31 protein-coding genes and 1 pseudogene are annotated in these 45360 nt (G+C 68.6%); 14 read left to right on the forward strand and 18 right to left on the reverse strand.

The features are described 5' to 3' along the window. Positions 1–200: 200 nt before the first annotated feature. The 7 genes from NBG84_RS02805 to NBG84_RS02835 form a co-directional block, all read right to left on the reverse strand. Positions 201–1154, reverse strand: coding sequence for a VOC family protein (locus tag NBG84_RS02805; RefSeq protein WP_250917601.1), 954 nt, complete (start codon positions 1152–1154; stop codon positions 201–203). A 137-nt stretch (positions 1155–1291) separates the two neighbouring features. Beyond that, complete coding sequence (locus tag NBG84_RS40975) at positions 1292–2380, reverse strand: NAD(P)-dependent oxidoreductase (RefSeq protein ID WP_308311998.1); 1089 nt, start codon at positions 2378–2380, stop codon at positions 1292–1294. Beyond that, entirely contained in the window at positions 2268–2639 is a 372-nt protein-coding gene (locus tag NBG84_RS02815; RefSeq protein ID WP_250917603.1) for a YciI family protein, read from the reverse strand. The genes NBG84_RS40975 and NBG84_RS02815 overlap by 113 nt, the downstream gene beginning before the upstream one ends. Continuing rightward, positions 2636–3121, reverse strand: a complete 486-nt coding sequence (locus NBG84_RS02820; protein WP_250917604.1) for a nuclear transport factor 2 family protein — start codon at positions 3119–3121, stop codon at positions 2636–2638. Before NBG84_RS02820 ends, NBG84_RS02815 begins: the two co-directional genes overlap by 4 nt. A 31-nt stretch (positions 3122–3152) precedes the next feature. Further along, on the reverse strand, positions 3153–4226 hold the full coding sequence (locus tag NBG84_RS02825; protein ID WP_250917605.1) for a cupin domain-containing protein: 1074 nt from the start codon (positions 4224–4226) through the stop codon (positions 3153–3155). Positions 4227–4273: 47 nt separating this feature from the next. Beyond that, positions 4274–5158 (reverse strand): fumarylacetoacetate hydrolase family protein, encoded by an 885-nt coding sequence (locus NBG84_RS02830; RefSeq protein WP_250917606.1) that lies wholly within the window; start codon positions 5156–5158, stop codon positions 4274–4276. A gap of 94 nt (positions 5159–5252) precedes the next feature. Further along, positions 5253–6734, reverse strand: a complete 1482-nt coding sequence (locus tag NBG84_RS02835) for an amidohydrolase family protein (RefSeq protein ID WP_285366257.1) — start codon at positions 6732–6734, stop codon at positions 5253–5255. Between the two features lie 175 nt (positions 6735–6909). On the opposite strand from NBG84_RS02835, the gene NBG84_RS02840 reads away from it, so the two are divergent. Next, on the forward strand, positions 6910–7692 hold the full coding sequence (locus tag NBG84_RS02840) for an IclR family transcriptional regulator (protein ID WP_250917607.1): 783 nt from the start codon (positions 6910–6912) through the stop codon (positions 7690–7692). 270 nt (positions 7693–7962) lie between these two features. Here the strand turns inward: NBG84_RS02840 and NBG84_RS02845 are convergent, their stop codons facing one another. After that, complete coding sequence (locus tag NBG84_RS02845) at positions 7963–8442, reverse strand: Lrp/AsnC family transcriptional regulator (protein WP_250917608.1); 480 nt, start codon at positions 8440–8442, stop codon at positions 7963–7965. A 266-nt stretch (positions 8443–8708) separates the two neighbouring features. On the opposite strand from NBG84_RS02845, the gene NBG84_RS02850 reads away from it, so the two are divergent. Then, positions 8709–11036 (forward strand): transketolase-like TK C-terminal-containing protein, encoded by a 2328-nt coding sequence (locus NBG84_RS02850; RefSeq protein WP_250917609.1) that lies wholly within the window; start codon positions 8709–8711, stop codon positions 11034–11036. 134 nt (positions 11037–11170) lie between these two features. Here the strand turns inward: NBG84_RS02850 and NBG84_RS02855 are convergent, their stop codons facing one another. The 3 genes from NBG84_RS02855 to NBG84_RS02865 all read right to left on the reverse strand — a co-directional run bounded on the left by NBG84_RS02855 (position 11171) and on the right by NBG84_RS02865 (position 15118). After that, positions 11171–12028, reverse strand: a complete 858-nt coding sequence (locus tag NBG84_RS02855) for a lipase family alpha/beta hydrolase (protein ID WP_250917610.1) — start codon at positions 12026–12028, stop codon at positions 11171–11173. A gap of 149 nt (positions 12029–12177) precedes the next feature. Next, positions 12178–12843: a TetR/AcrR family transcriptional regulator gene (locus tag NBG84_RS02860; protein WP_308311997.1), complete on the reverse strand. Its 666-nt coding sequence runs from the start codon at positions 12841–12843 to the stop codon at positions 12178–12180. Positions 12844–13069: 226 nt separating this feature from the next. Then, positions 13070–15118 carry a transglycosylase domain-containing protein gene (locus NBG84_RS02865; protein WP_250917612.1) on the reverse strand — a complete coding sequence of 683 codons (2049 nt, stop codon included), beginning with the start codon at positions 15116–15118 and terminating at the stop codon, positions 13070–13072. 1043 nt (positions 15119–16161) lie between these two features. Here NBG84_RS02865 and NBG84_RS40980 point away from each other — a divergent pair. The 3 genes from NBG84_RS40980 (at position 16162) to NBG84_RS02880 (ending at position 18995) form a co-directional block, all read left to right on the forward strand. After that, entirely contained in the window at positions 16162–17385 is a 1224-nt protein-coding gene (locus NBG84_RS40980; protein WP_250917613.1) for an amidase domain-containing protein, read from the forward strand. A 16-nt stretch (positions 17386–17401) separates the two neighbouring features. Continuing rightward, on the forward strand, positions 17402–17827 hold the full coding sequence (locus tag NBG84_RS02875) for a hypothetical protein (RefSeq protein WP_250917614.1): 426 nt from the start codon (positions 17402–17404) through the stop codon (positions 17825–17827). Between the two features lie 415 nt (positions 17828–18242). Then, positions 18243–18995 (forward strand): type 1 glutamine amidotransferase, encoded by a 753-nt coding sequence (locus NBG84_RS02880; RefSeq protein ID WP_250917615.1) that lies wholly within the window; start codon positions 18243–18245, stop codon positions 18993–18995. 34 nt (positions 18996–19029) lie between these two features. On the opposite strand, the gene NBG84_RS02885 is transcribed toward NBG84_RS02880, so the two are convergent. Both NBG84_RS02885 and NBG84_RS02890 read right to left on the reverse strand, forming a co-directional pair. Continuing rightward, the gene (locus NBG84_RS02885) at positions 19030–19716 is read right to left on the reverse strand and encodes a pyridoxine/pyridoxamine 5'-phosphate oxidase (protein WP_250917616.1); all 687 of its coding nucleotides are present in this window, start codon (positions 19714–19716) and stop codon (positions 19030–19032) included. 452 nt (positions 19717–20168) lie between these two features. Continuing rightward, entirely contained in the window at positions 20169–20624 is a 456-nt protein-coding gene (locus tag NBG84_RS02890; RefSeq protein WP_250917617.1) for a DUF1801 domain-containing protein, read from the reverse strand. Positions 20625–20906: 282 nt separating this feature from the next. Here NBG84_RS02890 and NBG84_RS02895 point away from each other — a divergent pair, with 282 nt between their 5' ends. The 3 genes from NBG84_RS02895 to NBG84_RS02905 all read left to right on the forward strand — a co-directional run bounded on the left by NBG84_RS02895 (position 20907) and on the right by NBG84_RS02905 (position 25549). Then, a complete protein-coding gene (locus NBG84_RS02895) occupies positions 20907–21317 on the forward strand; it encodes a VOC family protein (RefSeq protein WP_250917618.1) in 411 nt (136 codons plus the stop codon). Between the two features lie 68 nt (positions 21318–21385). Further along, positions 21386–22183 (forward strand): VOC family protein, encoded by a 798-nt coding sequence (locus tag NBG84_RS02900; RefSeq protein WP_250917619.1) that lies wholly within the window; start codon positions 21386–21388, stop codon positions 22181–22183. A gap of 852 nt (positions 22184–23035) precedes the next feature. Further along, positions 23036–25549: a SpoIIE family protein phosphatase gene (locus NBG84_RS02905; RefSeq protein WP_250917620.1), complete on the forward strand. Its 2514-nt coding sequence runs from the start codon at positions 23036–23038 to the stop codon at positions 25547–25549. A 167-nt stretch (positions 25550–25716) separates the two neighbouring features. Here NBG84_RS02905 and NBG84_RS02910 read toward each other — a convergent pair whose 3' ends face one another. Together NBG84_RS02910 and NBG84_RS02915 are read right to left on the reverse strand one after the other, a co-directional pair. Next, positions 25717–26457 carry a GntR family transcriptional regulator gene (locus tag NBG84_RS02910; protein WP_250917621.1) on the reverse strand — a complete coding sequence of 247 codons (741 nt, stop codon included), beginning with the start codon at positions 26455–26457 and terminating at the stop codon, positions 25717–25719. Positions 26458–26471: 14 nt separating this feature from the next. After that, positions 26472–26999 carry a VOC family protein gene (locus tag NBG84_RS02915; protein ID WP_250917622.1) on the reverse strand — a complete coding sequence of 176 codons (528 nt, stop codon included), beginning with the start codon at positions 26997–26999 and terminating at the stop codon, positions 26472–26474. Between the two features lie 183 nt (positions 27000–27182). Between NBG84_RS02915 and NBG84_RS02920 the strand changes: the two genes are divergently transcribed. Beyond that, positions 27183–29369, forward strand: a complete 2187-nt coding sequence (locus tag NBG84_RS02920; protein ID WP_250917623.1) for an alpha-ketoacid dehydrogenase subunit alpha/beta — start codon at positions 27183–27185, stop codon at positions 29367–29369. Next, a complete protein-coding gene (locus NBG84_RS02925) occupies positions 29369–30790 on the forward strand; it encodes a dihydrolipoamide acetyltransferase family protein (protein WP_250917624.1) in 1422 nt (473 codons plus the stop codon). Before NBG84_RS02920 ends, NBG84_RS02925 begins: the two co-directional genes overlap by 1 nt. A 181-nt stretch (positions 30791–30971) precedes the next feature. On the opposite strand, the gene NBG84_RS02930 is transcribed toward NBG84_RS02925, so the two are convergent. The 3 genes and pseudogenes from NBG84_RS02930 to NBG84_RS02940 form a co-directional block, all read right to left on the reverse strand. Then, a complete protein-coding gene (locus NBG84_RS02930) occupies positions 30972–31547 on the reverse strand; it encodes an acyltransferase family protein (protein ID WP_250917625.1) in 576 nt (191 codons plus the stop codon). 524 nt (positions 31548–32071) lie between these two features. After that, positions 32072–33142 (reverse strand): annotated as a pseudogene (gene manB, locus NBG84_RS02935) (mannose-1-phosphate guanylyltransferase); the annotation flags it as partial. Next, on the reverse strand, positions 33135–33278 hold the full coding sequence (locus NBG84_RS02940; protein WP_250917626.1) for a hypothetical protein: 144 nt from the start codon (positions 33276–33278) through the stop codon (positions 33135–33137). The gene NBG84_RS02940 and the pseudogene manB, both read right to left, overlap by 8 nt. Positions 33279–33865: 587 nt before the next feature. Between NBG84_RS02940 and NBG84_RS40985 the strand changes: the two genes are divergently transcribed. The 4 genes from NBG84_RS40985 (at position 33866) to NBG84_RS02960 (ending at position 45216) form a co-directional block, all read left to right on the forward strand. Next, the gene (locus NBG84_RS40985) at positions 33866–39640 is read left to right on the forward strand and encodes a DUF11 domain-containing protein (RefSeq protein ID WP_250917627.1); all 5775 of its coding nucleotides are present in this window, start codon (positions 33866–33868) and stop codon (positions 39638–39640) included. A gap of 1099 nt (positions 39641–40739) precedes the next feature. Further along, on the forward strand, positions 40740–42167 hold the full coding sequence (locus NBG84_RS02950) for a peptidoglycan-binding protein (RefSeq protein WP_250917628.1): 1428 nt from the start codon (positions 40740–40742) through the stop codon (positions 42165–42167). 11 nt (positions 42168–42178) lie between these two features. Further along, entirely contained in the window at positions 42179–43588 is a 1410-nt protein-coding gene (locus tag NBG84_RS02955; RefSeq protein ID WP_250917629.1) for an SPFH domain-containing protein, read from the forward strand. Positions 43589–44715: 1127 nt separating this feature from the next. Beyond that, positions 44716–45216: an SsgA family sporulation/cell division regulator gene (locus NBG84_RS02960; protein WP_250917630.1), complete on the forward strand. Its 501-nt coding sequence runs from the start codon at positions 44716–44718 to the stop codon at positions 45214–45216. Positions 45217–45360 lie beyond the last annotated feature (144 nt).

The raw sequence follows: 45360 nt of genomic DNA on the forward strand, positions 1-45360 counted from the left end.
GCCGGGCGCCGAACTACCCGACGCGTCCGAGTAACTGACGAGACGCATCAGGTCTCTCCAAACTGGTATTGAGGCGGCGGTTCGCCGTGGTGCGGTGACGGTGTTCGCCGTTGGGGCTGGCAGGGGCTTCCGTGCCGTGGGCGGCGGCCTCGCCGCTGTGCGGCTGGGCCGAGGACCGGCCAGGGCACGTGGAGCTACCGCTACTTGAAGCTCTCGGGCGGGAAGGTGCCCCACTCGTCCGCGGAACGCGGGTCGGTGACGGACCAGTGCGTCGGTGAGTAGTTCTCATCGTCGAGGATGGTCATCTCCTCCGAGGAGAACTCCATGATGTGCCCGACATGGTCGCGGAAGTAGATCGCCACATTGTGACCGGGGCCGTGGCGCACCGGACCCCACAGGATCTCCACACCGTCCTTGGTCATCGACTCGAACGCCTCCAGCACGGCGGCGCCGTCCTTGAGCGTGAACTGCACATGGTGCAGACCGTTCACATCCGCGCGGGCGAGAGCCATGCAGTGGTAGAGCTTGCTGCCGCGGAAGAAGGCCATCAGCGCGGATGTGTCGGGCAGCTGAATCTGCGAGCTCTCCATGAGGCCGAGCTTTGTCTTGACGTACTCGATCTCGCCTTCCATGTCGACCGTGCGCAGCACCACATGGTCCGAAGCGATGGGCGCCGGCGCCACGGCCGGCCGTCGGGTCGAGGCGGCCACCGGAACGTCCGATACGAACCCGGTCGTGAGCTCGATCGGGTGACCGGCCGGGGTCTTGAAGCTCAGGGTCGGTCCCGGGCGGAACTGCGAGGTCTCGTCGTCTCGGGTGGCGGAGATGCCCGCATCGGCGAGCATCTCCGCGGCCTGCTCAAACGCCGCGTCGTCGGTGACGATATAGGAGATGGTCTCCAGACCGCTCACTCCCGGCGTGTAGACCAGCGAGTACGCGTCCGGTCCATGGCCAGCCAGGTAGTAGCGGCCCTCCGCGTCGTGACCGGCGTGCTGGAAGCCCAGGTGGTTGACCGCGTACTCGGCTGAGGCGGCGGGGTCAGGGCTGAACAGCGCGACATGGCCGGTGCGGTAGATACCCAAGCCCCTCGGCTTCGTGGCGGGTTCAACCGGTCGCGGAATCTGAAGGGGTTCGGCTGCGGTATTGACAGACATCGTGCGGCTCCCATCGATCGTGGGTTCGGTGTCGGTGTGTCGGTGTGTCGGTGCGGCGGTGCGGCGGTGTGTCGGTGCGGCGGTGCGTGCGATCGGTCGGTGCGGCGGTGCGTGCGATCGGTCGGTGCGGTCGGCACTCAGATGGCGCTACCCGCGGTGTTGAGGCCGGGGGTCACGGTCTGGGCCGGCTCGGATTCCAGGACCGAGACGAGGACGGCGATGTCCTCCTCGCCGTAGCCCTGCGCACAGGCGGCCTCGCAGATCCTGCGGACCGTGCTCATGAGTGGCATCGCCGCGCCGACTTCGGCCGCTGTGGCCATGATGGCCTCCGCCACCTCGACCGCACCGGAGACGGTCCCCTTCACGGGACGGGTCTGACCCGCGGCCATCATGGGCGCGCGTACGTTGAACATCGTCGACGCGGCCGCGGACGGCTTAATCGTGTCAATGACCAGCTGGGTGTCCAGGCCCACGGCCTTGGCCAGCGCGATCGCCTCAGCCGCGGCCGTGATGTGGACGAAGGTCAACGTGTTGGCGACGAACTTCATCTTCGAGCCCGAGCCGAACTCGCCGGTGGAGATGACCCTGCCCAGGGCTTCGAGGGCCGGGCGGACCCGTTCGACCGCGCTCCTGTCCCCGCTGGCGAACACCGTTCCCTGGCGCTGGGCGACCATCGGCGGAGTGCCGCTGACCGGGGCGTCGAGCATGGTGATTCCATGGGCCGCAAGGGCGTCACGTGCGGCCTCCTTGCGGCTGAGTGCCATCGCGCCGATGTCGACCACGAGGAGATCGGACCGACCGGCGGCGAGCAGCCCCTGTTCACCGCTGATCACATCGTCGAGGGCGTCCGCCGATGTGACGCAGGTGAAGATGATGTCGGCGCGTTCGGCGACCTCTTTCGCCGAGGTCGCGGCCTTGCCGCCGACGGCCTCGAAGTCCGCCATCGAACTGCGCCGGTAGCCCCATACGGTGTAACCGTCGGCGATGAGGTTCGCCGCGAACGGCAGGCCGATCTTGCCGGGTGCGATAAGACCGACGGTGAGGTCGGAGCCTTCTGTCGTCACCAGTGCCTCCTTGGTGGGTGCGCCGTTCGCGCGGGTGGATGGTTTGCCGTCAGCGCAGGTGGTAGCTGCGGTCCGAGAAGTCGACGGCGATGTCGATGCGCCCTTGGTGCACCTGCCACTCCTCGACCCGGAACGTCCGTGCGCCGCTGCTGTGAAACGGATCGCCCGCGGCGAGGACGGCGGCTTCCTCGGTGCTCGTGGCGCGAACGATCAGCATGCCGCTGGGGCCGGGCTCGCCCGAGGTGTCGAGGAACGGCCCGGACATGAGCAGCGCGCCGCGCTTCTCCAGCCCGGTGAGGTACTTCAGGTGCGCCGGGATCTGGCCAACGAGCTCCTGCGGTCGGGGCCCGGGGTCGGAGAAGATCACGAAGAACTGCTTCCGCAGTGAGTCGGCGGTGGGGCCCGGCGCCGTCGCGGTCATCGCCGCTGCCCCTTCTCGGCGGCCAACTCCATGATGCGCGGGTTGCCGTCGTTCCACAGCAGCGCCATCGTCACCGAGTCGATGAGCCAGTCGGACCCCGCACGGATCAGACCGAAGGTGTACGTCCCGTTGGTCGCCGTGTAGGGGCTTCCACCGGAGGTGGCCAGCCGCATCTCGACCCGGGCGTGCACCACGCAGGTGGCGCGCTCACCGTCGGTGCGGATGTGCGGCAGCGACAGGAAGTGCTGGGACGCGTCGGTGTGCACGATGGTGGCGTTCCATCGGGCTTCGAGGTCGGCGGGGCTGAGTCGGGCGGCCGGACGGCCGGTCACGGACTCGTAGTCCCAGGTGACCTGTGGGGCAAGGCACCGCACCGCGCGCTTGATGTCCCGTGCGTCCAGCGCGAGGACGAATGCCGCGACCGTGTCCTCGACTCCAGCGCGGTCCTGCGCGTAGTCGACGGATGATTCGGAGTGTGTCATCGGGACCTCCCCAGGTGGCACCGGGTCGCGGTCACGCCTGCCGTGGGCATGCCCGCTCCTGGTAGTAGCCGAGTGCCTTGAGTACCGGAATGTCTGTGTGCGAGAACAGGATCGCCGGCTCGTTCTCGGTGTTGATGTGCTCGTGTACCGACCATCCCGGCACCGTGAAGGTGTCGTGCTCGGACCAGTCGAGCACCTCGCCGTCGACGATCGTCTGGCCTCGGCCACGCACCACGTGGTAGATCGCGCTGCTGGTGTGTTGGTGTGCCTCGGTGTGCGTCCTGGCCGGCAGGGCCTGAATGTAGGCGCCCATGGTCGGCATGATGGGTCCGCCGCTGTTCGGGTTGGTGAACTCGAAGATAAGGCCGTCGGTCGGCGAGCCGCTCCAGTCGTCAAGGGCGCTCTTGAGCAACTGCTCGGTCTGGCTCCAGGGGTAGTTGATGACGGGCGAGTACGGCTTGTCCCAGGTCTGCCAGGCGGGGTTCAGACGGCTCGTGGAGTAGAGCCGTTCGGTCGAGTCGGCGGGGCGCGACTCGTCCTGGAGTCGGTCCGGTCCGTCGACGAAGAAGTTGGCTTCGAGCTTGTTGATCAGCGGCAGGTCGAGCCCGTCCATCCACACCACCGGCTCGTCGGTGAAGTTCCCGTGGTCGTGCCAGGCCCAGGACGGGGTGAGCACGATGTCACCGGGGTGCATATGCGCCCGCTCGCCGTCCACCGCGGTGTAGGCGCCCGACCCTTCGATGACGAACCGGAACGCCGCCGCCGCGTGCTTGTGCATCGGCGCGATCTCACCCGGCAGCACCAACTGGATTCCGGCGTAGAGATTGTTCGCCGTCTCCACCTTCTTCGCCAGGCCGGGGTTGATCAGCATCAGTACGCGCCGCTCCGCCTCCTCGGCGCTGATCAGCCGGCCCGCGGTCATGAGCTGCGCGCGGACGTCGTCGTACCGCCAGACATGCGGCACCGCGCGGCTCTTCGGCTCGGTCGGCAGCAGCCGCGGATCGGTGTTGCGCCACAGCGGCTCGACGCTGAACGAGTCGAGGCCCGCGTAGTACTGCTCCGCGTCGATTCCCAACGCGGTGCTCTGCGTGCTGCTCTGAACCATGGCTTCTCCTTCTGGCTTCGTCTGCCCGGCACCTACGCTGAGGGGGTTCACCAACTGCGCTTCGTCACGGGAAGGCTCAGTTCGCCCAGCCCGTCGATCTCGGCACGTACGACGTCGCCCACCTCGATCGGGCCGACGCCTTCCGGAGTCCCGGTGGCGTAGATGTCGCCCGGCCGCAGCGTCACGACGCTGCTCGCCTGCTCGATCAGCTCGTCGATACCGACGATCAGATCGCGGGTGTTGGCCTGCTGGCGCAGTTCGTCGTTGACCCACAGCCTCAGGCCGAGGTTGCCCGGGTCGGGTACCTCGTCGGCGGTGACGATGAACGGGCCGATGGGTGTGAAGGTCTCGAACGACTTGCGCATCGTGCGCTCTTCCTGCTGCTCGCCCTCGGTACGCAGGGTCAGGTCAAGCAGGATGAGGTAGCCGAAGATGTGGTCGGCCACCTGTCCGGCCTGGATGCCGCGGGCTGGCTTGCCGATGACGACTCCCAGTTCCACCTCGTGGTGGAAGGCGCGGCCCGGCATGGGGGGCAGCTCGATCGCGTCGGCGGGCCCGGAGATCGACCCGGAGCCCATGACGAAGAAGCCCACGTCACCGGGTGACCGCAGCGCCTGCTGATTGGTCGGTCGATACCGCGATTCGGTCATCTCGGCGATGTGTGCGTGGTAGTTGGCCGGTGCCGCGAGCACCTGCCCCGGACGCGGGATCGGCGGCAGCAGAGTCACATCGGCGAGCGAGCGCTCCTCCGCCGAGGCCAGCGCGGCCCGCAGCGGCGCCCTGAGCTCGTCGAAGTGCTCGATCAGTTCGTTGATCACATAGGGACTGCCGTGCCATCGGCTGTCGATGACATCGGTGACATCGGTGACATCGCGCACTGATGCGCCGTCAACGATGCCGATGCGGTATTGGTCGAAGAGTGCGATGCGCATGGAGTGGGTGAGTCCTTCACGGTTCGAATTCGGGGCGCCGGGCTCGGCCGGGGCGCTCACCGGGTTGGATCGAGGGTGGGGTGGTACGGGGTGGTCAGTGCGGGGGCGGCGGCGCCCAGCCGGGTGTGACACCAGCCGTCTCCAGCAGCCCGATGGCGGTGTCGGCGGCCCGGCGGCTGAGCTCCGCCACGTCCACACCGATGAGTGCGCCATCGCGCTTGACGGCACGGCCCGCCACGAAAACGTTGTCGACGGTTCCCCGGCTGGCGTGGTGCACGATCGAGGCGACCGGATCGAGCACCGGGACCATGGAGATGTGATCGGTGCGGATCATGACGATGTCGGCCTGCTTGCCGGGGGTCAGACTGCCGGTGACATCCCCCATTCCCAGCGCGCGGGCGCCTTCGATGGTCGCGAATTCGAGCACGTCACGGGCGGAGATGTCCAGCTGCCACGGGTTGAGCGAGTCCTCAAGGGCCCGCTGGTTGGCCAGGCCTCGCGGCACGGCCAGCGCGAACCGCATCGCCGTGAACGGGTCGCCGCCGACGGCCATACAGGTGTCAATGCCGATGTTCGGTCTGATGCCGGCCTGGAGGAGTTGGGTGATCGGCGGCCAGCCGTGCCCCATCGCGGCCTCGTCCTCAGGAGTCACCGATGCCGATACACCGGCGTCGGCCATCAGCCGGAACTCGTCCTCGGTGAGCAGGTTGCAGTGGCCGAAGATCAGGTCGTCGCCGAGCAGACCTTCCTTGTGCAGCCGGGTCACGTTGGGCCGGCCCAGCGGGTCGAGCACCGCCATGCCGATGTGGGTGTTGATCCGCAGGCCCAGTTCACGACCGAGCGCGAAGTCCGCCCGTACGACGTCCATGGTCGAGGAGTCCGGTCCCCGTACCGCCAGGCCCATGGTGACGAGCCCCGAGTCGGAGGAGAAGTACTGGTGGCGTACCCGGCGGATCTCGGCCTCATTGCTCGGGGTGGTGCTCGTGAACGGCGGCGAGAGGATCTCCAGCTGTTCCGACATCGCCCCGCCGTAGCCGAACATCGCCCGGATGCCGCTGGCTCGCAGCGCGCGCACCGCCTCGTCGGTGTGCTCGGGCGAGGACTGGTTGTGGGAGTAGTCGAAGACCGTCGTGACCCCGGAATCGAGGGCGTCATAGGCACCGAGGGCGGTGCCCAGGGACATGTGCTCCGCCGTCATGCGCGGGCCGAGCATCCCGAACATCGTCGTGAAGTACTGAAACAGCGACCAGTCCGTGGCCATGCCGCGCATGAGCGCTTGGAACAGGTGCCGATGGGAGTCGATGAAGCCGGGTATCACGATGTGCCGCGAGGCATCCACGATGTCGGCACTGCCCTCGGCGACCGCCAGATCGGGGCCGATCGCGGCGATCGTGCCGTCCTCGACGAGCACATCGCCGACCAGGTCGCCGATGGTCGGGTCCATCGACACGATTTGGCCACCTCGCAACAGCGTGCGCGCCGCCGTCACGCCGTGACCGCCTGGTACCGGTGCAGATAAGAGTTCATCCCGGGACTCCTCCTGTTGGCGGTTGGCCAGTCTGCTAGTGTTCTGCATTACAGAACATGAGACTGTTACGCGGAACAACAATATGTTCGCGCCATTCCGAAGCTGTCAAGAGTGCGGCGCCCTGATTTGCCGTACCGAACAAATCGCCCGTCCCGGATGGCGAGGTCGGCCCTAGACTCGACGCCCCACCTTGGGACTTCAGACGCGCACTGGGGAGCACCGCATGGCCGCGCCAGGCAAAGAGACGGATACCTTGACCCCGAACTACCCGATCGGCTCGGTCGACAAGGCGCTGCGGCTGCTCTGCGTCATCGCCGAGGAGCGGGCACTGCGGGTCACCGATGCCAGCCGTCGAATCGGGGTCGCCCGCTCGACCGCGCACCGGCTGCTGGAGATGCTGCAACTCCATGGATTCGCCCAGCAGGATCCGCTGACCCGCGCGTATGTGCCGGGCCCGAGGCTGCTGGACCTAGGGGCAGCCGCGCTGAACAACCTCGACATCCGGGCGATCGCCCGACCGGTGATGGAGGAGTTGGTGGCCGAGGTCCAGGAATCGGCGCACCTGGTGATCCTCTCCGGCGCCGACATGCTGATCATCGACGCGGTCGAGAGCTCACGGGCGCTGCGCGTGGGTTCCCGGGTCGGGGTCCGGGTGCCTGGCTACGCGGCCGCGGGCGGGCGGGCTGTCCTCGCGGAACTGCCCGAGGACCGGGTGCTGTCCATGTTCCCGTGTGAGGAGCTGGACGTGATCACGCCGGACACCCTGACAAGTCGCGCCCAGCTGATCCAGGCGCTGGCAGAGGTACGGGAGCGCGGGTTCGCGGTGTGCATCGGCGAGGTGGAACCCGATGTGGCCACCGTGGCCGCGACGATCCCGAATGGAGATCGCATCACCCCGGCGGCAATCACCGTCTCGGTACCCCGCTTCCGGTTCTCCGAAGACGATCTGACCCGGCTGGGGCGTGCCACGATGCAGGCGGCACGGCGCTGCGCGGCGGTGATCTGAACCGAGAGCGCCGACCCGCTCGACCTGTTCGAGGGGTGCGCTCGCCGGGCCTCGCGCCGCCGTGCCGCGAGGGGGTGCGCTTCGCCGATCGGCCGGCACGGGCAACCGCGACCGGCCTCGGGTCACAGGTCACAGGTCACAGGTCACGCCAACACCGAGGCTCCCACCTGCCGTGTTGGCATGCGATACGGCACGGCCGTATCCCACCTGCGAGGGCTCATCGCGTTTCTGGTCACCCATCGGACCATCCAGTCGAACAGCGGCTCGAAGTTACTGCTCGGCAGCCCGCCGCAGCAGCGGTGTCAGCCGGTAGTCGACGAGTTGGCGCATCACGAGGGCGGTGTTGGTGCGTTCCACCCCGGGGATGCCCAGGATCTGGCCCGCCACGCGGTAGAGATCGTCGGCGTCGGTGGCGACGACATGTACGAGCAGGTCGGTCTCGCCCGAGAGGCCGTGCACCTGGAGCACTTCGGGGACGGCCGCGAGGGCCTCCGCCACCTGGTCCAGCCTGCGCTGGGTGACCTGGGTGGTCACAAAGGCGGTCAGGGGATAGCCCAGGGCCGTGGGATCGACCCGGCGTTCGAAGGAGCGCAGCTTGGCGCCACCGTCGAGCGAGGCCAGACGTGCCTGAACGGTGTTGCGACTCAACCCGCTCTGTTCGGCGAGCGCAACGGTCGTGGCGCGGGGATGCTCGGTAAGGGCCAGCAGCAGGCGGGCATCGGTGGGGTCGATCCGTTCGGGCTTGGGCATGGTGCTGCCTTTCGGAAAGGGTGAAGGCCATTGATTGTGCATTCTGCGCAATTTCCCCGTGGGAACTTGTGCACATCCTGGTGTGGTGGTGTCCTTGTTGACAACGACTGCACCCTCCTTGGAGCGCTGCGCCGACTGTGACCCGGTCGGTCCGACTCGCCCCGGGGCAGTACCGCGCCGCGTGTCTTCCACGCGCCCCCACTTCTGTCTTTTCCAGTACGCCGCTCCCTGTGTTCCGGGGGTCGAGCGTGAGGAGGCCCGTTTCCATGTCCACTGCATCTGAGACCCGTCGGCGTTCCGCGACCGATCCCCTCGCCGCCCTCAGCGAGGTCGAGGATCGCGTGCTGTGGCTTTCCAGCGCGATCGTCGACCACGCGAACCGGGTACGGCCCAACCCTTCCGGTCTGAAGGTCGGCGGCCACCAGGCTTCGTCGGCGTCGATGGTGTCCATCATGACCGCGCTGTGGTTTCGCCATCTGCGCCCCGAGGACCGGGTGTCGGTCAAGCCGCACGCCTCGCCCGTCCTGCACTCCATCAACTACCTGCTCGGTGAGCTGGACGCCTCCTACCTGCCGACGCTGCGCGCCTGGGGTGGTCTGCAGAGCTACCCGAGCCGATCGAAGGACCCCGATCCGGTCGACTACTCCACCGGCTCGGTGGGCATCGGTGCCACCGCCACGATCTGGGGGGCGCTGGCCCGCCGGTACACGGACAAGTCCGGCGACGGCGGCTTCCGGGGTCGGCAGTACGCCCTGGTCGGCGACGCCGAGCTCGATGAGGGCGCCGTCTGGGAGGCGCTGATCGACCCGCAGGTCCCGGAACTGGGTGAGCTGGTGTGGATCGTCGACCTGAACCGGCAGTCCCTGGACCGCGTCGTTCCGAACATCGCCGCGGACCGGCTGAGGAGCATGTTCGCGGCCGCCGGCTGGCAGGTCCTCACCCTCAAGTACGGCACGCTGCTGGAGGAGCTGTTCACCCGGCCCGGCGGGGACGCGCTGCGCTCCCGGATCGACACCATGTCCAACCCCGAGTACCAGCGGCTGCTGCGTTGCCCGGCGGACGAACTGCGCGAGCGACTGCCGGGAACCGGCGCGGGTGCCGATCAGGTCTCCGGCCTGCTGGCGCAGCTCGACGACGCGCTGCTGACCGAGGCGATCCGCAACCTGGGCGGCCACGACATGGCCGCCCTGGACATGGCCCTGTCCTCGATCGACGACACCCGTCCCACCGTCATCCTGGCCTATACGGTCAAGGGCTACGGTCTGCCGTCCCAGGGCCACCCCCAGAACCACTCCTCGCTGCTGACGGAACAGCAGATGCGTGAACTCGCCGACCGGGTCGGCACCGATCCCGACCAGCCCTGGACCGGGTTCGCACCCGACTCAGCCGCGGGACGGCTGTGCGCGCAGACCGCGACGCGTCTGCACCGCGACGACCCGGCTCCGGTGGCCCCACCGGCTCTCCCCATGGACATCGGCCGCACCCCGGCCGGTACGGCGACCACCCAGGCCGCGCTGGGCCGCGTACTGCTCGACCTGACCCGGTCCGCGCCGGAGGCGGCCGCCAGGGTGGTGACCGTGAGTCCGGACGTGAGCTCGTCGACCAATCTGGGCGGCTGGGTGAACAAGGTGGGTGTCTGGTCGGCCGGTGAGCGTACGGACTGGTTCGCCGACGACCCGGAGACCATTCTGCACTGGCGCGAGAAGCCCACCGGGCAGCACATCGAGTTGGGTATCGCCGAGACCAATCTGGTCGGTCTGCTGGGAGAGCTGGGCGCGACCTGGAGCCGGTGGGGTGAGCCCCTGCTGCCCATCGGTGTGATGTACGACCCCTTCGTCCAACGAGCCTTGGAACCGTGGTCCTTCGGTCTCTACGCCGGCGGCCAGTCGATCCTGGTCGGCACCCCCTCCGGGGTGACCCTCGCCCCCGAGGGCGGGGCTCACCAGTCCATCACCACCCCGTCCCTCGGCCTCGAACAGCCCGGCTGCGTCACCTATGAGCCGGCGTTCGCCATCGACACGGAGTGGACCCTGCTGGCCTCCCTCGCCCGTCTGGGTAGGTCCGATGGCACCTCCGCCTATCTGCGGCTCTCCACCCGGCCGGTCGACCAGACCCTGGCCGCCGTGCCCACGGACCCCGCGGCCCGCGAACGCCGCAGGCAACAGGTCGTCGCGGGCGCCTACCCGCTACTGAGGCGCGAGGGCGCCCAGGTCACCATCGCCGCCATGGGCGCGATGGTCACCGAGGCGCTGGCCGCCGCCGACCGGCTGCACCAGATGGGGATCCCAGCGGACGTGGTGTGCGTGACCAGCCCGGGCCTGCTCTTCCGCGCCCTCAACGCCCGCCTCGGGCAGGACGACGCCCCCGACTGGATCCTCGACCAGGCATTCCCCGTCGACCGGGCGGCCCCGCTGGTCACCGTCCTGGACGGGCACCCGCACACCCTGGCGTTCCTCTCCACCATCCACCAGGTGCCGCTGCGCACCCTGGGGGTCACCCGCTTCGGGCAGTCCGGTTCGCTGGAGGAGGTCTACCGCTACCACCGGATCGACACCGACAGCATCATCCGAGCCGCCCTCGACCTCACCGAGTAGAGCGCCCACCACACCAACCGCCCCGGGCCGCCCCCGACGCCGCAACACCGCAGAACGCGGAGTTCCTGACATCTGCGGTGGAGACGGACCGGGGTCGCACATAGGCGCGCGATGCCTGGGGGGTGTGTTGTGTGTCAGATGCCGATGGTGGTGAAGGGGAGGCATCGGAACGGCTTGGAGTGCTCGGGGTCGAGTCGGTTGAGCACGAGTTGGGCGACGTTGGGGTCGATGGCCAGCCCGAGATGACCGGCCGAGTCCAGGCGGCACTTGTCCTGGAGGACGATGTTGGTGACGTTGTCTCCCGTGAGCAGACCGCTGGTGTACGGCGTGACGACGCGGTCGTAGCGGGTGACGATGCTGGTGTACGTCGGTCCGGGGACGGCGACGGGGCCGTCGTTGAGTTTGGCGAGGAAGGCCGAGCCGGGCAGGTAGTCCGTACAGGCTCCGCACCCGACGCCGGTCAGCAGGCCCTGGAGTTTGAGGGCGGCGGCCAGGCTCGCCAGGCCGTTCAGTGTGGTGCCACGGAAGTTGGATCCGAATCCGACGAAGTCGTCGACCTTGGAGGCTCCGCCCAGGTACTTGATGTAGTACGCCGGGACGGTGGTCCCCTCGGAGTGCCCGACGATGTCGACCTTCGCCGATCCCGTCGCCGCGCGCACCCGATCGACGAACGCGCCCACCTCGGCGGCGCTGTCGGCCATCGGAGCGAGCCCGCCGGCCAGTTGGCCCAGCACCGTCTTGCCGTACGTCTGGGAGTAGACGCAGTAGCCGGCCGAGCGGAGGGTGGGCGCCAGGGTCAGGAAGTTGTCCCAGCCGTTGCCGCCGAGTCCATGGACGAGGACCACCGGCTCGGGGTGGGCGGCGCTGGGCCGGCAGGACCAGTTGTTCCACCCCGATCGCGGCGGGGCGTCGGCGGAGGCGGTCGCGGTCAGGGTGGTCGAAGCGAGTACGGACAGCACGAGGGCTGCCAGGAACGTGCGGAGCTTGGCCATGGGGCGACTCCTTGTTCGCGAGTAGGTTACCCGGTAGTAGAGCATGCGCCCCTACTACGAACAAGGCATCGTTTCCAAAAAATGCGGGACGGTTCGACTCGTCCGCCAAGGGGGCTCCCCGCAGAACGCGCATCAGGCGTGAGGGAGTGTCAGGACTCGCCGAGTCCGGAGCTGACCACGGTGTAGAAACGATCGAGCCCGTCCTGGAGAGACCCACGATCGGCGGGCTGAGCGGTGCCGGTACCCACAAGCCAGTCGGCGATGATGTCGAACAGGCCACCGATCAGCCCCATGGCCACCGCGTGCCCGTGCGGGCCCGCCACGATGCCCAGCCGCTGCCAAACCGTCTCGACGAAGGAGGCGGCCCACCGGCGGTTGGTACGGCGGTGCGCCTCCGCCAGCGGGGTCACGGCGCGGCCCTCGCCGAACGTCACACGCGCCACCCGCACATCGTCCACGAAGGCGTCCGCGAAGTGCCGGACGAGCGCCCGCGCGGCCTCCCTCTCGTCCTGGTCGTCATCCAGGGCGTCCAGGGCCGACGTGAGACGTCCGGTCACATCCATGACGATGCGGTCGAGCAGCGCCAGGTACACCGCCTCTTTGCCGGTGAAGACCTCGTAGAAGCTCTTGGTCCCGACGTACGCGTGCTTGCAGATCTGCTCGATCGAGGTGTCCTGATAGCCCTGGGCGGAGAACAGCTCCAACGCCGCATCCAGCAAATCCCCGCGACGCCTCGCCCGCCGTTCCCCGGCGTCCAGCCCGCGAATCCGTCGCCCGCCTCTTGCACCCTCGTCGTCCCCGACCGCACCAACCACCGACCCAACATACAGGCCGGGCCGCGCGGGCCCCGACGGCGAGGTGGCCGAGCGGATCCCGGCCCCCACGAGCAGCCGGACGGACCTTCGACGCCCGGCGGCCCTACCGCGCGTAGCGCCACGGATGCGCCTGCGCCCGGCGTCGACCGGGCGCCCGGCTTCCGGTGTGACCAGGAGATGGGCAAGGGCGCCGGCACCGCGGAACGCCCCGTCCAGGTAGCAGACGTCACGGGCTCTGCGAAGCGCCTGCCGGTTTCACCGAAGGCGCCACCAGCTGGTGGTAGGCCTCCCAGATCAGCGGCGGAAAGGCGCTGCCGCGCTCGGACGCGGGGCCGCCCACACCCTGCATGGGCAGCAGCTGCGGCACGTCGGGCTTGGTGCGGAACATCGCGACCGAGGTGCTCAGCTCTTCCGTCGTCCCGATGAACCAGGCGGACTTCATACGGTCGTTCGGACCTGTCTTCCCCGCCCAGGCCGGAGAGTAGCCCTTCTGGCCCGGCGGCCCCTTCGGGGGACCGACGGCGCGCCAGCCGACCTGGAGGAGGGCCCCTCCGACGATCGAGGCGACCTCGGGGCTCATCGCCCGCCGCTTCTTGGGCGGGTCGAAGCCATCCATCGCGACACCGTTCCACTCGACCTTGGTCACCGAGTAGGGCTCGGTGGACCGGCCCTCGTTGATGAAGGTCGTATAGGCGCTGGCCAACCGAACGGCGCTGGGAGTGGAGGTGCCGATCGAGAAGGTCGGCTCCAACTCGGCCATGCTCTCCGCGCGCAGTCCCGACGCGACCGCGAGCTCCTTGACCTTCTTCAGTCCGATCTTCTTGCCGATCTCCACGAACGGCGTGTGCTCGGATGCGACCAGGGACGTGTAGAGGTTCATGGAAGGGACCCCCTTCACCCCCGTCTGCCTGGGCTGGAGGGGATCCAGGTCAGAGGCCTCGGCGGAACCCTCCCCGCCTTCGAGCCCCTGCTCCAGGGCCGCGGCGAACACGAAGGGTTTGAACGCCGAGGCCGCAGGCACGCCCGAGGTGTCCGCGTTGTTACTGAAGTGCTCGATCGCGTCGGAGCCTCCGTAGACCGCGACGATCGCTCCGTCCTTGGGGCGTACCGAAGCGGCGCCGACCTGTACATGGCGGTCGTCCGCGCGCGCCTGCGGGTCCAGGTGGTCGGCGCGCACCTTCGCGACGGCGTTGGTCAGCGCGAGTACCTTGCCCTTCTCGAAGGTGGTGTGGACGCGGTAGCCGCCACCGGCGAGATCCTTGTCGGTGAGCCCGCTGCGGCTCTTGACGTACTTGTTGGCGATATCGACCAGATAGCCGATCTGCCCGGCCTGACTGGTCGGCTTCACGGGAGGCTTCGGCTCGGGGAACTCCGTGTACTTCGCGCGTTCCTCGGCGCTCATCGTGCCAGTCGCCACCTGGCGATCCAGGATCCAGCTCCAACGGTCCTCGGCCCGTTGGCGGTTGGCGGTGCCGAGTGACGGGTCGAAGCTCTCCGCGCCTTTGAGGACAGCGGCCAGCATCGCACCCTGACTGGGGTCCAACTCCGCGGCCGGGACACCGTAGTAGGCGTAGGAGGCGGCCTGGACGCCATAGGCGTCACGGCCGAACCACGAGGTGTTGAGATACCCCTCAAGGACCTCCGACTTGGACCGCTGGTTGCTGACCTTCAGGGAGAGGAAGAGCTCCTTGACCTTGCGGTAGACGGTCTGGTCCTGACTCAGATAGGCGTTCTTCACATACTGCTGGGTGATCGTGGAACCGCCCTGCGTCTCCTTGCCCTTGACAATGTTGACGGCTGCGCGCACGATGCCCGTCACCGAGACGCCCTTGTCGCTGTAGAAGTCCGCGTTCTCCGCCGCGATAACGGCGCGCTGGACGGACTTGGGCACCTGGGAGAGGCTGACATCCTGCCGGTTCACATCGCCTACGCTCACCATCCGGCTCCCGTCCGCCCAGTAGTAGACGGTGGCCTGCCGACGCGCGGAGTCATGCGCGTTCGGGATCTCCACCTGGATGTAGACGGTCACGAAAAGGCCGGTGACACAGCCGGTGAAGAGCAGGAACAGACCGGAGGACAACTTCCAGGAGGGCACCCAGCGGCGCCAGCCCCGCACGCCTCTTCTCGGTAAGTCGATGCGGAGTTGACGGGCCGTTCGAGCGGCTCTGCGATGGCTCTTGGCTCTGCGAGAAGCACGGCGGGTGTGCTTCGGCGGACTTCCCGTACGTTTGGTGCCTCTGGTGCGGTTCGCGCGGCGATTGCGGGGCTGCCTCATGTGGTAACCGGGACCTCCTCGATCACGAACCGTCACTTCAACGCGGTAATAGGCTCGGCCGGGATGATGGTCAGACTAAGGCCACGGTTGGGTCCTTCACAAACTCTCCATAAGTGACGCGGGTCTCGTTCCACTCCACTCCACCCACGGGCAACCGGCTGACGTGCGGCAACCGAAGCGCCTCTGCGAGCACGCCTCCCGCGCCGATGGAATTCACCCCGCATTCGATGGCGGGATTCCTCGGCAAGTGGAGCAACCCTCCAATTTTCGCGGATACTTGGAGTCAGCTGCCCGGGCCACGGTCCAGCGCTTCCCGTCGACCGGCGAGGAGCGGGCCGAGCGCTGGCCTTCGGCCAACTCCGCCCGGCCGTACGGGACGCCGCGCGCCGCGCCGATTTCGCCGACAGCAACCACCCGCACGAACATGGCAGTTGGTAGGACACCGGCAGACCCGCCCTGGCCTGCGGCTCGATCTCCATCACCGAAGGACCCTCGACCTCTGACCGGTGACCACCGCGCGTACCCCCGACCAACCGCGAGAGGCAACTTCAGGAGCGGACGGTGGACAACGAGATGCAGCCGATCACTGAGGGTGATGAACTGGCGGCCATCGGGGATGCGACGGATGCCGATCCCTCGCCGCGATCGACGCGATGGTCGACGACGCGCCCTTGACCGGGCCAGCTCGGTCGAGGGCAGGCTCCCCAGCGCGGTCGCCGAGCGAACGCGCCGCCGGCGCGGGAACGAGTGAGGAACGCGACGAGAGCGACTGAGTGAGCGTCGACCGTACGCCGTACGCACACCCCACCGGCTACACCCGCGACCGCGAGCAGCACCCTACATCCATCGCGCGGTGATACCCGGAATCCCAGGCGCCGATGACCGATGGCCGATTCACAACGCCCCGATGGCGAAAACATAGAAATCGAAACTGAATCGAACACTCCGGAAACACACCGGGGTAATCATTCGTCGTCGCGGCTCAATCCATGTCATCGTCACCCCAGAAGAAGTACGTCAACGGACAGTTGGGGGACTGACGAGTGACAAAAACGATCGTTAGACGGGGAATTGCCGTCACACTGGGCATCACCTTGGCGAGTCTTCTGCCGTCGACCGCGGCTTTCGCGAAGAACGCCCCGCACGACGGAACGAAGATAGCCAATCGCTCCATAAGCGATAACACCCGCAACGGATTCGCCACTCTGGCTGACACCGTCCTCACCCATCGGACGTCCGTCCTGCTGGACGGGACGAAGGCGACCCGCAGCGCGTCCACCGCCCTCCCGCTCACCGGCGCTGTGAGCGTCACCGGCCGGTTGGCACGCGGCGAGGACCTCGCGGCGGCGACCCTGCGCGAGCGCAAGGCACGGCTCGCCTCGCTCCAGGAGGCGTACACGGCCGCTGACACCGAGGTCTCCGTGGACGAGTTGTCGGTGACCGGAGACCGTGCGACGGCCGAGGTCACCGAGACCACCATGCTCACCTACAAGAAGATCCGTGGTGACGAGCCGCCGACCACCGGCTTCCAGGCACGGCATGAGATGGCCTTCACCGCCGGCGCGGACGGAACCTGGCAGCTGACGGAGATCAAGCCCCTCGACGAGGGCGGACCCTCCGCGGTCAACGCGGTGCGGACCGGGTCCACCGAGAGCGTCGGCGCCCCCGCACCCGCCGACCCGGCGGGCGACCCGGCCGACACGGGCGGCGCACCTGAGGTCGATGGCCCCGCCCCGGCCGAGCAGCCGTCCGAGGTGGTGAAGCCGGCGCAGCCGCAGGGGAAGTTCTCCGCGGCTGCGGGCTACAACTACCCCGCGATGGCGCAGTACGCGGAGCGGTACTGGAGGAACTACAACTCCTCCTACCGCACGTTCAACGACGTGGGCGGAGACTGCACCAACTTCATCAGCCAGGCACTGCGCGCGGGTGGCTGGAAGAACAACACAGGCTGGTACCGGAGTTACAAGAACTGGTGGTACAACTCCGCCAATCAGACAACATCTTGGGTCAACGTCAACTACTGGGCATCGTTCGCGCTGCACAGTGGTCGGGCCTACAACCTGAGCAATGTGTACTACATGGGCGTCGGGGACATTCTCCAGATGGACTTCAGCAACAATGGGTCCAAGGACCACTCAATGATCACCAGCTATGTCAGTGGTGGAGTTCCCTATCTGACCTACCATTCGACCAATACCTACCGGAAGTCGGTGGCGAGCATTGTGGCCTCCAATCCGAGGGCGACGTACTACGCCTTCCGCACCTGATCCCGGAGGGCGGCGCTTGGCGGCGCTGCTCATGTCCGTGTTCTGCGTGGCCCTGCTGTCCGCCTGCGGCGGAGACGGAGACGCGTCCAAGTCACCGAGCATGGCCGACCAGGACCGATTCCTTCGGAAGTACGTCGAGTCCCTCAACACGTCCGACGAGCCGGCGCTGAGCCGGCTGCTGGACGCGCATCCGCAGGGCGCCAAGGACGCGCGGGCGCGCATCAAGGCGTACGGCGGGCAGGACTGGGACGTGCGATGGGATCGCACCTCGGAGTTCGCCGGGGTGTGGAAGGTCGATATGACCGGCACTGCCCGTGCCAAGAACCGGCCCGTCCAGGTCACCGAGACGGTGACCTGGGAGGACAAGCACTGGGTGCTGGCCCCGCTGCCCGGTGTCGTACCCACGCCGTCCAACGCGGCGGGAACTGAACCGCCCTCCTGACGTCGGCGGGCCGTTTCGGCCCGCACCCAGCGGGGCCGGCCCTGAGCACTGGGCCCGGAGCCCGCGTGGAACAGGAGCGGGACCGAGAAGACGGGGAACGGAGGGCCGCGCGAGCCCGGGAGGGCTTGCGCGGCCCTTCCGCGCCACGGCAGGGACGGGTCGCAACGGCCTCCCGGCTCCCCCCTCTCCCCTGCCCGCCCACACTCCCCCGGCGCCGGATACCACCGCTCCCCCGCCGCTTGGAGCGGGCAGGGGCAGCGGTCCATCGACGGAAGGGGGCCGACAGCGCTCGGACCTGTGGCGACGGCTCCCCGCCGGGGACCATCTCCACGGGGTAGTGAGCCGTGTACGGCCTCAGGCGCTGTGAGAAGGTGATCCCTCGCCTGATGGATGCGGATGTTGAGAGGTGAGTCCGGTGGCTGTTCTGGTGGTTCAACATGTGCCCGGTGAGGGGCCTTACGCCATCGCCGTCGCGCTGGAAGCTGCCGGTCTGAGTGTGCGCCACTGCCGGGTGTGGGAGGGGGATGTGGTGCCGGCCGACCTTGACGGGGTGGCGGCACTGGTGGTGATGGGTGGGCCGATGTCCGCCTACAGCGATGAGGGATTTCCCACCCGCTCCGCCGAAATCGCCCTGCTGCAAGGTGCGCTGGCCTCCGGCGTACCCGTACTGGGCGTCTGTCTGGGAGCCCAGTTGCTGGCGGTCGCGGCGGGCGGGGGAGCGCATCCCGGATCAGGCGGGCAGATCGGTTGGGGGAAGGTCGAGTTGACCGCGGAGGCCCAGCGGGATCCGCTGTTCGCCGGTCTGCCCGAGCGCCTGGGTGTGCTGCACTGGCACGACGACACCATGGCCCTCCCGGTCGGGGCGACCACGCTGGCCTCCTGCGAGCGCTATCCGGTGCAGGCGTTCCGAGCGGGGAGTTCCGCGTGGGGGCTGCAGTTCCATCTGGAGGCCGATACCGACGCGGTGAGCGCGTTCGTGGAGGCGTTCCCCCATGACGCGGATTCGGCACCCGGCGGCGGCGAGGGCATTCGCGAGGCCGCACCCGCATGGCTCGACGAGCTGGGCCCCTCCCGGGATCGGCTGCTGGACCGGTTCGCGGCACTGTGCGCGACGCGTGCCGGACACAACGCGATCCGCACCTCCTTCACCCCCCGCACGGATGCGTAGGACTGAGCCGGGTGTGCCCGCCCGGTTGGCTCGGTCATGGCCAGAGCGGATGGCGTTCCCATGAGCTGTGGCGGTCCGGGCGTTCGTAGCGCAGCCTCTTGTGGACGCGGTCCTTGTCCGCTTGCCAGAACTCGATCTCAGCCGGAACGACGGTGTAGAGCGTCCATTCGGGGCTGACGAGACTGGGCTCCGACTCCATGCGGGCCAGTGCCGCGCGGAAGGCACGGTCGCGCTCTTCGGGGTCGTCCAGGTGGTTGCTCTGGCGGCCGAGCAGTACCTCGGCACGGGCAGAGGGCGATCGGGCCAGCAGATCGGCCGCGCTGTGTTCAGGGGACGCGGTTTCCACGGTGCCCCGTACCCGTACCTGGCGGCCTTGCAGGGGCCAGTAGAAGGTGAGCGAGGCCAGGGGGCGGTCGGCCAGTTGGCGGCCCTTGGGGCTGTTGGCGTGGGCGGCGAACTGCCAGCCGCCGGTGTCCACGTTCTTGAGGATGAGTACCCGGGCATCGGGGCCGCCGTCCGCACCGACCGTCGACACCGTCATGGCGTGCGCGTCGGGCACACCCGCCGCGACAGCTTCCCGCAACCAGCCGAGGAAGAGGTCGACCGGCTCAGCCGGGGCATCAGCGGGATCGAACTCCGCCAGCGGGCCGACGAACACCTCCAGACCCCGCAGCCACTCCCGCACACTGCTGGCTTCGTCCGTGCCATCGTTTCCGGCCATCGCGTCCCCTGATCTTCGGTGTCTCGGACTGACTGCGATCCCCTCGACCCTAGCGAGGAGTTGTGGTGTGGAGAAGTCGCCAACCGTTTCGACCGGCAAGGACCGCCGTCCCGATCGCATCGGCCGCACCGCCCCGCTCGGTCGCACCGCCACGGCGGCGACCGGGCCGGGGAGCATACAGTGGGCCCCTCAAGACGCCTGCCGAAAACCGCGGCCCCGCTCCCGCGTTCAACGGCAGGGCCCTCGATCGACGATGGCGTAGCGGGGGCGGGCACCGGAATCATCGACAGACTTGTCGGCGAGTGAACACGCGAGCCGACCGACAGCCCCCGCACCCAACGCCATGGCTCGCCGGCGATGCTCCGGCCCCGGCCTGCTGGGAGGATCCGCCCCAGGTCGCGGCCTCGCGCTCTCGGTCAGCCCGGAGGTATCGGTCAGCATTCGGCGCGGTGTCAGTTCACGGCCTTCCTGACGAGGGCGGTGATCGTCTTCTCGGCCTTCTCGCTCAGCTCGGTCACGGCATAGGAGGTGGGCCACAGGCCGCTGTCGTCGTCGAGGTTCGCCTCGGTGGTGAAACCGAAGGTTGAGTAACGCTCCTTGTCGACGTGCCCGCTACGGAAGAAACACACGACCTTCCCCTTTCTGGCGTAGGCGGGCTGTCCGTACCACAGCTTCGGCGACAGCTCCGGGGCGTTGGTGGTGACGATGGCGTGGATGCGTTCGGCGACCGCGCGGTCCGGTGCCTCCATCTCCGCGATCTTCGACAGCACATCGAGTTCCGCGGCGGCGGCCTTGTTGCCACGACCGCGGGTCGCCTCCTTCTTCAGTTCCGCGGCGCGCTCCTTCATGGCGGCACGTTCTTCCTCGGAGAATCCGCTCGTGCTCTTCGTGCTGCCGTTCGCGCTCATCGCTGCCGCTCTCCTCGTTGTGATCGTTGTGAAGTGCCTCTGACGCTAACCGTGCCGAGAGAACCGTGCTTCTCGATTCCTGACCGATGCTCCCCCACGCCCCGCAACACACCTCGCCGCACGGCCCGACCTGCTGACTGATTCGACGACGTCGCCGTACCCGCCCTACTCGCGCGCCAGGTGCGACCGGGCGATGACACTGTCGCGCCCCATGACCGCCGTCATCGGATCGGTCAGGAATCGAGAAGCCCGCGCTGGATGGCCCTGCCTAGCGTGTGGGGCATGAACATCAGCATTCACCACGCCTTTCTCCCGCATACCGGCGCCGAAGCGGCTCTGGGCTTCTACCGCGACACCCTGGGCTTCGAGGTCCGCAACGACATCGGCTACGAAGACCTGCGCTGGATCACCGTCGGACCGGTCGGCCAACCCGGCACCTCCATCGTGCTGCACCCGCCCGCCGCCGATCCCGGCATCACCGATGACGAGCGCCGCACCATCCTGGAACTCATCGCCAAGGGTGCCTACACCGCCATCACGCTGGCCAGCGACGACCTCGACGGGCTCTTCGACCGCCTCCAGGCCGCGGGGGCCGATGTCGTCCAGGAACCCATCGACCAGCCCTACGGAGTCCGCGACTGCGCCTTCCACGATCCCGCGGGCAACCTCATCCGCATCAACCAGCTCAGCTGAGCGGAGCGAGCCGCACGCCCCACGCCGCCGGCTCAGCCGAACCCCTGACAGCTCGAAGGAGTCACCCGATGGCGCTCTCTCTCGACATCATCACGATCGGCGTACCGCGGGTAGAAGCCGCATGCGCGTTCTACACGTCCGTGTTCTCCGCCACCGCGACCGACCACGACCACACCGCCAGCCTGGCCCTGCACGGCACCGTACAGCTCGCCCTCCGGCAAATCGACGCACTCGCCGACGACTCCGGTACCAACCCGGCGACCTCGGGCTTCCGTGGCTTCGTCCTCTCCTCCATCGTCAACCAGCCCGCCGAGGTCAGGGCTCTCCTCGATGCGGCAACCGCCAATGGCGCGTTGATCATCAAGCCGGCGAAGAAGGAGTTCTTCGGCGAGTTCACCGCCGTGTACCAGGCGCCGGACGGGGCCGTCTGGAAACTGGCCGCCGCCAAGAAGGAGAAGGATCTCGTCCCGGCCCCTCCGCAGCCGACCGAGACCGCCGTTTTCCTCGGCGTCGCCAAGCCGAAGGCGTCCAAGGTGTTCTACGAGAGGCTGGGTATGAGCGTCGACCGCGACTACGGCGACAAGTTCATCGACTTCGCCATCGCCGACGGCGGGTGCCGACTGGGCCTGCTCCCCCGTAGGGCTCTCGCCAAGGACGCCGGCGTCGACGAGCACGGCGACGGCTTCTCCGCACTCGTCCTCACCCACACCGCCGGTTCCCGTGACGACGTCGACACTCTTCTCCGCGCCGCGCACTCCGCCGGTGGCCGGGTCACCGCCGCAGCGGCCCCTACCGACCAGGACGACTACACCGGGCACTTCACCGACCCCGATGGCTTCAGCTGGAGAGTCACCGCACGCGCATGACCACGACCGGCCGCCGGGGCGGGATCGGGTAGGCCCTGAACGGGCCGGACCGGGCCTGGGGCGACGACGGTGCGGCGAACGGTCCGGGAGGCGTGAGTGCGCGAGCCCACCCTTACCACGACCCGATGGCGGTGCGGCGAACGGCTACGGCACCGGCCCGGTACGCGACGCCCGGATCAGCGGGTGTTGCGACGACACGAGAACCCAGGACGCATCGCACGGGGCGATACGGACGGGGTCGTTCGGCTGCTCAGTGCACCGGCCTCGGACGCCCCGGACGCCACCCGAGCATCAGACTGCCGTGCCCTCGCCGCATTCCGCCACAATTCGTTACAGTGCGTCACGACTCATCGCCCCGAACGCGGCCCAAGCCGGCATTTCCCAGAACGGTCGGTCGGCTGCCCGACGGGGCTGCTCCTATGGCGGCGTACATACCAGCGAGGCGGTCGACGATCCGCCCCTTCGGCGCCCTCGGGCCCAGGCCGGCCTTCGGCCACCCGATGGGGATGGCGTGGAGTACGACGGTGTCCTTCGCGGTCCACGGCCCGATCCGCCCGGGACAGCCCGCCCACCCCGCCCACCCCGGACAGCTCAGCCGAAACGACCCGACCCGAACCGGCCCGCCAGGGCGGCCTGACCCCGCAGGCTTGACCGGCTCATGCCACCAGTCGGATCACAAAAACTACGACTTAGGAGCAAACTGTTCGATATAGCCCAGAACCGCTGGCGCCGACACCGAAGGGACCCATCAAGTCACCGGTCCGCTGGAACCGTGTCGCCCGAGCGGGAGCGCGGGGCGCCGACCAGGGGTTTCTCAGGCCGGGAGCGCCAGGGTGAGCGAGGAGGTGGGACGTGGCAGCGCAGGGCAGCAGCCCCGGCGATCAGGACCAGCCACCGCCGCACGCCCCCGCACATCGGCCCCCCGACCCGGTGAGGCCGTCCGACGCCTCAGCACCGTCAGCCCAAGAGTCCGCCCACGACCCCAATCCGGCGAGCCGGCCCCCGCCCCACACCACGCCGGGCCCTCCACCCGAACAGCCCCCACCGGGCCGGCCCGGCACCGTCCCCGAAGCCGAGGCCGCGACACAACGGAGCACGACAGAGGCGGTGGGCCCCACCGGCACACCACCAGCGGCTGACTCCACGTCCGGCACGAAGTCCACCACCCGTCCCGACCCCGCGGACACCCCCACCGCGGCCGCCCGGCCCACCCTGCGCGAAAGCGTCATCCGACTGCTGAGCTCCCCGGACGCCGACACCCTGCTCGCCACGGCGATCGATGTGGCACTCGCGGGCATCGCCCCGGACGCCGGGGCGGTCTTCATCGCCGATGAGGACGGCTGGCTCCGCCTCGCCGGGCACCGGGGCATGGACACGGAGATCATCGAACGGTTTCCCGTGGTCGCCCCGGACTCCCCGCTACCGCTCGCCACCGCCGTACGCGAGCAGCGGGCCGTCTACGGCGTGGCCGAAGACCTTATGGTGCGGTATCCCGACCTCAGCGACATGCTGAACGTCGCCATGGACTATGTCGTCCTGCCCCTGATGGTCGACGACCGGTGTCTTGGCGGCCTGGTCGTGCGGTTCGCCCGGATCAGCAGCCTCTCCGCGGAGGACGAACAGCTGCTGGCCATGGTCGCCGACGTCTTCGCGCACCGGCTGGAGCACCTCCTGGTGCTGGAGCTCTCCGGCCCGCCCGCCGGTGCGCCCGTGGCCGACTCCGCCACGGGCAGGCTGAGCAGGCGAACCCGGCTGGAGCTCGCCATGTCGAGCGGGAACATCGGGGCATTCGAATGGGACATCAGCACGGGGACTCTCATCTGGGACGAACGCACGGTCAAGCTGTTCGGAATCGAATCGGAGGGATTCGACTCACGCATCACCTCCTTCCTCGACGCCATCCACCCGGACGATCGGGCGCCCGTGCAGCAGGCGATCGAGGAGAGCATGAAGACCGGGGAGTACCACGTCGTCTGCCGCGCGGTCTGGCCCGACGGCACCCACCACTGGCTGGAGGCCAAGGGCAAGGTCGAGCGGACGGAGGGCGGTGAGCCCGGGAGCATGGTCGGGGTGGTGTGGGACATCACCGAACAGCGGGAGCGCGAGGGCAGGCGCGAGGCCCGCAGGGAGTTCGTCCTGAGGGTGACCAGCGCCTTCGCGGCCGCGCTGACAACCCAGGACGTCCTTGACGCCATGACCGGCACCGTACTGCCGGAGCTAGGCGCGCACGCCATCGCGATCCATATCGAGCTCGACGGACGGCTCCTCCTCGCGGGCGCGGCCGGATACCCCGACGAGACCATGGAACGGCTACGCCTGATCGGAGCGGAAGGCGACGGTCCGATGGCCGCGGCGCTACGCGCTGGGCATCCGCTCTTCTTCCGCACCCGCGAGGAGTACGTCCAACGCTTCCCCGACCAGCGCTTCCGGCCGTCCCCGGGCCATCAGGCACTTGTCTTCATGCCGCTGGCCTCGGCGGACGGCACGGTCGGCACCTGTCTCATCTCCTACGCGGAACCCCGTGACTTCGGTTCCGACGACCAGATCATCATCGCCGCCGTCGGCGGCATCCTCGCCCAGTCCCTGGCCCGCGCCCGGCTCTCCGACCTGTTCCGCCATCGGATGACCGAACTCCAGGAACTGATGATGCCGCGCACCCTGGATCGGCTGGCGGGGTACGAGATCGCCGCTCGCTACCTCCCCGCCGCCGAAGGGATGCAGGTCGGGGGCGACTGGTTCGACATGATGCCGCGCGAGGGCGGGGGCGCCTCGTTCGTCATCGGCGACGTACAGGGCCACAGCGCACAGGCCGCCGGAGTCATGGGACAGCTACGTACCGCGCTGCGGGCGCATGCCTCGGACGGTTACCGGGCCGAGCATCTGATGGCGCGCGGCAACCAGACCCTCTGGGGCCTGGACACGGAACGCTTCGCCACCTGCTGCATCGTCGATGTCGCCCCGCCCGGAGACCTCCAGATCGTCCGGGCCGGCCATCCCAGCCCGCTCCAGTGCGAGCCGGACGGAACAGTCCGCGAACTGGAGGTGCCCGGTGGGCTTCCCCTCGGATACGCACCGGATGACCGGTATCCCGTCTTCCACGGCCAACTCCGACCCGGTGCGACCCTGCTGCTCTACACGGACGGTCTGGTCGACCGGCCCGACCGCCCGTACGAGACCGCGGTGGCCGCCGTGTCCGCCGCGGTCAGCCAGTGGATGAAGGAGGCCGGGGAGGGCAGGGCGGACGCATCGTCCTCTCTCGGGACCCCCCTTGAAGAACTCGCCCACATCCTTGTCTCGGACGCCTTCACCGACCCCGGGTACGACGACGTGGCCGTACTGCTGATCCGGCGGCTGCCCCTCCCGTGAGGCGGGCGGCCCTTCGGCCGCGACACCGGCGGGCGGATGGAACGACCCGGCGCTGGTCCCCTTGGCAGCGCATGGACCCGCTTCTCACACAGGGGTCGTCCCGGCCGGGACGACCCCTGCCTCTGGGCCCGGGGTGCCTTCAGGGGGAAGCGCTCGCGGGTCGGAGGTCAGCTCGCCCCAGGCCGGGCGCCGTCGAAGAGCTCCGGGTGCTGCGCGAGCGCCTGACGGGTCCGGCGGATATGTCCTCGCATGACGAGACCCGCCTGATCGGCGTCGCCCTCCCGCAGCGCCCGTACGAGCATGCGGTGCTCATCGTGGACGATCTCGCTGCCCTGCTCTTCGAAGAGCCGGTAGAAGGCGAGCCGGTACTGCTGGGTCATGTTCCACAGTCGGCAGACGAAGTCCGCCAGCACCACCGTCTCGGCGCCCGAGTACGACAGGTCGTGGAATTCGCGGTCCAGATGCAGAAAGTCCTCAGGAGTGGCCGCGCGCTCCATCCGGGCGGCGAGGTCGTCCATCCGGTCGAGCTTCTCGGCGGTCAGCCCGGGCAGGCTCGCGCTGATGAGGAGCGGCTCGATCTGCTCGCGCAGTTGGTACGCCTCCTCGCACTCGGCGAGGTTCAGCTGTGCGACCCAGGCCCCGGCGTTGGCGATCAGCGTCACCAGGCCGTCGGACTGCAGGATGTTCAGGGCCCCACGCACCGGGATACGGCTGGCTCCGTACTGTGCCGCGACCTCTTCCTGCCGGATGCGCGATCCGGGGGGCAGCTCCCCCGACAGGATCGCCGCGCGCAGACCGTCGGCGATACGGCGGCTGGCGTTGCCGTGCCGTCCGGCGCCCCCCTCCCGGTCGGCCGGACGGCCGGTCACGGGCTTGCTCGGGGTGCGCGGGACGGCGGTGTCACTCACGGTGCACAGTCTCCTCAGTCTGCTGGGCGGTTCGGGTTCCACAGTGTCACCGGCGCGCCCGCTTCGTAAGCCTTGCCCTGCGGAAAGCTCACCAGCTCGAACTGCATCCCCCAGGGGGAGAGGAAGTAGACCCAGCGCTGCCCCGCGCTGGCGTTCGAGCTGGCGACCGGCTCACCGAGCACGCGAACCCCGTGGGACTTCAGATAGTCGACCGCGAGATCGAGATCGTCGACGTAGAACGCCAGATGGTGTCCGCCTATGTCGCTGTTGCGCGGCTGGGTTCGCTGACCGTCGGCGGACTCCCACTGAAAGACCTCGAAGTTCGGCCCGAAGCCGCAGCGGTAGAAGTACAGCTTGCGCATGACCGAGCGCGGATGGACGTTCAACTGCTCGCTCATCCACTCGCCGCGCTCGCGCTCGAACGGACCGAGTTCGTAGACGCGCACACAGCCGATCACCTCGGTGAAGAAGGCGTCGGCCTCCTCCAGGTCAGGAACGGTGAATCCAATGTGCTCGGTGCCCTTCAGGCCTGGCAGCGACATGAGCACTCCTTCCTCCATCCAGGGGCCCTCCCATGGAATTGGATACAATAGACCCACCGATATCGGTCTTCAACCGGCACGAAAGCAAACCAAGTATTGAGATTGGATTCTATTGGGTCTACGTTGGGCGAAGCTTCAACAGCGCGACGATGTGCTGTTGCGCTCAGATGTCACGGAGGAGCCTTGTCACGTCAACGACGTTTGGACCCGATCAGCCCCTGGGTGGAGCTCACCGCCACGCAGTCGGACTGGAGTAAGGCCGATCCGGACCTGCTGCGCGGCATGCTCGCCCAGCTGCACCTGATCCGGGCCTTCGAGGAGACGGTGCTTGAGCTCGCCGGTGAGGGGCTGGTGCACGGCCCGGCCCATTCGAGCATCGGGCAGGAAGGCGGGGCGGTCGGTTCCTCGATCGGACTGCGGTCATCCGACGGCATCAACGGCTCGCACCGCAGCCACCACCAGTTCCTCGCCAAGGCCCTCTCACACGTGACGAAGGGCCCGGTCGACCTGGCGGACCTCGTCAACGGGGACGTGCGCACGGTGCTGCGCCGCACGCTCGCGGAGATCCTGGGTCTCGCCCAGGGCTTCAGCAAGGGACGCGGGGGTTCGATCCATCTGCAATGGCTCGAAGCCGGCGCGCTGGGCAGCAACGCGATCGTCGGCGGAGGCGTCCCGCTCGCCGCGGGCAACGCCTGGGCGCAGCGCCACGCGGACACCGATGACGTGACCATCAGCTACTTCGGCGATGGAGCGGTCAACATCGGCTCCGTACTGGAGACGATGAACCTCGCCGCGGCCTGGGACCTGCCCCTGTGCTTCTTCATCGAGAACAACCTCTACGCCGTCTCCACCCGGGTCGCCGAGGTCACCCGTGAAGAGCGGCTCTCGGGCCGTGGTCTCGGATTCGGCATTCCGTCCTGGCGGGTCGACGGGATGGACCCGCTCGCGGTGCACCTGGCCATGGCCCAGGCCGAGGAACTGATGCGCAGCGGCGGTGGCCCGACCATCATCGAGGCCGACGTCTACCGCTTCTTCCACCAGAACGGCGGCTACACCGGCAGCGCCTTCGGCTATCGCACCAAAGACGAAGAGGCGGCCTGGCGCGAGCGGGACCCCCTGCTGAAGGTCGAGCGGGAGATGTCCCGTCTGGACCTGCTCGACGACGCCATGGCGGCCGGAGTGCGCGAGCAGGCGACCACCGCGATGCGACAGCTCGCGGACGAGCTCGTGGAGACCGATCCGGACGCCCGGGACAAGCGGCGGATCGTTCCCGCGCTCTGGCCCGACCCGGCGACCGTCAACGACGGTCTACGCGGCGACGCCAGCGAACTGGACGGCGCTCGCACCCTCGACCCGGCACACTACGAGGGACCCACCGAAAAGAAACGTTTTGTCACAGCGGCGTCCGATGTTCTCGGCCGTCGGATGGACCAGGACCCGCGGATCGTCGTCCTCGGCGAGGACGTCCACCGGCTCGGCGGCGGAACCAACGGCGTGACCAAGCGGGCCCTACAGGTCGCTTCCGACCGGGTACTGGGAACGCCCATCAGCGAGAACGCCTTCGCGGGCCTGGGCGCCGGCATGGCCCTGGACGGCCGGTTCCGGCCCGTCGTCGAGTTCATGTACCCCGACTTCCTCTGGGTCGCGGCCGACCAGGTCTTCAACCAGATCGGCAAGGCCCGCCACATGTTCGGCGGTGAGAGCGCCGTCCCGCTGGTGCTGCGCACCAAGGTCGCCATGGGCAGCGGCTACGGCTCACAGCACCTGATGGACCCGGCCGGCATCTTCGCCACCAGCCCGGGCTGGCGAATCGTCGCCCCCTCCACCGCGGCCGACTACATCGGGCTCTTCAACACCGCGATGGCCCTTGACGATCCGGTCCTGGTGATCGAGCACGTCGACCTGTACGGGCAGTCGCAGGAAGTCCCCGAAGAGGATCTGGACTACCAACTCCCGCTGGGAGTGGCCGCGCTGCGCCGGACCGGCTCCGACATCACCGTCATCAGCTATCTGTCGATGGTGCACAAGGCCGCCGAAGCGATCGAGAAGACCGGAGCGGACGCGGACCTGATCGACCTGCGATGGCTCGACCGGGCCTCGCTCGACTGGGACACCATCGGCGCGAGCATCCGCAAGACCAACGCGGTACTGATCGTCGAACAGGGCGCGCAGGGAACCTCCTACGGCGGATGGCTCGCCGACGAGATCCAGCGCCGCTACTTCGACTGGCTCGACCAGCCGGTCGAGCGCGTCACCGGTGGTGAGGCCAGCGCTCCCATTTCCCGGGTGCTCGAAGCCGCAGCCATCGCCCAGGTCGATGACATCGCCGCCGCGCTCCAGCGCAGCCTGGCCGCCATGGGAGGCAACTGATGGCCCTCGTCATTCGTATGCCGGAGATCCTGACCGGCATGGCCGAAGCCATCGTCATCGGCTGGCATGTCGCGCCGGGCGATGAGGTGTCGGTCGGACAGCCGATCGCCGAGATCGAGACCGAGAAGGCGGCGGTCGACTACGAGTCGGAGCAGACCGGCACGGTCGCGGGCTTCCTCATCGAGCTCGGCGCACCGGTGACGGTCGGTACCCCGATCATGGTGCTGGCCGTCTCGGGGGAATCGGCCGAGCAGGCGCTGGCCGAGGCGTCCGGAGCGGCGGGAGCGGCGTCCGAGAGCACAGGCGATGCCGTCGCCCCAGCCACCCCAACAGCCCAGCCCACGCCCGCACCCGCACCCGCACCCGCACCCGCACCCGCACCCGCGATCCTGCCGGTGCGGATCGAGGCACCCGCGGACCGTTCCGGCGAGTCGGCGGCAACCGGGACCTCCGTCTCGGCGGCGCCGGCTGCGTCCCCGGAACGCCGGTTCGCCAGCCCGCTGGTGCGACGGCTCGCCCGCGAGCGGAATGTGGACCTCACCACCGTCGTCGGCACCGGCCCCGGCGGTCGCATCGTCCGCCGCGACCTCGACCGCTTCGCGGCCGGCGGTACCGCGCAGAGCGCCGCCCCGCCCGTCGCGCAACCGGCCGCGCCCCAGGCCCAGCCCGTGGCCGCGCCGGTCACAGCGGGCGCGAGCACGACCCGGCCCGCGCCACGGGCGGATGACGGCGAGTTCACCGATGTGCCGCACACCGGTATGCGTCGGGCGATCGCCCGACGGCTCACCGAGAGCAAGAGCACCGTTCCCCACTTCTACATGGATGTCGACTGCCGCGTTGACGCGCTGCTGGAGCTGCGCCGCACCATGAAGGCCGACATCGGCCCCGGCGCGCCCACCCCGTCCGTCAACGACTTCGTCCTGAAGGCTGTCGCCGGGGCGTTCCAGGACGTGCCCGAGGCCAATGCGATCTGGACCTCGGATGCGATCCGCCGGTTCGCCTCGGTGTCGGTGGCGGTCGCGGTCGCCATCGACGGCGGACTCGTCACCCCGGTCGTCCGCAACGTCGACACCCGCTCGATCGGCGACATCGGCCGCACCGTCGCCGACCTGGCCAGCCGGGCCCGCGAGGGCCGGCTGAACCAGTCCGAGCTCGAAGGAGGCTCCTTCACCGTGTCGAATCTCGGTATGTACGGGATCGAGCGGTTCGGGGCGATCATCAATCCCCCGCATGCGGGAATCCTCGCGGTGGGCGCCGCCACGCGTCGCGCGGTGGTCGACGACGATGGGACCATCAGTTCCGCCACGGTGATGACCGTCACCCTCTCCGGCGATCACCGGGTCCTCGACGGGGCACTCGCCGCACAGTGGTTGGGCGCGTTCAAGGCACGTATCGAGCACCCGATGCGCATCCTGCTCTGAGTCCGGCTCACCATCGGCGGAGCGCGGTTGATCGCTGAGAACGCCACCAACCGCTCCAGCTGAGAACTGCCCCGGCCACCTCATCGTGGCCGGGGCAGTGGGGTGTATGGACCGGTTCCCTGATCGGCCGTCCGGGCCCGGGACCGACCGAGTGTCACAACGGACGCGCGCGACCCTCCGACTACCTCAGGGAAGTGGCGTCCACAGCAGCGGGGCCACCATCGCGTAAGCGCCGAGGAGAACAACGGTGAGCACCGCGACGGGCAGGACGCGCTTGCGGAAGATCCCGAACGCCGCCATCAGGACCAACGGCCACACCACATAGAACTGTTCGGTGATGCTCAGCGACCACATCGCGGACAGCGGCTGGATGCTGTTCGAAGTGGTCCCCGTACGCGTCTCCGCGAGAGATCTGTGTCCAGTTGGCGATCTGGAGCAGGGAGCCGATCGCCTGGTCGGAAACGGCTCGGACTTCCTTGACCGGGCTGGCCACATAGGCGATGGCCACGACCACCCCGAGGGTGATCACCAACCCGGGGAACAATCGCCTGAAGCGACGGAGGTAGAAGCGTCCGATCCGAATCCGTCCGTGCCGTTGCACCTCTCTGACCAGGATGAGGGTGGCGAGGAAGCCGGACAGCACAAAGAAGGCGTCCACACCGAAGAGGCCGTAGCTGAACCAGTCGGTGCGGTAGAGCAGCACGGAGAGGATCGCGACGCCCCGCAGACCATCGACCGCGGCGAAGCGAGACCGCACGGGTTCGGGCTCTGGCTCCCGCCCTGGCTCGGGCTCTGCGATAGGTGACGGTGCCTCAGTTGACGGTGCCTCAGATATTGGGTTCCGGTGTGCTCGACACTGCCGGGACATCGGACCGCGGTTCCGACCGCGGCTCAGCTACGAGGAGGGGGCCATCGGGAACGTACGGCTAAGGCTGTACGACTGCGGCTGCGGCTGCGGCGCGTACTGCTGAGGCTGCGGACCGTATGTCTGCGGGTCACCGGAGTACGGCTGCCCCGGTATGTACCCCTGCGGATCACCGGAATACACCTCCCCCGATGCATACCCCCCGCGGGTCACCGGAGTACGGCTGCTCCGGTATGTACCCCTGCGGGTCCGGAGAGGTGGGGTGGGGCTCTTCCGAGGGGTGCGGCCGTGGATCGGGCGTTGTCGGCCTGCCGTACTGATCGTAGCCATAGGGCCCCGAGGGATCAGCGGGCGGCTGACGACGCATGACGTACTCCTGAGGGCAGGGCAGTGCGCGGAGGGCAGAGCGTCGGCGCCGCTGAGGTGCGTACGCTCTCGTCGTCGACGGTCGCGCCACAGCCGATGCGCAGCCCGGGAGGCAACTCATTGCCGGAGCCCACTCGGGCGCCGTCGCCGATGACCACCGTGTCCGCGGTTGTTCCCGCACCGATCTCAGCGTCCCGGCCGATCACCGAGTGGTAGACCACGGCACCTGCGGAGATCCGCGCACCGGGCAGTACGACCGTGCCCTCGACAACGGCGCCCGCGGAGATCCGCGCACCCTCGCCGACGACGGTGCCACCGCTCAGAACGGCGTCGGGGTCGACCCGAGCCCCCGGCAGCACAAGGGCGTCACCCGTTGGCCCGGGCAGGGCAGGGGAGTCGATCCGGCCCCGCACCAGGTCGGCGGAGCCCTTGACGAGCGCGGCCGGGGTACCGAGATCAAGCCAGTATGTGTCGTCCACAACACCCCTGACCAGAGCGTTTTCCGCGAGCAGGGTGGGGAAGGTCGCCCGCTCCACGGACACGACACGACCGGCGGGGATGCGGTCGATGACCGAGCGGGTGAAGACATAGCAGCCGGCGTTGATCTGGTCGGTGACGATCTGCTCCGGGGTCTGCGGCTTCTCCAGGAAGGCCGTCACCCGGCCGTCGGGGTCGGTCGGCACCAGACCGAAGGCGCGTGGGTCGGATACGCGTGTCAGATGGAGGGTGACGTCGGCGCCGGTGCCGCGGTGGCCCTCACGCAGTGCGGCGATGTCCACACCGGAGAGGATGTCGCCGTTGAAGACCAGCACCGGATCGCCGGGATCGCAGGTCAGATGCTTGGCGGCATTGCGTATCGCGCCCCCGGTGCCCAGCGGCTCCCGCTCTGTGGCGTACACCAACTCAAGCCCGAAGTCCCAACCGTCGAAGGCCCTCTCGAAGAGTTCCGCGAGATAGGAGGTGGCGAACACGATCCGGGTGACTCCTGCGGCAGCGGCACGTGCCAACTGATGTGCGAGGAACGGCACGCCGGCCACGGGGAGCAACGGCTTTGGGGTGTGACTGGTCAGCGGCCGAAGCCGGGTGCCCTGGCCACCGACCAGGAGGATTGCTTCAGACATGGGAGTACGCCTTGGGAACGGCAGCAGAACGGCAGCGGAACGGCAGGATGCCCGGCTTCCACTCAGCGGTGCGCCGCGCGAGTTTCGCGCGGTGACGCGACTGGGTGCGAACCCCGTCGACGACTGTAGGTGCCATGGAAAAGTTCAGCTCCGTGTGAGTGCGGCGCCGGTGGGCAACAGCCGGCGCGGCAGAGCAGCCACTCCCGCTCCCTCACACCGGAAACCTCACCTTCCGGCGTCTTCCAGAACGGCGTACCTACGCGGGCTGGCTCCCAGATCCCTCCCATGCGGTACATACCAGCCAACCATTTTGGCATCTACGCACAGAAGGTATGCACTAGGGGTCAAGCCGTGCTCAAAAAGTGATCAAACTACGGCATACAGCGGAGCTGCCCACCAAAGCCATCAGAAGTGATCACTTAGGGCGAGCGGCACGTCCTCCACTCGCCTCCTACCGGCGTTTCCGGCTATAGCACCCTGTAGGGGTACAGCATCCGGTTATATGCTTTTTACCCCATACCCTATTGATCATGGACTGTCGCGCTTGTAATGTCTGACTTTCCATCAGTTGCGGAAGCATGCGTCTTGAGCCAGTCGACCTCCTGTGTCGCCGGCCTCCAGCGCGGCGGAGTGCCGAGCGGCGCCCGGAAGTGGGGCTGCCACCGGTCGGTCACGGCCCCCCCTTGGCATCGTCTCGTGCGGTGAGTCCTCTAGGGGGAACAGGTGTCCCATCGAACTGCCGTCGGGCAGGCGGTGAAGCGTCCTCGGGTCGCGCTGGCCTTCGCCGCTGTCTTCGCGGTGTTGGCGGGGCTGCTCGCGCCGCTGTTCGCGCCCGCGACCTCAGCGCAGGCCGCCGGTACGGCGGTTCTCGATGTCTCCATCGAAGCAGTCGACTCGGCCACATCGGCACCGCAGTCCGACGCTTCGTTCGGCGCGCACCGCGACTCGGTGGCGTACAAGGTGGCGTACTCCTGTGCGGCCGCTGACTGCGCGGACACCACGGTGCGGTTGTCGCCGTCGCAGCGGGACCCGTACGGGTTGTCGACCGAACCGATGCTGAGTTATGGGAACTGGACTCCTCCGGCCGGGCTGCCGGGCGCGTCGATCGATGGCACGGACGTGACGGGCAAGACCGTCAGGCTGGGTGAGCTGTCCGCCGGCCGGTCGGGAACGTTCCTGGTCGTCTACGACATCTTCGCGGAGGGCACCTACACAACGCCTCGGCCGGCCCAGTACTACCCGTCCGGATTCAAGATCCAGATGTCGGCGACGATCAGTGCGTCCAGCGCGGTCGGTCCGGCGAAGGCCGATGCCCAGCCGGTGACCTGGACGAACACCGTCCCGAACCCGGGGGTGAACCAGTCGAGTCCTGGGTCGGTCAAGGCCGGGGCCAGGGTGACCTGGAACGTTCAGATGAGCTCGGGTTCGTTCGCGCGCCTCGCCGCTTCCCGCATCACGGGGACATCGCAGTGGGTCGCCGCCGGGAGCTACACGGTGGTCGAGAAGCTGGACCCGCGAGCCGTGTACGTGGCGAGCACCGGCGGCGGTGTGTACGACAGCGCGGCCCACACCATCACCTGGTCGCTCGGTACGAAGGACGCGCCCGACGCGCTGGCCGCGGGTGGCTGGGGCTGGTCCAGCAGTGCGGGTGGCTGGACCGCTCGCGGGCCGTACTACACCCGCACCGTGACGGTGAACTATCCAGCGAGCAAGTTCACCTCCGATCCCGGTGGCTGCGATTTCGAGGAAACCGTGACGCACCAGGTCAACGCGTCCGTCACCTACCTCGACCCGGATCGCACCACGAAGACGGCGTCGCAGGAGATGTCTCACCCGGTCTCCTGCTACGCCCCGTTCCCCCGGGCGGACCTGGCGAAGGACAGCACCAACAACGCCTCCAGCGGGGGCACCAGGTTGGTGAACGTTCCGCCGGATGTGACCGGGCTGACCTGCCCGGCCAGCGGCCGTGACGACTGGACCCGTCTGTGCACCCCGGGTGCGGCCCTCGCTCCGTTCGCCGACAACACCTACAACTGGACCGTAACGGCCCGCAACCAGTCGAACCTCCCCGGCGTCGCGGTCATCGAGGACGACGCACTCGACCAGGCCGACGCACGCGCCAACAGGATCACCACGTCGAGCACCACCCCCGCCGCCACGATCGCGTGGACGCTGAACAACGGCACGACCGGAACCTCGAACGGGTCGGTCACCGCCCCCGCCGGTACCTGGTTCACCAAGGCGAAGATCACCAGCGGCACCCTCGCGCCACCGCACAGCCGCCCGGCCGACACCGGATCGACCCCCTTCTACGCGTATTTCCACTACACCGTTTCGTCGAGTGCCCCGGTTGGCGGGAAGCGCACCAACACAGCGACGGCAACGATGTCATGGCCGGACAGCAGCCTCACCGCGATGGGCCTCGGCCCAGTCTCCCGAACCATCCAGTTCCGTGAGACACCCAGGCGAAGCCCGGACTTCACCGCTGACTTCCCCTCGCCGGCAGTTGTCGAGGGCGGTGGGAACGCAGTGCCGGGCAAGGACGTGACCTTCGGAGTGCGCGGTAGGACGGCGAACATCCCGGGCGAGGTGAACATCACTCCGCAGTATGTGTTCATCGCGCCGGTGGGATGGACGATCAAACCCGACTCCGCCTCGTTCGCGGAGGGCACCGTCCCGGACGGTGTGACGTTCGACCACACGACGAAGACCGTGGGTGGTTCCTCGCGTGAGGTGGTCGTGGCCACCTGGCCCAACGATGTCTCGTTCGGTGAGAACGGCAACTGGCCGAACCTGGCCGTGGTGGCGCGGCCAGGCTATTCGGTGGCGGCCGGGACTCGCAGCGTTGCACACACCTGGATGGGAGACTCCCGGCACACCTGGACAGACGTCGAGGCCGCCTATGGGAGCGCGGTGCAGGACGCGCCGGATGTCGACGGTGACGGTGCTACGGCGGAGTGGTTCGCGAGTGCGTCGCAGACGGTGAACGTCTCGGCCGCGGACGGCCTGAGTGCGCTGAAGGAGATATGCCGGCCGACGGCTGGCGCACCGGACGGGTGCGTATGGGTGTCGAATCCGGATGTGGCGGTCCCGGTGTCGCCCACGGCGAGTGACCTCCGGTACCGGGTGACACTGGAGAACACCGGAAACACCACGCTCAGCGGAGTGGTCGCCTATGACGTGCTGCCGTATGCCGGCGACAAGGGCACCAGCTCCGGAACCGCCTCCACACCTCGTGGGAGCACCTTCAGCCAGACTCTGGGCAGTGTGTCCGGCATCTCGCCGAACCTCACACTCGCCTACTCCGCCTCCACCAACCCCCAACGCGACGAGGTCTACCCCGCCGCACCGGGCGCGGTCGACGACTGGGGGCCGGTCGCGTCGGGAAGGAACGCGATCCGCGCGACCGTACCGGGCGACCTCGCCCCGGGTGGGACCGCCGCCTTCAGTTTCACCGCGGCTGTGGCCTCGGGTGCGGCCGCGGATGCGGTCGCCTGCAACTCGGTGGCCCTGGACAGTGCCCAGACGCTGCCCGCGGAGCCGCGCCCGGTGTGCGCGACCACCCAGGAGGCCGATCTGCTGGTGTCGGTACCGGATCGTCTGCCGCTCCAGGTCGGCCGTCCCGGGGTGCTGCCCTTCACCGTGACCAACGGCGGTGGATCGCGTCAGACCCCGGCGAGGGTCGCGGTCAGTGTGCCGGCCGGCCTCACGGTGACCGACCTGGAACCCAACGGCTGGGACTGCACCGCCGATCCCGCCACCAGCCCGCTCAACGGACCGGTAACGCTGACCTGCGCCCCGGTGGACGGGGCTGGACCAGGCACCCTGCGCAAGGGGGTTCCGGTCGCTCTCCACGTCCCCGTGGTGCCCGCAGCAGCGGGCCGGATCTGTGTACCGGCTGCTGTCACCGGGCCGATGTACGACCCGGAACCCGCCAACAACGAGACCACCGGGTGTCTTCAGTCCAAGGTCGCCACGCCCGGCCTCTCACTGGCGAAGACCGATGGGCGCACCGCGGTCTCCGCAGGTGAGGAGTACACCTACACCCTCACGGCGGCGAGTCTGCTGCCGGCCGAGAAGATCACCGGGGCGATGGTGACGGACACCCTCCCGGCCGGCCTGGCATTCGTTTCCGCGACGGACGGCGGCAGGGTCAGCGACCAGGGCGCGGCGGACGCGTACGGCCAACGGCCCGGCGGAACCGTGACTTGGCAGCTCCCGGACCTCGCCCCCGCGGCTGCTGTCTCACCGGACGGAGACAAGCCCGACGGTGGTACCGGCGCCACCGCGGCCGTAGAGGTCACGGTCCGCGTCCTGGCGGGCGCGACAGGTGCCGTCGTGAACACCGCCCGGGTGGCCGCGCCCGACCCTGCCGATGAGGACGCGCAACTCAGCGCCACCGCCGTGGACACCGACGAGTTGCGGATGCTCGCCCTCACCAAGACCTCGGATATCACCGCGGCCGGTGTGAGCGCCGGGGACACCGTGATCTACACGGTGACCGCGAAGAACACCGGAGGCGCCGACTACACCGAAACGACTCCGGCGGTGGTGACCGACGACCTGGCGGGCGTACTCGACGACGCGGCCTATACGGCCGGGTCCGGGTCCGCCACCGGCAGCGACGGCTTTATGGAACCGATCGCAGACCCGGACAGCGGCATCCTGAGCTGGTCCGGACCGCTGAGGGCGGGGGCCAGCGTCACACTGACCTATCGGGTCACCGTCGGCGGCGACGGGGACCGAACCCTGGACAACGCCGCCTTCGGAGGCTTGGCCGGGTCCGTGTGCAACAGCACGACAGGCCGGGACGCAACCGGTGTGCCGTGTGCCGCCACCAGCGACGGCTTCGCCCCGACCCTGACCAAGACGGTCGACTCGACCACCCAGAACGACAACGGCACCTGGACCGCGGTCTATGGAATCGGCGTCACCAACCCGAACCCTGAACGGCCGGTCAGCTACGACCTGGCCGACGATCTCCGATTCGGCGCCGGAATCGACATCGCCGCAGCAGAAGTCACCAGCACACCGAGCGGTGTCACCGCGCAGCAGAGCTGGAGCGGTTCCGGCGCGGTTGCCGCCGATGTCGAACTGCCGGGCGGAACCACTCACCGGTGGACTCTCACGGTGACAGCGGACGCCCATGGCCTCGCGGGGACCGCCGCCGGAATCTGTGTGGGCGGTGCCGACAGCGGGTTCGCCAACCAGGCCACCATCACCCTCGCGGACTCAACCACCCGCACCGCCGACGTCTGCGCCCAGCCGGTCAAACCGTCCCTGGCGAAGACCATGGACGGCAAACCCACGCGCAACGAGGACGGAAGCTGGAGCATCCCCTATCGGATCACGGTGACCAACCCCCATACCGCGCCCGCCACCGGGCTGAGCTACCGGCTCGATGACCGGCTGGCCTTCCCGAAGGGAGTCAAGGTCCTGGCGGTGACCGCCGACACCGGCGAGGCACCGGTGAACCCGGGGTTCACCGCGGGCCTCGGCACCATCAGGGGAGCCGCTGTCACACCGGACAGCGCGCTGCTGACCGGCGCGGACCGCGTTCCCGCCGCCACCGCGGCGGGCCCGGGGACCCGTGACTACCGGGTCACGGTGACGGCGCGCGCGAGGGCGATCGATGTGCTCACGGAGGAGGTCCGGTGCGGGTACCCGGCGGGACGCGGCTACGGAAGCGCCGTCGAGCTGTCCGCGACGGACACGGTGATCGCAACGGCCAGCGCTTGCACCGATATCACCGTCCCCAAACTCCACTTCACCAAGGATGCCGACACCAGGGGGCCTGTCCATCCCGGTGACACCATCACCTACACGATCACGGCCAGAAACGTCGGTGACGCCGACTTCGTCGCGGGCGACCCGGCCACGGTCTCCGACGATATGACCGGAGTCCTCAGACACGCCGGCTTCAGCAAGGAGGCGAAGGCGAGCGCTGGCACGGTCGTCGTCGGCGAGACCCGACTCCTGTGGTCCGCGCCCATAAGGTCGGGCGAAGCGGAGACCCTCACCTACTCGGTCACGGTCAACAAGACCGCCGCGAAGGGCGCGGAGATCGTCAACAGCCTCTCCGCGATCGGCATCGAACCAGCCCCCGGACCAGGGACCGAACCAGGCGCCGGACCAAGCACCGGACCAAGCAGAGGAACAGGCACCGGACCGGGCACAGCAACGAGCGGAAGCCCCGGCACACACCCCGGCTCCATGCCGAGTTCGGGTTCAGGCGGTAGCCAGAGCGGGGGCCCTGGCACCGGACCGGGTGCGCGGCCGGGTGAGCAACCCGAGGCATGTCCGGCGAAACCGTCCGACCTGCCGGGGGGAGCTTGCGTGGTGACGACGAGCGTCACACCGAAACCCGACTCCTGGCTGGCCAACACCGGAACGAAGATCACTTCCATCGCGGCACTCGGTCTTCTCGCGCTCGTCACCGGCGCGGCGACGGTCCTCAGCGTCAGACGGCGACGAGTACTCCGCGCCTCATCCTGGTGAATCGTCCGGTGCGGTAGCCGAGGGAGGGAGGTCTCGGCGGGTAGTAGAGGGTGTCCGGCGTCGAGCCACCGTGGCCGGGCCGGACACCCCGGTGTCCGAAGGCAGCATCCTGGAGCGGTGGTTGTGCCGTCCTGACGACCGACACCGACCGGGGCGGCGTCCGGAAGGCCGGCGCCCCGGCTCGGGATGGGTCACCTGCCGATCCGGCTCCGCTCTACCGACCCCCGGTGGCGCTGTTGCGGCACAGGCCCGATGACTGAGCCCGCTGACCGGGCCCGAGGTCCAGGCCCCGATGGAACCGAGCAGCGAACTGCCGTAGTCGAGCGGTCCGGCCGTGGGTGGGGCGCCGGGCGCGACCTCGTCATGCTCGGCGCTCGCACACGCCTGCCGCCGCCGTGCTCGGTTGTGCGGCGGGACATCACATGACACGGCGGCAGGGGCCGGTCAGGCGCATCGCTCACCACCCCATCGACGATCGCCGGGAACACCGCACTCGATCTGTCGCGTTCGAGTGGGGCCCATGCCACGGGCTCACGCTCCGCTGGGGCGCATCGGGTCGGTGCCGCGCATCTGACGGACCCGCAGTTCCACCTCCGGTGGGCGAGGGATTCAGCTCATGCGGAGGCCGGTCCCAGAGCAGGGGGGTGCCCCGGGACCGGCATTGCCGGGCCACGTGTCCGGACGGGGGGGTCCGGTCCCCAAGAGGGAGCGCGCCCGGCTCCGGACGGGGGCGTCCGGGACCAGTGGGTAGCGGCACACGACAGGCCCAGAACGCGGGAAGTCCTGAAATGACCGTGTTGCACCGCCACTTGCGTAACCACTTGATCATAGATGTCCCTTCTGGTTCAACCCTGCCCAGTAGTGACCTTTGCCCCTTACGTGATTCGCTATCCCGATCATGGAGCTAAGCGGAATCTGACGTACCATCATGGTGCTGAAGTCTTGCATGTCCGACTGTGCATCAATTTAGATGTCCAATGTGCGATATGTACGTATAGCTAAGAATCTGACGCCCCCGCAGACCCGCTTGCGGACGGTTGAAGAACCAACGCCTGCGCAGTTGCGCGGCGAGGTCAATCCGGTGTGTGAGGGGAATCGATTGGACGCTCCTGTGTTCGATGAGGTGACACCCGCGAGCAACTGTGACTGCCCCGGTTGTGCCGACTGGCGGCGGACTCAATCACGCGGCCTACCAGTTCGTCTTGGGGGGAACCCGGCCGCGCACGGCGCCCGGCGGCACGCGATCGTTCTGGCGGCGACGGCGAGCACCGTGTTCAGCGGTATGGAACTGACGGCGGTCGCAGCCGACCACCGCCCGCTCGGTCAGGGACAGGCGACCGGTGGAGCCGGAATGGCGGCGACCGTCGGGGGCGCCGCCATGGCGGCTCCAGCGGTCGCCCCACTCGCCGCCCCGAACGACAACCCGCCCTCGCCCCAGGGTGTCACTGGCCCCCTCCACAACATCGCCAGGGCATCGACGGCGACGTCGGCGCCGGCGTCGACGGGGTCGACGGGGTCGCGCACCACCACCCGCGCCGAGATCATGAACCGGGCCACGAAGTGGGTGAACGCCAAGATCCCGTACAGCATGTCGAAGTACTGGTCAGACGGGTATCGCCAGGACTGCTCGGGCTTTATCTCGATGGCCTGGGGCCTCGGCAGCAACCAGTGGACCGGGAGCCTGGCGAACTTCGGCGTCCGAATATCCAAGAACGAGCTGCAGCCCGGAGACATGCTCCTGTTCCACAACCCGGCGGACCCGGGGAAGGGGTCACACGTCACCATCTTCGGCGGCTGGGCCGACAACACCCGCCAGCGCTACATCGCCTACGAACAGGCTCCGCCGAAGACCCGCAAGCAAGTGACGCCCTACGCGTACTGGAACAACTCCAGCCGCTACATCCCCTACCGCTACAAGGGGCTGAAAGCCGGTGGTGGCTCCGGCCCCACAGCACCCGAACCGGGCGGGACGGCGTTCCCCGGTGCTTCGGCGTTCGGCACCGGCGCCAACAACAAACACGTCACCAAGTTGGGGCAGATGCTCGTGGAGCGCGGCGGCTCCCGCTACTACCGCAGCGGTCCGGGGCCGCGTTGGGGTGAGGCGGACCGCTCGGCCACCCAGGCGTTCCAGAAGGCCCAGGGCTGGACGGGCTCGGCCGCTGATGGCATCCCCGGCCCGAAGACCTGGGAGTACCTGGTCAAAGGCACCGGCCGGGACATCCCCGGGACGGGTGGCGGCGGCTCGGGTCCCGGGAACCCGACGGGCAACCCCGGTACACCCCCCACCTCCCAGACGTTCCCCGGAGCGGCGTACTTCCGTCCAGGACAGAGCAACCCCTACGTCGCCCTGCTCGGGAAGCAGCTCACCCGGAAGGGTTTCGGAAAGTACTACACCGAGGGTCCCGGGCCGCGTTGGAGCGAGAGCGACCGACGCAATGTCGAGGCGTTCCAGCGCGCGCAGGGCTGGCGCGGCAGCGCCGCCAACGGCTACCCGGGCCCTGAGACCTGGCGGCGACTGTTCTCATGACGGATGCGCAAATGAGCCCGGCCAACCCTCATTCGCCCGGGTCCCCCCAAGCCCCCCGCCCGCCGAACCCTCAGTCGGCGAAGCCCCCGAAGCCCGCTCTGCAACGGCGCCCCCTCGGCAAGGACGAGATCGGCTCCCGGTCCCAGCGGCTGATCCACAACGAGGCCACCACCCAGATCCCGGTGCACCTGCTGTTCCGCGAAGACTCCACCAGCACCTCCGTCCTGGCCGCGCCCACAGCCGTGAGCCGACGACGGGGCACCGCCGAGCAGCCTCGGACCCTCACCCCCGGGCCCTTTCCCCGCCCATCGGACACCGCGCGGTCCCATGACGGCCCCGATGCGCTCCGCTCGGGCACCCCCACCGGGTCCCCCGATCGACCGGGCGCCGGGCGGCCGGGAGCCACCGCGCCAGCCAAGCAGGGCGATTCGCGAACAGTTCCGGTCACCGATGCCGCACCCGTGGAGCGGCTGGCCCGAGCGCTGCCCGGGGCGGTCGGAGTCCTCGCCGGGTTCGCGGGACTCTCAGGCCAGGTGGTCGCGCTGTGGTGGGCCGGGGCACTGCCATCGGTCGCCGTCACACTGCTCGGGCTGCCCGAGTACGGGGACGAGGCAGGGGCCCTTGGCACCTGGCTCAACACGATCACCTTCGGTTCCGGCCCCACCCCCGCCGGGTCCGCGGCCCTCGGTGCCGGGCTCTGGGCAGTGCTCGCCCTGACCGGAACGCTCGCCATCTTCGGGTTCGGAGGTCTCGCGAGGGGCCGGGTCGGCCAGGCCTGGGTGCTCACCCTCTTCGGCCGGTACCGGGGCTCCGTTCGGCGGACGGGTCTTATGTGGGTGAACCCTCTGCTGCTGCGCCGCCGGGTCGACATCCGGTTGCGGCACTGGCGCAATGAGGCGATGCCGGCGGTGGACGCGCATGGGGTCGCGTTGCGTGTGGTGGTACTGGTGGTGTGGCGCGTCCGCGATACGGCGAGAGCCACCCTGGCCGTCGAGGACCACCAGGAGTATCTGCGGGAGTGCGTGGAATCGGCGATGGCCCGGGTGCTGTCGCAACTGCCCACGGACGCCTTCCACGAGGACGCGCCCACCCTGCGCAACGCCGAGGCGGTCGGTGACGCGTTGACGAAGCGGATCGCTCTGGACGCAAAGCCTGTTGGCCTTGAGGTGTTCTCCGCGCAGCCGATACGGATCGAGTACGCGCCGGAGGTCGCCGCGGCGATGCAACGACGGCGAGTCGCGGCGATCGACGCGCTGCACCGGGACTCGGTGCTCACCTCGGTTGTCGACTCCGTGGAGGAGACGGTGACCAGACTCACGGTTCGCGGGCTGGTCGAGTTGGACGACTACGAGCGCAAGGCCCTGGTCAAGGATCTGACCGTCGCCTTCTACACGGGTCGAGGGACTCCATCGCCCTCCTAGTCGGGGGCGTCACCCCTTGGGGGTGTGGTTCTTCGGGTGCGACTGGCACCTGGTTGGTCGCGCTGTTCCCGCGCCGCTGACGGAGCGGTTGTTCCCCTGCCCAGCAGTGGCTGGTGGAGCGCTCCGTACCCGGGTACGGGCTGTCAGCGCGGGCTGTATTTCGTTGGGCGTAACTCCTGATCACGGAAGATGCATCGATGACCGGTGACAACGCGACCGAGGCCAAGTCCATCCGGGTGATCTTGTGGCTACGGGAGAGAGCCTGGTGCGAGTTCCCCCCTCCGCTCCCCCGGCCCGTCAGCGAACGCGGCCACCGCGGATGCGCCAGCCGCTTCGGCCGCACCACGAGCGGCATCGACTCGATCGGCTCGATCAACGGCGGCAGCGATCCGACGGGCGGTAGGACACCTCCCGAGGAAGCGCCCGGAGTCGAAGACCGGCCGACGGGTCACCCCCTTGACCGGCCTCCCCGCCGACAAGAGCCAGGACCGCCCGATCGGGCGCGGGGAAACCGCCCGAGACACCACCACCTCTGCCGCCGACCGCCGCCCCTCACCACCCGCCGACACCCCCAGGTCAACCCAGCTCATGCCAGACCCAACTACCCCAGGGCTCTTTGCGAAGTTCAGCGAAGAGCCCTAGAAGCGGGCAACTATTGTCACTCTCCGTAACTACTTCGCACGAGTTCCGCTGTCACCCGGCTTGCCGCACAGGGTGGCGTTCCCGCGGCCGGCGATCCCCAGGAGTCGTCCCGGCCGCCACAGCTTCGGGCCGGGTAACCGTCCAACCGGCCCTGGTCCCCCTGTCGGACCTCCGGGAGTCAGACTGACCGAACAGCAGGTGCGGGCACCGCACTGATCCCGATCGCCACCAGCAGACCGCTACACCGGCATCGATCGACACCGTCACCAAGGACGGCCACGGGGTTCCCGCCAGACCACGGCGCGGCAGAGCACCTTGGCTCGGTGCAGTGCCAGCCACATGTCGCGCCAGCCACCAGGCGAATCGCCCCCAAAGAATTACAGAAAGTTATTGGTAAAAGTCGCGTCATAGTCGCGCGGCACCCTGCTCTCTCCATGTAAGGCCCGGGTTCCCGGGCCCGTACCAACAAGGGATTCGAGAACCCCATGCACGTCGTCGTACGCGAGCTGGAACTCAAAGTGGTGCTGTCGGCCGAGCTGAAAGTCCCAGTGCCCGCCCGGCTCACCTACCGCACGGACGACCCGTACGCCGTACATCTCACCTTCCACATCGGCACCGAGAACCTCCTGACGTGGGCCTTCTCCCGTGAGCTGCTCATTGAAGGCCTGCTCCAGCCCTGCGGAGACGGGGATGTGAGGATCTGGCCGAGCAGAGCCGACGGTCGGCGCGTGGTGCTGATAGCGCTCAGCACTCCCGACGGTGACGCACTGTTGGAGACGTCGGCCACTGTGGTGTCGATCTGGCTGGAAAGAACACTGCTGGCCGTTCCCGCGGGCACCGAGTACGCCGGGCTGAACCTTGACCTCAGTCTCGCCGAGCTTCTCGCGCCCCGTCCGACCGACGGCCTGTGGGCGCGGGGCCAGTCCCCTGCCGGCGGCAAGGAAGCGCCCAAGCCCTCAGATGACTCCCCGGACGGCGACGGCTGACGACGATCCTCACGCACAGATGGACGGGCACGCACCGGTCCAGCCGGGCACACCAGGGCATGGGCGGCGTGAGCGGAATCGGTATCCGGCGTCGGCCGGAACGGCACTCGGTTCGACAGGGATGAGTGCCCACCCGGCCGGGTG

This window comes from Streptomyces albipurpureus, assembly GCF_023701525.1.
Taxonomy (GTDB): Bacteria; Actinomycetota; Actinomycetes; order Streptomycetales; family Streptomycetaceae; genus Streptomyces; species Streptomyces albipurpureus.

Coding starts and splice junctions, on each gene's coding strand:
- NBG84_RS02900 (WP_250917619.1), top strand. CDS start 21,386: ATGGCGCTCTCTCTCGACATCATCACGATCGGCGTACCGCGGGTAGAA.
- NBG84_RS02895 (WP_250917618.1), top strand. CDS start 20,907: ATGAACATCAGCATTCACCACGCCTTTCTCCCGCATACCGGCGCCGAA.
- NBG84_RS02915 (WP_250917622.1), bottom strand. CDS start 26,999: ATGTCGCTGCCAGGCCTGAAGGGCACCGAGCACATTGGATTCACCGTT.
- NBG84_RS02830 (WP_250917606.1), bottom strand. CDS start 5,158: ATGCGCATCGCACTCTTCGACCAATACCGCATCGGCATCGTTGACGGC.
- NBG84_RS02850 (WP_250917609.1), top strand. CDS start 8,709: ATGTCCACTGCATCTGAGACCCGTCGGCGTTCCGCGACCGATCCCCTC.
- NBG84_RS02815 (WP_250917603.1), bottom strand. CDS start 2,639: ATGACCGCGACGGCGCCGGGCCCCACCGCCGACTCACTGCGGAAGCAG.
- NBG84_RS02925 (WP_250917624.1), top strand. CDS start 29,369: ATGGCCCTCGTCATTCGTATGCCGGAGATCCTGACCGGCATGGCCGAA.
- NBG84_RS02835 (WP_285366257.1), bottom strand. CDS start 6,734: ATGCAGAACACTAGCAGACTGGCCAACCGCCAACAGGAGGAGTCCCGG.
- NBG84_RS02885 (WP_250917616.1), bottom strand. CDS start 19,716: ATGGCCGGAAACGATGGCACGGACGAAGCCAGCAGTGTGCGGGAGTGG.
- NBG84_RS02865 (WP_250917612.1), bottom strand. CDS start 15,118: ATGAGGCAGCCCCGCAATCGCCGCGCGAACCGCACCAGAGGCACCAAA.
- NBG84_RS02940 (WP_250917626.1), bottom strand. CDS start 33,278: ATGGCACCTACAGTCGTCGACGGGGTTCGCACCCAGTCGCGTCACCGC.
- NBG84_RS02840 (WP_250917607.1), top strand. CDS start 6,910: ATGGCCGCGCCAGGCAAAGAGACGGATACCTTGACCCCGAACTACCCG.
- NBG84_RS02855 (WP_250917610.1), bottom strand. CDS start 12,028: ATGGCCAAGCTCCGCACGTTCCTGGCAGCCCTCGTGCTGTCCGTACTC.
- NBG84_RS02960 (WP_250917630.1), top strand. CDS start 44,716: ATGCACGTCGTCGTACGCGAGCTGGAACTCAAAGTGGTGCTGTCGGCC.
- NBG84_RS02820 (WP_250917604.1), bottom strand. CDS start 3,121: ATGACACACTCCGAATCATCCGTCGACTACGCGCAGGACCGCGCTGGA.
- NBG84_RS02805 (WP_250917601.1), bottom strand. CDS start 1,154: ATGTCTGTCAATACCGCAGCCGAACCCCTTCAGATTCCGCGACCGGTT.
- NBG84_RS02845 (WP_250917608.1), bottom strand. CDS start 8,442: ATGCCCAAGCCCGAACGGATCGACCCCACCGATGCCCGCCTGCTGCTG.
- NBG84_RS02955 (WP_250917629.1), top strand. CDS start 42,179: ATGAGCCCGGCCAACCCTCATTCGCCCGGGTCCCCCCAAGCCCCCCGC.
- NBG84_RS02825 (WP_250917605.1), bottom strand. CDS start 4,226: ATGGTTCAGAGCAGCACGCAGAGCACCGCGTTGGGAATCGACGCGGAG.
- NBG84_RS02890 (WP_250917617.1), bottom strand. CDS start 20,624: ATGAGCGCGAACGGCAGCACGAAGAGCACGAGCGGATTCTCCGAGGAA.